The sequence below is a fragment of the uncultured Caulobacter sp. genome, assembly GCF_947036865.1.
Classification (GTDB): Bacteria; Pseudomonadota; Alphaproteobacteria; order Caulobacterales; family Caulobacteraceae; genus Caulobacter.
Genome location: NZ_CAMQSF010000001.1, coordinates 1 through 57,435, shown reverse-complemented (window position 1 = coordinate 57,435; position 57,435 = coordinate 1). Strand labels below are relative to the sequence as shown.

Genomic DNA, 57,435 nt, shown 5'->3' with positions numbered 1-57,435 from the left:
GGCCGTGAAGCGGGTCTGGCCGTTGACGATGTCGAGCTCGACCGGCTTGCAGACATACTTCAGGCCCGCGTTGCGCAGCAGGGCGCCGGGCAGCAGGCCAACCTCGGTCAGGACCTGGAAGCCGTTGCAGATGCCGACCACGGCGACGCCGTTGTTCGCGGCCGTGACGACTTCCTTCATCACCGGGCTCTGGGCCGCCATGGCGCCGCAGCGCAGATAGTCGCCGTAGGAGAAGCCGCCGGGCAGGACGATCAGGTCCAGATCGTCCGGCAGCGCCGTTTCCTGGTGCCAGACCATCTCGACGCGGGCGCCGGCCGAGCGCTCGATGGCGACCTTGCAGTCGCGGTCACAGTTGGAACCGGGGAATACGACGACGGCGGCTTTCATGGCGCGGGCTCTTAGCAGCGTTCGGACGGAATGTCAGGCCCGCGCGCCGCGAAACTCGGCCTCTAAAGCTCGATCATGTCGAAGTCCGACTTGGGCGTGCCGCACATCGGACAGATCCAACTGGCCGGGATGTCGGCCCAGCGCGTGCCGGGCGCCAGGCCCTCGCCCGGATCGCCTTGCTCTTCGTCATAGATGTAGCCGCAGGTTCGGCACTGCCAGACCTTGAAGGGTTCCGCGCTCATCGCCCCGCCTCAATGCATCTTGAAGCGGATCGGCACCGACTTCGGGCCGCAGACGAAGTTGGCGGTCATCCGCGTCGGCGTGCCGTCCAGCTCGACGCTGTCGAGGCGGGCGAAGAGTTCCTCCCACAGCACCCGCATCTCCATCCGCGCCAGGTGCTGGCCAAGGCAGATGTGAGCGCCATAGCCGAAGGCCACGTGCTTGTTGGGCGTCCGGTCGACCTTGAAGCTGAACGGGTCGTCGAACACCGCCTCGTCCCGGTTTCCCGAGGGGTAGGACAGCATCATCCAGTCACCCTTGGCGATCTTCTGGCCCGCCAGCTCGGCGTCTGCCGTGGCGGTGCGCATGAAGTGCTTCACCGGCGTGACCCAGCGGATCGACTCCTCGATCAGGCCGGGGATCAGCGACGGATCGGCCTTGACCCGCGCGAACTGCTCGGGGTTCTCGGCCAGGGCCCACAGCGCGCCGGCGGTGGTCGAGGAGGTGGTGTCGTGGCCGGCGGTGGCGGCGATGATGTAGTAGCTCATCGCCTCCAGGTGCCCCATCGGCTCGCCATTGATCTTGCCGTTGGCGATCAGGCTGGCCAGGTCGTCGCGCGGCCTGGCGCGGCGGTCCTCGGTGATGGCGTTGAAGTACATCATGAAGTCCATGACCACGGACTGGATGCTGTCGACGCCTTCATTGACGTCGGTGATCGACTTGCCCGACCGGTTCAGGTCGGGATCGGCGTTGCCGAACAGCTCCTGGGTCAGTTTCAGCATTCGGGGCTCGTCGCTCTCGGGGACGCCCAGCACCTCCATGATCACGTGCAGCGGATAGAGGAAGGCGACGTCCCGGGCGAAGTCGCAGCGGTCGCCGTGCTCGGCCATGCGGTCGACGAAGCCGCGCGCGATCTCGCGGATGCGGGCCTCCAGGGCCTTCAGGTTCTGCGGCAGCAGCGAGCCTTGCGTGATTTTGCGGTAGGCGAAGTGGTCGGGGTTATCCATCTGCACCAGGGAGCGGACGAGGTGTGGGGATCCGCCCATCATCTCGCGCACCTTCTTGTCGGCCTCGATGGTCGTGATGACCGTGGCGCGGTCGCCGTTGTGGAACAGCTCGTTCTGGCGCTCGACCTCCAGGATGTCGGCGTGACGCGTGACCACCCAGAACGGATCGAAACCGTCCGGCTGGGCCACCGCCAGCGGCGCTTCGCGGCGCAGCTGGGCGAAGGCCTGGTCGACGCGGTCGCCGTCGGCATAGGCGGTCGGGTCGACGATGGTGTTGGCGATTTCGGTCGAGATCGTCATGGCGCTTTCTGGCTCCTCCCGGGGATGGCTTCGCGGCCATCTCAATTATTTGCTTGTTGTCCAACAAATAACTAGGTTCGGCAAGATGACGTCCTCCCTTAAGGTCCGCGAGCGCCGCACCCAGTCCGACCGCCGGCGCCAATCCGAGGCCGAGCTGCTGCGCGCGGCCGCCGAGCTGATCGCCGAGCAGGGGGTGTCGGCGGCGACCTTCGAGAATATCGGGCTGAGGGCCGGCTACAGCCGAGGGCTCGCGACGCAGCGGTTCGGGTCGAAACAGGGGCTGATCGAGGCGTTGATCGCGCGGTTGCAGGCGCGGCTGGAAGCGCAGATGGATGACCGCCGACTGGACCAGATCAACGGCCTGGAGGCGGTGCTGGGATTCGTGGACGCGTTCCTGTCGACCCTGTCGGCCGACCGGGAGCTGCGCGCCTATTTCGTGATGATGGCCGGCGCGGTCGGCGACATGTCCGACCTGCGCGCGCCCTTCGCCGCGGCCCACAAGGCGGCGGAGGAGCGCCTTGAGGCGATGGTGCTACGCGGCCAGGCCGAGGGCGTCATCCGTGAGACTCTCGACGCCGACGCGGCCGCGCTGATGGTCGGTTCGTTGCTTCTGGGCGTTTCCACCCAACTGCTGATCGACCCGGCCATGGACCTGGAGCCTATCCGTCGCACCACGCTGGGGACGCTGCGCGCCAGCTTTGGCAAGGCCCCCTTGTTTCCGCTCTATCTGTGAGCGGGCGCGGGGGATCAGGCCACGTCGATCCGGTAGCTTTCGATGACCGTGTTGGCCAGCAGCTTCTCGCACATCGTCTTGACCTCGGCCTTGGCGGCCTCGGCGTCCGTGGCGTCCAGGTCGAACTCGATGACGCGGCCCACGCGGGCGTCCTTGACCGACGGCCAGCCCAGGCCGTGCAGGGCGTTCTCGACGGCCTTGCCCTGAACGTCGAGCACGCCGGGCTTCAGGAACACGTGGACGGTGGCTTTCATCGCTTCTGACCTATTCACGACCCTCTCCTGTCCGGAGAGGGAGGGGGCCCATGCGGAGCATGGGAGGGTGAGGGGTTACGGGGCCGGCCAGATGAGGTGAAAGCCCTCATCCTCCCCGCGCCGAGGCGCGCGGGCCCCTCCTTCTCCCTGGGGGAGACGGTTCTTCTAATGCACGCCGCCTTGGATGACGGTCGGCATTTCCTTCATGATGCCGAGGCGACGGGCGACCTCGGTATAGCTCTCGATCACGTTGCCCAGATCCCGGCGGAAGCGGTCCTTGTCCAGCTTCTCGTTGGTCGCGGCGTCCCAAAGGCGGCAGCTGTCCGGGCTGATCTCGTCGGCCAGGATGATCCGCGAGAAGTCGCCCTCGTAGATGCGGCCGAACTCGACCTTGAAGTCGACCAGGGTGATGCCGACGCCGCTGAACAGGCCCGACAGATAGTCGTTCACCCGCAGGGCCATGGCCATCATGTCGTCGATCTCCTGGGTGGCGGCCCAGTTGAAGGCGGTGATGTGCTCCTCGGAGACCATCGGGTCGCCCAGCTTGTCGTCCTTGTAGTAGAACTCGATGATCGAGCGGGGCAGGGGCTGTCCCTCGGTCAGGCCCAGGCGCGTGGCGATCGAGCCGGCGGCGATGTTGCGCACGACCACCTCGAGCGGAATGATCTCGACTTCCTTGATCAGTTGCTCGCGCAGGTTCAGGCGGCGGATGAAGTGGTTCTGCACGCCGATGCCGTTCAGCCGAGTCATGATGTACTCGCTGATGCGGTTGTTGATGACGCCCTTGCCTTCCAGAATCGCCTTCTTCTGGGCGTTGAAGGCCGTGGCGTCGTCCTTGAAGTACTGGATCAAGGTGCCCGGTTCAGGGCCTTCGTAGAGGATCTTGGCCTTGCCTTCGTAGATCTTCTTGCGACGGGTCGTCATGGCTCTCGTCGAGGCCCTTCATGCAATCGCGCGGCCGGCCCCTGGCGGGAAAACTTCCCGGAGAAACGAAAAGCGCGCGCGGCGGAGAGCTGCGCGCGGCGTTCGACTCAAGGCCGCTCACTAGAAAATGTCTGGCGGAACCTACCTGAATCAACGCGGCGGCGCAAACGCGGCTCGGGTTTCGATCCCTCGGCGAACACGGAAACGTCGCCCGCGACCCATCCGCCGATTGCGGCGCGGAGCGCCACGGGATATGCAGCCGACGTACGAGCATGAGAGCGGAAAGCGGACGCCGGCTTCGGCGGTCATCATGTTCTAAATGTTTAGAATTCGAGCCTGTCCCGACCAGACGCCGCTCTGGCCGGGCCGGGCTCTCGGCGACTTTGGGGCCTTCATGACCACCTTCGACGAACGCGAACAGGGTTTCGAACGCAAGTTCGCGCACGACCAGGAAATCGAATTCAAGGCGACCGCGCGCCGTAACCGCCTGCTGGGCGAATGGGCCGCGGGCCTGATGGGCCTGGCCACCGCCGAGGAATATGCCCGCGCGGTGGTGAAGTCCGACTTCGAGCAGCCGGGCGACGAAGACGTCCTGCGCAAGGTGTTCGAGGACCTGAAGGGCTCGGGCGTTTCGGTCTCCGAAGGCGAGGTCCGGATGAAGATGGACGAGCTGCTGGCCATGGCGCGCGAGCAGATCAAGGCCGGCGAGTAACGCTTCGGGCCTCCTCGAAAAGAACAAGGGCCGCTCGAACGAGCGGCCCTTTCCTTTTGATCGCTACCAGATCCGCGAGCGCTTTTCCGGCGGCAGGTAGAACTTGTCGCCCGGCTTGACCCCGAACGCCGCGTACCAGGCGTCGACATTGCGCGTCGGGCCGATCACGCGGGCGCTGTCGGGCGAGTGGGGATCGGACGCCATCTGCTGGCGGATCGAGTCGTCCCGCGACTTGCCCTGCCAGGCCTGGGCGAAGGCCAGGAAGAAGCGCTGGTCGCCGGTCATGCCGCCGATCACCGGCGCGGGCTTGCCCTTCAGCGAGGCGTGATAGGCGTCGTAGGCGACTTGCAGGCCCGCCAGGTCGGCGATGTTCTCGCCCATGGTCAGGGCGGCGTTGATCTTCATCCCGGGCACGGGCTCGTACGTGGCGTATTGAGCGCCCAGCACGGCGGCCTGCGACTCGAAGCGCTTGGCGTCCTCGGCGGTCCACCAGTCGCGCAGCTTGCCGGTGTCGTCGATCTTGCGGCCCTGGTCGTCGAAGCCGTGGCTGATCTCGTGGCCGATCACCGCGCCGATCGCGCCGTAGTTCACCGCCGGGTCCGCCGCCGGATCGAAATAGGGCGCCTGCAGAATGCCGGCCGGGAAGACGATCTTGTTCTCAAGCCCGCCATTGTAGGCGTTCACGGTCTGCGGGGTCATGTCCCACTTGCCGTGGTCGACCGGCCGGCCGAGGTCCTTGAGCCTATAGGCCCATTCGAACGCGCCGCTGCGGCTGACATTGCCGTAGAGATCGCCCGCGTCGATCTTCAGTCCCGAATAGTCGCGCCACTTGTCCGGATAGCCGACCATGACCTGCATCTTCGAGAGCTTGGTCAGGGCCGCCTGCTTGGTGGCCGGCGCCATCCAAGGCGCCTTCTGGATGCGGGCGGCCATGGCGATCTTCAGATTGCCGATCAGCTCGACCATCTGGGCCTTGGACGACGGTGGGAAGTATTTGGCCACATAGGCCTGACCGACCATCTCGCCCAGGCTGCCGTCGACCAGCGCCACGCCGCGCTTCCAGCGCGGACGCAGCTGGGTCTGGCCGCTGAGCACCTTGGTGAGCTCGAAACGGCTGTCGACGAAGCGCTTGGAGAGGTAGGGCGACATCTCCTGGACGCCCTGCACGACGCGCCAGGCCTTCAGGGTCTCCAGCGGCGTGGCGTCGAACAGCTTGGCCAGATCGCGCACGGCGGTCTTCTCGCCCAGGGCCAGTTTCGTCAGGCCCGGCATGCCGGCGGCGGCGAGATAGTCCGTCCACGGAATTTCAGGCGCGTGGGCCTTGAGCTCGTCGACGGTCATCGGGTTATAGGTCTTGTCGACGTCGCGGCGATCGGCGACCGGCCAGCTGACCTTGGCGATCGCGGTCTCGAAGGCGATGACGTCGGCGGCGGCCTTCGCCGGGTCGGCGTATCCGGCCATTCTCAGCGCGCGCTCGGCGAAGGCGCGATAGGCCTCCAGCTGCGGCTTGAAGCCATCGGTCAGATAGTAGTCGCGATCCGGCAGGCCCAGGCCCGACTGGCCGACATAGAGGATGTTGGTCTCTGGATTCTTGGCGTCGGGATAGATGTCCAGCGAGAAGAGGTCGGGGCCGAAGCCGCCGTGCGCCTTGCCCATGGCCTTGGCCATTTCGGCCTTCGACGACACCGCCTGCACGGCTGCGAGGTCGACCTTCAGCGGCGCGTCGTCGACCTGCTCGACCTTGGCCTCGTCGGCGAAGCTCTTGTAGAGGCCGCCGATCGGAGTCGAGGCGTCGGCGGTCTCGATCAGCGTCCTGAGCTGGTCCTGCGAGCGGTTGTAGACGTCGTAGCCCATGCCGGCGGAGCTCTGGTCGGCGGGGATGGTCGTCTTCTTTTCCCAAGCCCCGTTGGCGTATTTGTTGAAGTCGTCGCCGGGCTTGACGGTCAGGTCGCGGGCCGTCAGGTCGACGCCCCACGCGCCGTACATCGGCTTGTCGGCGGCCAGAGCCCCGCCGGAGATCGCGGCCGCCGAAACGGCGGCCAGCAGGAAGATGCGCATGTGTTTCAGGATCCCAATGCCCCTCGGAAGCGGGGATGCTGCCTCATGCGCGGCCCGGACGCAGATAAATTTGCTGTAATGTTGGCGGCGCGTGGAAGCTAGGCGTCAAGCGCCTCTGATCGTCAGCGCCTCGCGCAGGACGCTCCACGCCAGCGCCTTCTGCTCGAAGGTCCTCGCCGCGTGGGCCGGGCTGGAGGAGGGCAGGGCCAGGGTCGGGACGCGGCCGCCGATCAGCCGGCCGCCCAGCTTGGCCGCCGTCCCGCCGTTGAAGGCCACCAGGCGCAGCGCCGGCAGGGTCTCGATCAAGGCCAGCAGATCATTGGCGGCCGGGTCGCGGATGGCCGCGTCCAGGCTTCCCGGGCGCTCGGCCTCGGCGATGACGTCCCACAGGCCGACCTGGCGGGCCAGCAGGGTCGTGAGGCGATCCTCGTAGGCCAGCGGGACGAGCGCCGTTTCAAGCACGGTCTCCATCAACCGCCAGAACGCGTTGCGAGGGTGGCCGTAGTACTGGGCGGCGGCCAGCGAGGCCTCTCCCGGCAGGCTGCCCAGGATCAGGACGCGGGTGTCCGCGTCGACGACCGGGGGAAAGCCCGCCTTGCGCACGGGCGGGGCCTTACGCCTGCTCGCCGAACACCCGCTTGAAGATCACGTCGACGTTCTTGGTATGATAGCCAAGGTCGAACAGGCTCTCGAGCGCCTCGTCCGACAGCGCCTTGGACACCACCGGATCGGCCTTCAGGAAGTCCAGGAACCGGCCTTCGCCGCGCCAGACCTTCATCGCGTTGCCTTGCACCGCCGCATAGGCGTCCTCGCGCGACACGCCTTCCTGGGTCAGGGCCAGCATGACGCGCTGCGAGAAGACGAGCCCGCCCAGCTTGTCCAGGTTCTTGGCCATGTTGTCGGGATAGATGTTGAAGCGCTCGATGACGCCGGCCAGGCGGCGCAGGGCGAAGTCGAGGTGGATGGTGGCGTCGGGGCCGATGCCGCGCTCGACCGAAGAGTGGCTGATGTCGCGCTCGTGCCAGAGGGCGACGTTCTCCATGGCCGGCACCACGGCCGAGCGGACGAGGCGGGCCAAGCCCGTCAGGTTCTCGGTCAGGATCGGGTTGCGCTTGTGCGGCATGGCCGACGAACCCTTCTGACCCGGATCGAAGGGCTCTTCGGCTTCCAGCACCTCGGTGCGCTGCAGGTGACGAATCTCGGTGGCCAGGCGCTCGACGGACGAGGCGACGACGCCCAGGGCCGCGAAATAGGCCGCGTGGCGGTCGCGCGGGATGACCTGGGTCGAGACCGGCTCGACGGCCAGGCCCATCTTGTCGGCGACGTGCTGTTCGACGCGCGGGTCGACATTGGCGAAGGTGCCGACGGCGCCCGAGATCGCGCAGGTGGCGATCTCGAACTTGGCCATCGCCAGGCGCTCCTTGGCGCGCTGGAACTCGGCGTAGTAGCCGGCCAGCTTCAGGCCGAAGGTGATCGGTTCGGCGTGGATGCCGTGGCTGCGGCCGACGCAGACGGTCATCTTATGCTCGAGGGCCCGGCGCTTCAGGGCGGCCAGGACCAGGTCGACGTCCTCCAGCAGCAGATCGGTGGCGCGCGACAGCTGCACGGCGAAGCAGGTGTCCAGCACGTCGCTGCTGGTCATGCCCTGGTGCAGGAAGCGGGCCTCGGGACCGACGATCTCGGCCACGTGGGTCAGGAAGGCGATGACGTCGTGCTTGGTGACGCGTTCGATCTCGTCGATGCGGTCGCTGTCCCAGACGGCGTCGCGGCCCTTTTCCCAGATCGTCTCCGCGGCGAGCTTGGGGATGACGCCCAGTTCGGCCATGGCGTCGGCGGCGTGGGCCTCGATCTCGAACCAGATCTTGTACTTGGTCTGGCTGGACCAGATGGCGGCGGCTTCGGGGCGGGCGTAGCGGCTGATCATGGGCGGGCGTTTCGGCCCGCCCGCCCCGGGAGTCAAGGGAAGAGGCTTATTACTTGCCGGCCGCCCGCGCCTCGAAATGCTTGACCATGCCGATGGCCGCCAGGGCGTAGTGCAGCCCGGCCCAGGCGTAGAAGCACAGCGAGACGATGATGCCTTGCTGGCTGGAGACGGCCAGGGTCGTTCGGCAGTGAGCCGCGAGTTCCGCCGGCGAGCCCTTCGGCGCGATCCCGCCCGGGCAGGCCGCCGCGAAGCTCTGGCCGCTCTGCGGACCAAACGAGCCCAGCACGCTGGAGATGACGCCGCCACTGGCCGGGTTGTTGAAGTGGAACTGCGCCAGGTGGTCGATCAGCCAGCCGGTGAAGACCGGCCCGCCGCCCAGGGCGATCAGGTTCAGGAAGAAGAACAGCAGCGCCGTCGCGGTGGCGCGGCGGCGCGGCTCGACCGAGTTCTGGACCACGCCGAAGGTCGGGGCGAGATAGACATAGTGGAAGATGCCCGGGACCAGCAGGATCGCCGCCGTGGCCTTCCAGTCGGTCTGCAGATAGGCCGCGATATAGATCGGCGTGGCGATCAGGAGGCCGATGGCCGGGGTCAGGGCGTACCACTTGGCGCTGCGCTTGCCGGCCCAGTCGCTGAGGAAGCCGCCTACGAGGGTGCCAACACCCGCCGAGAAGCCGCCGATCAGGCCGGTGATCAGGCCGACTTGCGCCAGGCCCAGGCCGAAGGCGCGGACGAAGTAGGACGGCACGAACGCTCCCGAGCCATAGGAGCCGAACGAGGCGATGGTCACCCCCAGCACCATGTTCAGCACCGGCCACTTCAGGAACAGCACCTTGAAGACCGCGCCCAGCTCTCGCAGTTCGGTCATCAGCGAGAAGGGCGGCTTGGCCGGCTCGACCACGACGTCCTCGGCCTCCAGCGGCCGCTCGGCGATCTCGGAATGGCCGCGCGGCGGCTCCTTGACGACCAGCTTGACGATGAGGGCCAGCAGGATGCCCGGCAGGCCGACGATCACGAAGGCGATGCGCCAGCTGAATTCCTGGGCCAGCCAGCCGCCCGCCACGGCGCCGAACATCGTGCCGAGCGGAATGCCGAACGAATAGATCGACAGCGCGGTCGCGCGCTTTTTCGGCTCGTAATAGTCGCTGATCAGCGAGTGGCTGGGCGGCGAGCAGCCGGCCTCGCCGACGCCGACGCCGAAGCGGAACAGGGCCAGTTGCCCGAAATTGACGGCCGCGCCGCACAGGGCGGTGAAGCCCGACCAGATCACCAGCGACAGCGAGATGATGGTCACGCGGTTGAACCGCTCTGCCAGCCGCGCGATCGGGATGCCCAGCACGGTGTAGAGCAGCGCGAAATAGAGCCCGCCCAGCAAACCCAGCTGGGTGTCGGTCAGTTTAAGGTCGACCTTGATGGCCTGGCCGATGGTGGCGATGATCGTGCGGTCGATGAAATTGAAGGTGTAGGTCGCCAGCAGCAGGCCGAGCACCGCGGCCTTGTAACCATTTGAATAAAGCGGCCGTTCGCCGCCGGACGCACGCGCGTCGGCCATCCTGACTCTCTCCCTTCAAACATTTGTTCTAGTCTTTTGAGGGACTGTAGACGTAGCGGAAGGCCGAGCGCCAGAGGCTAAATCGTCCCGCCGGTTTCGTGGGTGCGGCTGACGCGCTAAAGCCCTTGGCGAACGGGACTGGTCGAGGAGAGCGCCATGGAAATCGTGATCGGCACCAAGCGCTGGTCCAGCTGGTCGATGCGGCCCTGGCTGGCGCTGAAGCGGGCCGGCGCGCCGTTCTCGGAGATCGAGATCGCGCTGCGCCAGGGCGAGCTGACGGCGGCGGCGATCGCCCAGCACTCGCCCAGCGGACAGGTGCCGGTGCTGAAGGACGGCGACCTGGTGATCTGGGACTCGCTGGCGATCTGCGAATATCTGGCCGAGACGTTTCCGGAAGCCAGGCTATGGCCGGAGGACCCCGGTTTGCGCGCCCTGGGACGCGCGGCCGCGGCCGAAATGCACGGCGGCTTCCAGGCGCTGCGCGGCGAGTGCCCGATGGCGCTGGACGTTCGTGAAGTCGCGGACCTTTCCGACGCCACGCGCAAGAATGTCCGCCGGATCGTCGCGCTGTGGTCGGGCCTCTTGGCGCGGTCCAGCGGCCCCTTCCTGCTGGGCGAGTGGTCGATCGCCGACGCCTTCTACACGCCGGTGGCCACGCGCTTCCGCGGCTATGGCGTCGATCTGGCGGCGCATGGCGACACCGGCGCGGCGGCGGCCTATGCCCAGCGTCTGCTGGAGACGCCGGAGTATCTGGCCTGGGAGCGCGAGGCTCTGGCCTGAGACGCGAAGCTTGGCAACGGCGCCACTTTCGGCTGAATGTGCGGCGACTGGAAACGACTCGGGGGCGAGGCGATGTCGAGCAAGGCGGGTAAGGCGGGGTTCTGGCGCCGGCTGGGCGGATTCCTGATCGACGGGATCCTGCTGGGGCTCGTCGGTTTCGCCTTGGGAACGGCGTTGTTCGACACCCTGGCGCGTTTGCCTGGGCCCACGCGGCTGATCGGCCTCGCCGTGGGCGTCGCCTATTACGGCCTGCTCGCCAGCGGCCTCGGCGGCGGGCGCACCCTCGGCATGCGCGTGGTCGGCGCCAAGGTCGTCGGCCTTGACGGACGCCCTCTGGCTTTGGGGGCCTCGCTATGGCGGGCGCTTTGGCTGCAGGGTCCGCTGATCGTCAACGGCATGATGCTGACGGGGCTCGAGCCGATCTTGATGCAGGTCTGGATCGTGGTCGCCGCCGCCCTGGTCTTCGGCGTGGGCGTGGCCAATCTGATCCTCATCTTCGGCAACGGCCACACGGGCCGACTTGTCCACGATCTCCTCTCGGGCGCCGTGGTCGTGCGAACCGAAAACGACGCGCCGCCGACCGGCGAGAAGCGCGGCGCGGTGGTCTTCGCCGCCCTGGCCGGGGTCCTGGTCACGGCCTTGGCCTTCGGACTGTCCCAAAAGGCGATGGACAAGGCCTTGCCGTTCGCGGCGCTCTTGCGGATTCAGACGGCCGTCGCCGCGCTGCCCGGCGTCCTGGAGACGAGCGTCGTGGAAAACACGATGTTCTCGTTCCTGGGCGGCGAGAAGAGGCAGAGCTTGATCGTCAACGCTCGCGTGGCGACATGGCCCAGCGACCCGCAGGCCCTGGCGGACCGGATCGGCGTCGCCGTTCGCCGCTCATACGCCTTGAAGCCCGGCGAGACGATCAAGGTCGTGCTGCGTCGCGGCTACGACATCGGCATCGCCCAGGGCTGGACCGCGCGAAGCTACGAACCGCGTTTCAGCGCCTCTTGAACCAGGGCGTGGATGTCGATGCCGTAGATCGTCAGGCCCTCGATATTGGCGTCGTCGATCGAGACGTTCGACAGGTTCACGTCCGTCAGGCGCGCGCCGCTCAGATTGACGTTGTTGAAGCGGGCCTTGCCGAGGTTGACGTCGTCGAACACCGCCTCGGCGAGGCGGCAGGTCTCGAAGCGCGCGCCGCTCAGGTCGCGTCGCTTCAGGCACGGCGCCGAGGGCGGCCGCTGGCTCTGGGCGACATCGATGCGGTTGCCGTCGGGATCGGCGAACACGAAGGCCCGCTGGCCATAGTCCTTGTCGGCCAAGGCCTTGATGATCGGCGCCCCCGCCGCGACCACCCGGTCGTGCAGGGCGTCCACGTCGCTCACCAGCAGGTGGGCGATGTTCGCGTTCGACGGCTGGTGATCCGCGACGAAACTCAGGTGCAGTTCGGCGTCGTCCTTCTCCAGGATCATGAACCCGACCGGGTCGCCGTTCTCGAAGGTTTTCTCGAACCCCAGCACGTCGCTGTAGAACGCGAAGCTGGCCTGGATGTCGCGCGTGAACGCCGAGGCCGCCAGGCGGCCGAACCTGAGAGTCGAGATCGACGGGGGCATCGCGCGCTTTCTCCGTGGCGGGGCGGCGAAACCCTGCCACAGAGACGCTTGAGGGCCTAGAGACCCGTGGGCTGGCCGTTGGCGGCGGGCGGCGCCTTGCAGCGGCCGGCGCGAGCCTGCACCACGTAGAGCAGGGCGCGCCCCTGGGCGAAGGCGCTGTGTTCGGCCAGCGGATTGGTCGGCTGTCCGGTGGTCAGGCTGAGCGCCTGCTCGCCGCCGCTCGCGGTCTGGGCCAGGGCGGTCTGGTTCCACTTGCCCAGGGCGGGCGCGCAGGCGGCGACCACCGCGTCGGCCACCGCCTCGGCGCTGTCGCGCGAGCCCGCGAGGCTGTAGGCCCAGCGGCGCGCGCATTCGTCCACCGGCGTGGCGGGGTCCGCCGCGGCGGTGACGCCGGGGCCGGTCTTGAAGTCGGCGCAGATCCTGGGGTTGGCCATCGCGTCGTGGCGCTCCTCGCAGGCGGCGAGACCGAGGGCGGCGAGGGCCACGGCGGCCATCACGGGCTTACGGATCATCTTCGGGCGTTCCGGCTGTTAGCGAGGGCAGATGTCGACGTTGCGGCGCACCAGCTGGCCGCGTTCGTCGTAGAACGAGATCGTCGCCGCGCGGCAGCCGCCGCTGGGGTTGGAGACGGGCTGGGCCGCGGGCGCGAAGCCGTCGGCTGCGATGCGGTTGCCTCTCTGGTCGTAATAGACCTGGCGCGCGGGCTCGGGCGCCGGGCGCCGGGCCGGGGCGCGGGAGCCGCCTTCGTAATAGACCGTGCGCGTGGTGTGGCAGCCGCTCTTGCCGATCTCGCGGCCGATCAGGGCGCCGCCCAGACCGCCGACCAGCAAGCCGCCGCCGCCCTTGGAGATGGCGTTGCCGACCAGGGCGCCGCCCAGGCCGCCGATCACGGTCCCCGTGGCCTTGCGGCTGTGACACGAGGCGGCGTCGGCGCGGGTGGGAGTGATGGCGGTCGGCAGGGCGATGGCGCCGATGGCCAGACTGACGATGACGAGACGGGTCATGGATGGATCCTCGCCGGTTTGAAGTCCCTCGGCGTCACAACGCGCGTTCCAGGCGGAAGGATGCGAACGTGTCGGCTGGGCGACTTTGGCGCGCCGGGCGGGCGCGACGTCGAGGCGTTCACGATTAATGGGGATTCACCACGCCTCGCGACCGCGCCTTAACCATCCGGCCCCCATGCTCTGGCCAAATGGGATCGGAGGGGCGGATGGCCCAGCACGTGGAAACCCTGGTGATCGGCGCCGGCCCGGCCGGCCTGACGACCGCCTATACCCTGGCCAAGGCCGGCCGCGCGGTCACCGTGCTGGAGATGGATCCCGTCTATGTCGGCGGCATCAGCCGCACCGTGGACTACAAGGGCTTCAAGTTCGACATCGGCGGCCACCGCTTCTTCTCGAAGAGCAAGGAGATCGTCGACCTCTGGAACGAGATCCTGCCCGACGACTTCATCGACCGTCCGCGCCTGTCGCGCATCTATTACCGCGAGAAGTTCTACGCCTATCCGCTGAAGGCCTTCGAGGCCCTGGCCAATCTGGGCGTCTGGACCGCCACCAAGTGCATGGCCTCGTTCGGCTGGGCCAAGCTGAACCCGATCGAGAACCCGACGACCTTCCACCAGTGGGTCCGCAACCAGTTCGGCGAGAAGCTGTTCTCGATCTTCTTCAAGACCTACACCGAGAAGGTGTGGGGCATGAGCTGCGACGAGATCTCGGCCGACTGGGCCAGCCAGCGCATCAAGGGCCTGGACCTGGGCGCGGCGATCATCGACGGCGTCAAGCGCTCGCTGGGCGTGAGGGCCAAGGGCGGGGAGGGCGCGCCCAAGACCCTGATCGAGAGCTTCCGCTATCCGCGCAAGGGCCCCGGCATGATGTGGGAGGCCTGCGCCGACAAGATCATGGCCCTAGGCGGCGACGTGCGGCTGGGCCGCAAGGTCGACGGGCTGCACTACGACAAGCTGGCCAAGATCTGGACGGTCTCGGTGACCGGCGCCGACGGCAAGGCCGAGATCTACACCGCCGACCACGTGGTCTCGTCCGCGCCGATCCGCGAGCTGATGCAGGCGATCAGCCCGACGCCGATGAGCGTCTTCCACGCGGGCGAGCTGATGTACCGCGACTTCCTGACGGTGGTGCTGATCGGCAAGCCGCAGAAGGAGCTGCCGGACAACTGGATCTATATCCACGACCCGTCGGTGAAGGTCGGCCGCGTGCAGAACTTCCGCTCGTGGTCGCCGGAGATGATCCCCGACGGCGTCTCCACCTGCCTGGGCCTCGAATATTTCTGCTTCGAGGGCGACGGCCTGTGGACCAGCACCGACGAGGACCTGATCGCCCAGGCCAAGCGCGAGATCGGCAAGATCGGCCTGATGGCGCCCGGCGACGTCTACGACGCCTGCGTGGTGCGCCAGCACAAGGCCTATCCGGTCTATGACGACGCCTATGCCGAGCACGTCAAGATGATCCGGCTGGACCTGAAGATGCACTTCCCGGGCCTGCACCTGGTCGGGCGCAACGGCATGCACAAGTACAACAATCAGGACCACGCTATGATGACCGGCCTGCTGACGGCCGAGAACATCATCGCCGGCGAGATCGTCCACGACGTGTGGGAGGTCAACGAGGACGCCGAATACGGCGAGGCCGGCGTCTCGGGCGCCCGCGAGGCGCTGCGCAGCCAGCGCCTGGTCCCGACCAAGGCCGCCGCCTGATCATGGACCGCTTCGCGCGACTCTGGCGGCGACTGCCCGAGGGGCTGCGCGAATTGGTCCTCTACGGCCTGGCCAGCGGCCTGGCGCTGGGCGTCGATTGGGGGCTGCTGCTGCTCCTGACGCGCCTGGGCGTCAACTATCTGGTCGCCTCGGGAACGGGCTTCGCCAGCGGCATCGCGGTGACCTATGTGCTGTCGGTGTCGGTGGTGTTCCGCCATCGCCGGGTCGCCGACCGGCGGCGCGAGTTCGTCGGCTTTCTGGGCGTGGGCCTGGCGGGTCTGCTGCTCACTCAAGGGCTGATGGCCTTCTGGGTCGAGGCGCTGCGCCTGACGCCGGGCCTGGCCAAGATTCCGACGGCCGGGATCGTCTTCGTGTTCAATTTCGCGGTCCGCCGGGCGCTGCTGTTCCGCGCGCCGCGCGCCGCCGCCGCCCGGCCGTGAGCCGGCGCGACCGCATCCTCGGCGGCCTGGCCGCCTTCGGCCTCTTCCTGCTCAGCCGTCCCTATCAGGGCGTGCGTCACGACGGCCGCCTCTATGTCGCCGACGCCCTGGCCAAGCTGGACCCCGGCGGGGTCGGCCGCGACTTGATGTTCGCCCACGACGGTCAGTTCGGGTTCAGTCTCTACACGCCGATCCTGGCGCGGCTGATCGGCCTGCTGGGACTCTCCGACGGGACCATGGCGATCGTCGGACTGACGCTGGTTCTGTAGTTCGCGGCGGCGGCCTGGCTGATCGAGCGCCTGCTGGCTGACAGGCCGCCGGCCGTCCGGTGGGCGGCGCTGGTCTTCGTCGCGGTGCTGCCCTCGCTGTACGGCCCGCTGGACGTCATCGGCTTCGGCGAGCCCTACGCCACGCCGCGCGGCCTGGCCGAGGCGGCGGGCCTGGCGGGTCTGGCGGCCTCTCTGTCAAACCGTCGGTTCGCCGGCTTGTCGCTGTGCGCGCTGGGCATGCTGTTCCACCCGATCATGGGCCTGTGCTTCGCCGCCGTGATCGGCGTGGCGATGGTGCTCGAGGATCGCCGATGGCTGTGGGCGGCGCTCGCGGGTCTGGTGGCCTTGAGCGTCGCCGGGATGCTGCGCCTGCCGATCGCCGACCGCCTGGTCACCGTGATGGACCCGGCCTGGCGCGCGGTGGTCGAGGCCCGCGCCCCGATCCTGTTCCCCAGTCTCTGGCCGCTGGAGACCTGGAGCCGCCTCGTCGTCCAGCTCTGCCTCGTCGCGGCGGGCGCTCATGTGCTTCGGGACGGCGCGCGTCGGCTGGCGGCGGCCGCGCTTGTGGCCGCGCTGCTGGGCGTTACCATCGTCGCCGTGCTCGGGGATCGGCTGTCGCTGATGCTGTTCCTGCAGGTCCAGACCTGGCGGACGCTGGCCCCGATGGCGATCCTGGCCTCCGCCTGCCTGGCCCTGCTGGCGGCCGAACTGCCCAAGCGCGGGCCTGCCGGATGGCTAGCCTTGGCCCTCTTGGCGACCGCGGCGATGTTCCGCGATGTCGGCGACATCGGCCTCCTGCTCGCGCCGGTCGGCCTCGCCTTCGCGCTGCTGGGCGAGAGTGTGCGGTTTGGCCGGCCCGCGCTGATTTCCGCCGGAGCGGTCGGACTGCTCGGACTGGCGGCGCTGATTCATGCCGCCCTGCGGGGCTTCGGCCTGGCCGCCGCCTTGGGAAGCATGCCGGCCGCCTGGCCCTTCAGCCAGGGCTTGGTGTGGAGCAGCGGCTTGCCCGGCGCGGCGATCGCCTTGGCGGTGGGGGGCTGGGTCGCCTGCGGGGCCAGGGCGCCGCGCGTCGAATACCGTCTCGCGGCCGTCGCCCTGATCGGCTTGCTCGCCGCCCTGCTGTGGGACGATCGCTCGCCCTATGTCCGCGCCCGCGACGAAGGCCGGGACGCGTCGCTGATCGCCATGACCGCCGATCGGCCCGGCGAGGCGCTCTTCCTGGCGGGCGACATCGAGCCTTGGGCGCTGATGGGCCGGGCCAGCTGGAGCAGCCGGGTGCAGAGCGCCGGCGTGGTCTTTTCGCGTCCGCTGGCCCTGGAACTCTGGAACCGCGCGGCGCGGCTGCGCGCCGCCGGTCTGGCGAGCGAAGACTGGATCCGCCCCCTGACGCTCCCCGCGCGACGACCGCCAGCGCCGAACGCGGAGAAGGTGCGATCCTTCTGCGCCGCGCCGGACGCGCCCGCCTGGATCGTCTGGCCGCGCTGGAACGGCGCGGAGCTCGACCCAGCCTTGAACGCTCGGGACTGGACCCCGCGCGCGCCCTATGTCGAGGACGCCGCCGGGCCCGACGGCCGCTGGATGGTCGCCGCGCGCTACGCGGTGATCCCCTGCGCGGGGCGCTGAGCCCGACCTTCCGCGTCGCCGCGCGCGGTCAGCCGGCTCGCGCCCCAGCAGATGAAATGCACGAAGGCGTCGGCCAGGCCGACCATCGCCGCCAGCACGAAGACGCCCGAAATCAGCAGGATCGCCAGAACCGACATGAGACACTCCCGTTCGCCAGATCAAGCGAGGGGAGGGCGTCGCGGTTCCCGCGGTAGCGTTATCATCCGCTGAAAAACGCGTCGTGTGGTTGACAACGTTGTCACGCTTCCGGTGAATGGCGCGTCCGCGACAAGACGGACTCGGCAAGATTTGGGGAGAAGCGGGCTATGGCGGGCATGGGCGGCGCGGTCGCGCCTTCGGGCGGCGAGCGCAAATCCGGCGGCGTGCTGCTGCCCTTCGTGATTCTGCTGTTCTTCGCCTGGGGCTTTTCGACCTGCCTGGTCGACCTCGTCGCGCCGGCGCTGAAGTCGCTGTTCAAGCTGAACAACTTCCAGACCGCCCTGACCCAGACCTGCTTCTTCGGGGCCTATTTCCTGATGTCCCTGCCGGCGAGCTGGGTGCTGAGCCGCCTCGGCTATCTGCGCGCGGTCGTCGTCGGGCTGGTGGTCATGATGATCGGCTGCCTGCTGTTCGCCCCCGCCGCCAACACCGGCGTCTATTACGGCTTCCTCGGTGCGCTGTTCATTCTGGCCTCGGGCATCACCCTGCTGCAGGTCGCGGCCAATCCGCTGGTCGCCCTGCTGGGCAGAAGCGAGACCGCCTCCAGCCGCCTGACCTTCGCGCAGTTCCTGAACTCGTTCGGCACCTATCTGGCGCCGTTCGTCGGCAGCGCCCTGATCCTGAAGCACATCGAGAAGGCGCCGGACGCCGCGACGCTGTCGCCGGCCCAGCTGGAGACCCTGCGCCACACCCAGGCGCACGCGGTCCAGACGCCGTACCTGATCATCGCCGCCGGCCTGCTGGTCCTGGCCCTGCTGTTCTGGTTCCTGCGCAAGAACGACAAGGCGCCCCAGGCCGAGGCCGCCGCCGGTCTCGGCGAGATGCTGGGCCTGCTGAAGTACAAGCGCCTGGCCTTCGCGGTGCTCTGCATCTTCGTCTATGTCGGCGCCGAGGTGTCGATCGGCACCTTCATGACCAACTATCTGGCCCAGCCCTCCACCCTGGGCCTGCCGCTGTCGGAAGCGGGCAAGATGCTGTCCTGGTACTGGGGCGGCGCCATGGTGGGGCGCCTGCTGGGCTCGGTGGTGCTGGCGCGGGTGTCGCCCGGCAAGGCGCTGACCGTCTGCGCGCTGGTCGTGGTGGGCCTGATCACCACCTCGGCCCTGACGTCGGGCGCGACGGCCGGCTACGCCCTGCTGGCGGTCGGCCTGTTCAACTCGATCATGTTCCCGACCATCTTCGCCCTGGGCATCGAGGGCATGGGCAAGAAGACGCCCGCCGCCTCGGGCCTGCTCTGCATGGCCATCGTGGGCGGCGCGGTGATCCCGCCGCTGACCGGCTTCACCGCCGACCACATCGGCGGCCTGGGCCTGGCGATGTTCGTGCCGGCGGTCTGCTACCTCGTCATCGCCGCCTTCGGCTGGTCGGCCCGCAAGCCGGCCGAGGCGATCGAGGCGGCGCCGGCGGCGACCGTTCACTAATCCTTCCTCGCCCTCGCGAGCGCACAGGGGAGCTCCTCGGGGCTCCCCTTCTTTTTGACCGCACGCGACGCGATCAGTTTTCCTGAAAGGGCTTGTGGAAAAAGCCCGGTCGTAAAACCCAGCGCGCGGCCCGACATTCGTGGCCTTCAACCGCGAGGATCGCGCATGGCCGCCGCCCCCACCAAGACCAGCCGCTTCATCAGCGGCTTCGGGATCCAGGTCCTGGCGGCCATGGTCGTGGGCCTGGGCCTGGGCCTCCTGGCGCGGCAGCTGGGACCGGCGGAAGGGCAGGCGGGCTATGGCCTGGCCGAGACCCTGCATCAGGTCGGCTCGATCTTCATCCAGCTGCTGCGCGCCCTGGTGCCGGCCCTGGTGTTCACGGCCATTGTCGCCAGCATCGCCAACATCGCCCAACTGCGAAACGCCGCGCGCCTCGTCTGGCGGACCCTGTTCTGGTTCGCCGTCACCGCCCTGATCGCCGTGCTGATCGGCATCGCGCTGGGCGTGATCCTGCAGCCGGGCCTGCACGCCAGCGTCGCGGCCGCCGCGGCCAAGGCGCCCAAGACCCACGGCTCGTGGCTGGACTTCCTGACCGGTCTCGTGCCGGTCAATATCCTGGGCCTGACCGCCTCGACCAAGATCGGCGACGGCGGCGCGGCCACGACGGGCCTTTCGTTTAACGTGCTGCAGATCGTGGTGATCTCGCTGGTCACCGGCGTCGCGGCGCTGAAGGTCGGCGAGGCGGGCGAGGCGTTCCTGAAGTTCAACGCCTCGGCCCTGGCCATCGTCCGCAAGGTGTTGTGGTGGGTGATCCGCCTGACGCCGATCGGCACGATCGGCCTGTTCGGCAACGCCGTGGCGCAGTACGGCTGGACCACTCTGGGCCAACTCGGCGCCTTCGCCGGGGCGGTCTATATCGGCCTGGCCCTGGTGCTTCTGGTGGTCTACCCGACCCTGCTGGCGCTGAACGGGCTCAACCCCATTCGCTTCTTCCAGGGCGCCTGGCCGGCGATCCAGCTGGGTTTCGTGTCGCGCTCGTCGATCGGTACCCTGCCGGTGACCGAGGCGGTGACCGAGACCAATCTGGGCGTGCCGCGCGCCTACGCCGCCTTCGCCGCGCCGTTCGGCGCCACCACCAAGATGGACGGTTGCGCGGCGATCTATCCGGCCGTGGCGGCGATCTTCGTGGCGCAGTTCTTCGGCGTGCACCTGGCGGTCTCCGACTATTTCCTGATCGTCTTCGTCTCGGTGATCGGCTCGGCGGCCACCGCCGGCCTGACCGGCGCGACGGTCATGCTGACCCTGACGCTGTCGACCCTGGGCCTGCCGCTGGAGGGCGCCGGCCTCTTGCTGGCCATCGATCCGATCCTCGACATGGGCCGCACGGCGGTGAACGTCGCCGGCCAGGCGCTGGTGCCGACCATCGTCGCCAAGCGCGAAGGGATCCTGGACCTCGAGGTCTACAACGCCGGCGGCGCGCCGATCGAAGCGGTGCTGCACGCGGCCGAATAGGCGAGCGCGGTTGCGCCGGGAGGCTTTAGCGGCGAGTTTGCGCGCCTTGTGACGCGCCCCCCGGGAGATTCCATGACCTCGAAGACGACGACCGGCGGCCCGCTCGGGTCGAACCGCCGCGCCTTCCTGTCCGGCGCCGCCGCCCTCGCGGGGCTCGCGGTCGCCACGCCCCGGGCCTTCGCCCGCGCCTCCGGCCGGATCGAGGCCTTGCTCGCCGAGATGACGATCGAGGAGAAGGCCGGCCAGCTGTCGTGCTTCGCCGACATGATCCGTCCGCCGGTCGGCGACATGAACCCTCTGGTCAATCTGCGCAACGCCCAGACCCTGACCGCCGAGATCAAGGCCGGACGGATCGGCGTCCTGATGAACGGGGTGGGGGCCCAAGCGGCCCTGGAGACCCAGAAGGCGGCGGTCGAGGGCTCGCGCCTGAAGATCCCGCTGCTGTTCGCCGCCGACGTGATCCACGGCTTCCGCACGGTGTTCCCGATCCCGCTGGCCGAGGCGGCCAGCTTCGATCCGCACCTGGCCGAGCGCACCGCCCGCGCCGCCGCCAGCGAGGCTTCGGCCTCGGGTCTGCACTGGACCTTCGCGCCGATGGTCGACGTCGCGCGGGACCAGCGCTGGGGACGGGTCGCCGAGGGCGCCGGCGAGGATCCGTATCTGGGCCAGGTGCTGGCGGCCGCCCGCGTGCGCGGCTTCCAGGGCCGAGACCTGAAGGCCGACGACAGCATGCTGGCCACGCCCAAGCACTTCGCCGCCTATGGGGCGGTGACGGCCGGGCTGGAATACAATTCCGTCGAGCTCTCGGAAGCCACCTTGCGCGAGGTGCACCTGCCGCCGTTCCAGGCCGCCTTCGCCGCCGGGGCCATGACGGTGATGTCGGCCTTCAACGACGTGAACGGGGTGCCGGCCACGGCCAACAAGCGCCTGCTGACCGACGTGCTGCGCGGCGAGTGGGGCTTCAAGGGCGTCGTGATCTCCGACTACACCGCCGACCAGGAACTGGTGGCGCACGGCTACGCCGCCGACGACCGCGACGCGGCGCGGCTGGCGATCCTGGCCGGGATCGATATCAGCATGCAGAGCGGGCTCTATGTCCGCTACCTTCCGGAGCTGGTCGCGTCCGGCGCCGTGCCGATCGCCACGGTCGACGCCGCCGTGCGCCGCGTGCGGGCGCTGAAGGAGGCCATCGGCCTCTTCGACAATCCCTACCGCTCCCTGGACCCCGACGCCGAACGCGCGCGCACCGCGACGCCGGCCGCGCGCGCCCTGAGCCGCGAAGCCGGGGCCCGCTCGATCGTGCTGCTGAAGAACGACAAGGGTCTTCTGCCGCTGCCCAAGGCCGGCAAGCGCATCGCCCTGATCGGGCCGTTCGCCGACGATCGCGACAACGTGCTGGGCGCCTGGGGCGGCTTCTTTGCGGACCGCCGGCTGAACGTCGACCTGGCGACGGGCCTGCGCGCTCAACTCGCCGACCCGGGCAGCCTGATCGTCGAGCGCGGCTGCGAGGTCGAGACCACCCTGGCCGGCGGCTTCGAGCGCGCTGTCGCCGCCGCCCAGGCCGCCGACGTCGTCCTGCTGGCGGTCGGCGAGGGCCAGGACATGACCGGCGAGGCCAAGTCGCGCACCGACCTCCGCATCCCGCCGGTGCAGATGCGCCTGGCCGAAGCCGTCGCTGCCGCGGGCAAGCCCGTCGTCGTCCTGCTGCGCCACGGACGCGCGCTGCAGCTTGAGGGCGTCGTGCGCGACGCGCCGGCCATTCTCGCGACCTGGTTCCTGGGCAGCGAGATGGGCAACGCCGTGGCCGACGTCGTGTTCGGAACGGTCAATCCGTCGGGACGCCTGCCGGTCAGCTTCCCGATCGACAGCGGGCAGGAGCCGTTCTTCTACAATGGCCGCACCACTGGCCGCCCGGCGCCCGCCGATCCCAACGCCCAGGAATACAAGGCCCGCTGGCGGTCGATCCGCAACGACGCGCTCTATCCGTTCGGATACGGGCTGGGCTATGCCGGCTTCGTTCTCTCGGACCTGAAGCTGTCGACCGCGCGGCTCGGCTGGAACGATACGCTGCGGATCACCGCCAAGGCGCGGAACACCGGCCAGACCCACGGCGAACACGTCGTCCAGCTCTATATCCGCGATCGGGTCGCCAGCCGCACCCGGCCCGTGCGCGAACTGAAGGGCTTCCAGCGCGTCGCCCTGGCGCCCGGCGCCGACCGCGAGGTCCGCTTCGACCTGAGGCGCGAGAACCTGATGTTCGTCGGCGACAACGATTACTGGCTCGCCGAACCGGGCATGTTCGACCTGTGGGTCGCGAACTCCTCCGTGGACGGCCTTGCCGCCAGCTTCGAGCTCTTGCCCCCAGGGCAGGCCTGACCCCGAATCGTTGGCGTTAGGAATTGCGGCCCGAACGTGGCGATCGCGGCCTGTCGAGGCCCCGATCTTAAGTTCGCGATAAGCAAAAGCAACGGCGTCAAGAAGAGCGCGCCGTCGAATCAGGTTCAGGCTATCGCCTTGTCCTGTAAGGCTTTGCCGCGACCCTTACCCATCCGCGTGAACCATTTGCGACGAGGTCGGAAGGCAAGTTCAGCGCTGCGTCGGCATGTCTCGTTGAAAGGACTTGGAAACGAAATATGGTTACTGCCATCTGGCCGGGGTGTGGCTGATTTGGGGCGCTTGCGTAGGGGGCGTCTCCTCGTTTGCTCAGGACGCGCGTTGGGCCGCGTCCATCAGCAAGGATGGATGAATGACGATCTCGAGTCTTTCCGCCGCGCAGATCTCGAATCTGTCCGTCACGGCCATCCAGGGCCTGACGACGACGGACATCCAGTCGCTGAACGGGACGCAGATCGCCGCGATCAGCGCGACGGGCATCGGCGCGCTGGCCGACACCCAGGTCGCCGCGCTCAGCACGACCCAGGTCAAGGCGCTCACCGCCACCCAGATCCCGAAGTTCGCCACCTCGGTGACCTTCGACGTCACCCAGCTGACCCAGCTTTCGACCCAGCAGGTCTCGGCGCTGACGTCCACCCAACTGGCCGCGCTCGACACCTCGCACATCGCCGTCCTCAGCTCGACCCAGATCGGCGCGCTGTCGGCGACCAATTTCTCGGGGCTGGTCGACACCCAGGTCGCCACCCTGAACGAGACCCAGATCAAGGGGCTGACGGCGTCCCAGGTTAAGGGGCTCTCCGTCACCGACATCGGCGAGCTGGCCGGGACGCAGGTCGCGGCCCTGTCGGGCGAGCGCCTGGCCGCCCTGAGCGCGTCGGCGCTGTCGGCGCTGAGCAGCACCCAGGTCGCGGCGCTGAACAGCACGCAGATCGCGGCGCTGGCCACCACCCAGCTGAAGGCCCTGACGACCACCGACATCGGCGAACTGGCCGCGACCCAGGTCGCCGCCCTGACCTCGTCGCAGCTCGGCGCCCTGACCCCGACGAACCTTTCGGCGCTGAGCGCCACCCAGACCGCGGCGCTGTCGGCCACCCAGATCAAGGGCATCACGACCGACCAGCTCAAGGGTCTGACGACCACCGACATCGGCGAGTTCGCCGACACCCAGGTCGCCGCGCTGAGCACCTCGCAGCTCGGCGCCCTGGCCACGACCCAGGTCCAGCAACTGGCGACCACCCAGCTGTCGGTGCTGGCCGCCACCCAGGTCGCCGCGCTTGGCGCGTCCAACTTCTCGGCGCTGAACGCCACCCAGGTGGGCGCGCTGAACGAGACCCAGATCAAGGGCCTGACGACCGCCCAACTCGGCGCCCTGACCGCCACCGACGTCGGCGAGCTGGCCGACACCCAGGTCGCGGCCCTGAGCGCCACTCAGCTGGGCGCCCTGAGCGCCACGGCCTTCTCGGCGCTGAACGCGACCCAGATCGCCACGCTGAACACGACCCAGATCAAGGGCCTGGCCGCCAACCAGCTGAAGGCCCTGACGGCCACCGACGTCGGCGAACTGGCCGACACCCAGGTCGCGGCCCTGACCACGTCGCAGCTGAGCGCCGTCACCGCCACCAACATCTCGGCCCTCAGCGCCACGCAAGTCGCCGCGCTCAACACGACCCAGATCAAGGGCCTGACGGGCGATCAGCTGAAGGGGCTGACGGTCACCGACATCGGCGAGCTGGCCGACACGCAGGTCGCGGCGCTCAGCGCCGACCAGATCAAGAACCTGTCCGCGGCCAACGTCTCGGCGCTCAGCCAGACGCAGGTCGCCACGCTGGGCGCCACCCAGATCGCCGCGCTGACCACGACCCAGCTGAAGGGCCTGACGACCACCGACATCGGCGAACTGTCGGCGACCCAGATCGGCGGTCTGACCGCCGCCCAGCTCGGCGCCCTGGCCAACACCCAGGTGCAGCAGCTGTCGACGACCCAGATCGGCGGCCTCAGCTCGACCCAGATCGCGGCCATCACCGCGACCAACATCACCCAGCTCGACGCCACCCAGATCGGCGCGCTGAACACGACGCAGATCAAGGGCCTGAACGGCAGCCAGCTGGCCGCCCTGACCGCCACCAATATCGGCAATCTGGCCGACACCCAGGTGGCGGCGCTGACCTCGACCCAACTGGGCCAGCTGACCGCGACCGGCTTCTCGACGCTGAACGGCACCCAGGTGGCCGCGCTGAACGAGACCCAGGTCAAGGGCCTGACGACCACCCAACTGAAGGGCCTGACCGTCACCGACGTCGGCGAGCTGGCGACCACCCAGGTCTCGGCCCTGTCGGCCGCTCAGATCGGCGCGCTGACGCCGACCGGCCTCTCGGCCCTCACCGCGACCCAGACGGGCGCGCTGACCACGACCCAGATCAAGGGTCTGACGACCGATCAGCTGAAGGGCCTGACCGTCACCGACATCGGCGAGCTGGCCGACACCCAGGTGGCCGCTCTCAGCGCCGATCAGATCAAGAACCTGTCGGCCACCAACGTCTCGGCGCTGTCGTCGACCCAGGCGGCCGCCCTGACCACCACCCAGATCAAGGGCCTGACGACCCAGCAGCTGCAGGGTCTGACCTCCACCGACATCGGCGAACTGGCCGACACCCAGGTGGCGGCCCTGGCGACCTCGCAGATCGCCGGCCTCAACGTGACCAACGTCAAGAGCCTGTCGACGACCCAGCTCAGCGCCCTCAGCGCCTCGCAGATCGGCGCCCTGACGGCGACCAACTTCTCGGCGCTGGACGCCACCCAGGTCGGGGCGCTGAACGAGACCCAGATCAAGGGTCTGACCGCGGCCCAACTGGGCGCCTTGACGGCGACCGACATCGGCGAGCTGGCGACGACCCAGGTCTCGGCCCTGGCCTCGACCCAGGTCGCGGCCCTCACCGCCACCGCCTTCTCGGCCCTGGACGCCACCCAGACGGCCGCGCTCAGCCAGACCCAGGTCAAGGGCCTGACGGCCGCGCAGCTGAAGGGTCTGACGGTCACCGATATCGGCGAGCTTGCCGACACCCAGGTCGGGGCGCTGTCGGCGACGCAGCTGAGCCAGCTGACCGCGACCGGCTTCTCGGCGCTGAACGCCACCCAGGTGGCGACGCTGAACGCCACCCAGATCAAGGGCCTGAACGCTGACCAGCTGCGAGGCCTGACGGTCACCGACATCGGCGAGCTGGCCGACACCCAGGTCGCGGCCCTCACCGCCGACCAGATCAAGAACCTGTCGGCCACCAACGTCTCGGCGCTGAGCCAGACCCAGATCTCGGCGCTGAACAGCAGCCAGGTCCAGGCGCTGTCGACGACCCAGCTTAAGGGCCTGACGACCACCGACATCGACGAGCTGTCGGCGACCCAGATCGGCGCCCTCTCGGCGGCTCAGGTCACGGCCCTGGCCTCGACCCAGATGCAGGAGCTGTCTACTACCCAGATCGGCGGCCTCACGGCGACCCAGATCGGCGCCCTGACCTCGACCAATGTCACGGTCCTGAACGCCACCCAGATCGGCGCGCTGAACACCACCCAGATCAAGGGCCTGGCGGGCAGCCAGCTCAGCGCGCTGACGACGACCAATATCGGCAATCTGGCCGACACCCAGGTCGCGGCCCTGACGGCGACGCAGCTGGGCCAGCTGACCGCCACCGGCTTCTCGTCGCTGAACAGCACGCAGGTCGCCGCGCTCAACGAGACCCAGATCAAGGGCCTGACCACCACCCAGCTGAAGGGCCTGTCGGCCGCCGATATCGGCGAGCTGGCCACCACCCAGGTGGCGGCGCTCGCCGCGTCGCAGCTCGGGGCCCTGACGGCGACGGCCTTCTCGGCGCTCGACGCCACCCAGGTCGGCCAGCTGAACGCCACCCAGGTCAAGGGCCTGACGACCGATCAGCTGAAGAGCCTGACGACGACGGACGTCGGCGAGCTGTCGGCCACCCAGATCGGCGCCCTCAGCGCCGACCAGATCAAGAACCTGACCGCGACGAACATCTCGGCGCTGGACGCCACCCAGCAAGGGGCGCTGACGGTCACCCAGATCAAGGGCCTGACCAACACCCAGATCGCGGGTCTGACGACGACCGACATCGGCGAACTGGCGGACACCCAGATCGCCGCGCTCTCGGCTTCGCAGATCACGTCGCTGAACGTTCAGGACCTGAACACGACCCAGATCAGCGGCCTCAGCTCGACGGTGATCGGCGCGATCGGCGCGACCAAGTTCTCGGCCTGGAACGCCACCCAGGTCGGCGCGCTCAACGCCACCCAGCTCAAGGGCCTCACCGCCAGCCAGCTGGGCGCCCTGACGACCACGGACATCGGTGAACTGGCCGACACCCAGGTGGCCGCCCTGACGGCGACGCAGCTTGGGCAGCTGACCGCGACGGGCTTCTCGGCCCTGACAGGCACCCAGGTCGCGACGCTGAACTCGACCCAGATCAAGGGTCTGGTGGCCACGCAGCTGAAGGCCCTGACCGCGACCGACATCGGCGAGCTGGCCGACACCCAGGTCAGCGCCCTGACGCCGACCCAGCTGGGCCAGCTGTCCGCGACGGGCTTCTCGGCGCTCAGCGCCACGCAGGTGGCCACGCTGAACGCCACCCAGATCAAGGGCATCTCGGCCGACCAGCTGAAGGGCCTGACGACCACCGACATCGGCGAGTTCTCGACGACCCAGATCCAGGCTTTGACGGCCGATCAGCTGAAGAATCTGACGGCCGCCAACGTCTCGGCCCTGGCCGACACCCAGGTCGCGGTGCTCAGCAACACCCAGATCCAGGCGCTGTCGACCACCCAGCTCAAGGGTCTGTCGGTCACCGACATCGATGAGCTCAACGCCACCCAGATCGGCGCCCTGACCGCCGCTCAGATCACGGCGCTGGCCTCGACCCAGGTGCAGGAGCTGTCGGTCACCCAGATCGGCGGGCTGGCCTCGACCCAGATCGGCGCCTTGACCACCACCAACGTCAACGCGCTGAACGCCACCCAGATCGGCGCGCTGAACGCCACGCAGATCAAGGGCCTGACGACCAGCCAGCTCGGCGCTCTGACGACCACCAATGTCGGCGATCTGGCGGATACGCAGGTCGCGGCCCTGGCGGCCAGCCAGCTGGGCGCGCTGACGGCGACCAACTTCTCGAACCTCAACAGCACCCAGGTCGCGGCGATCAACGAGACCCAGATCAAGGGCCTCACCACCAGCCAGCTTAAGGGCCTGACGGTCACCGACATCGGCGAGCTGGCCACGACCCAGGTCTCGGCCCTGACGGCGTCGCAGATCGGCGCGCTGACCGCGACGGGCTTCTCGGCCCTGAGCGCCACCCAGGTCGGGGCCTTGAACACCACCCAGATCAAGGGCCTGTCGACCGATCAGCTGAAGGGCCTGACGGTCACCGACATCGGCGAGTTGGCGGACACCCAGATCGCGGCCCTGACCGCCGATCAGATCAAGAACCTGTCCTCCGCCAACGTCTCGGCGCTGTCGGCGACCCAAAGCGCCGCCCTGACCGCGACCCAGATCAAGAGCCTGACCAACGATCAGCTCAAGGGTCTGACGACGACCGACATCGGCGACCTGGCCGACACCCAGGTGGCGGCGCTGACGACCTCTCAGATCACCGCCCTGGCCACGACCCAGGCGGCGCAGCTGGCGACGACCCAGCTGGCGGCCCTGGGCGCGACCCAGATCGGCGCCCTGACGCCGTCGGCCTTCTCGGCCCTGAACGCCACCCAGGTCGGCCAGCTGAACGCCACTCAGCTCAAGGGCCTGACCACGGCTCAGCTCGGCGCCCTGACCACGACGGATATCGGCGAACTGGCCGACACCCAGATCGGCGCGCTGGCCTCCACCCAGGTGGGGGCGCTGACGGCCACGGCCTTCTCGGCCCTGGACGCCACCCAGACCGCCGCTCTGAACACGACCCAGATCAAGGGCCTGACCGCCTCGCAGCTTAAGGCGCTGACGGTCACCGACATCGGCGACCTCGCCGACACCCAGGTCGGCGCGCTGACCGCGACCCAGCTGGGTCAGCTGACCGCGACCGGCTTCTCGGCGCTGAGCACGACCCAGGTGGCGATCCTCAACGCGACGCAGATCAAGGGTCTGACGGCCGATCAGGTGAAGGGCCTGACGGTGACGGATATCGGCGAGTTCTCGGCGACCCAGATCCAGGCCCTGACGGCCGATCAGCTGAAGAACCTGACGGCCACCAACGTCTCGGCGCTCAGCCAAACCCAGGTTTCGGCCCTGGTGAACACCCAGATCCAGGCGCTGTCGACGACGCAGCTGAAGGGTCTGTCGGTCACCGACATCGACGAGCTCTCGGCCACCCAGGTCGGCGCGCTCTCGGCGGCCCAGGTCGCGGCCCTGGCCCCGACCCAGGTGCAGGAGCTGTCGACCACCCAGATCGGCGGTCTCAGCGCGACCCAGCTCGGCGCGTTGACCACCACCGGCGTCACGGTGCTGAACGCGACCCAGATCGGCGCGTTGAACACGACGCAGATCAAGGGCCTGACGACCAGCCAGCTGGCCGCCCTGACCACGACCAATATCGGCGACCTGGCCGACACCCAGGTCGGGGCGCTGACCTCGACCCAGCTCGGCGCGCTGACCGCGACCGGCTTCTCGAACCTGAACGCCACCCAGGTGGGCGCGCTGAGCGAGACGCAGGTCAAGGGCCTGACGACCAGCCAGCTGAAGGGCCTGACCACGACCGATATCGGCGAACTGGCGACGACCCAGCTGTCGGCCCTGTCGGCCGCCCAGATCGGTTCGCTGACGGCGACGGCCTTCTCGTCGCTCAGCGCGACCCAGACCGGCGCCCTGACCGCGACCCAGATCAAGGGCCTGACCGCCGATCAGCTGAAGGGCCTGACGACCACCGACATCGGCGAGCTGACCACCACGCACATCGCGGCCCTGGCCACGACCCAGCTGGCGGCGCTGTCGGCGGCCAACGTCTCGGCGCTCGACGCCACCCAGGTCGGCGCCCTGACGGCGACCCAGATCAAGGGCCTGACCGTCGATCAGGTGAAGGGCCTGACAACCACCGACATCGGCGAACTGGCCGACACCCAGGTGGGCGCTCTGACCAACGCCCAGATCGGCGCCCTGGCCACGACCCAGGCGGCGCAGCTGTCGACCACCCAGGTGAACGCGCTGAGCGCCACCCAAGTGGGCGCCCTGACCGCCTCGGCCTTCTCGACCCTCGACGCGACCCAGGTCGGCGCGTTGAGCAGCACCCAGGTGAAGGGTATCACCACCAGCCAGCTCTCCAGCCTGACGGTCACGGATATCGGTCAGTTCGCCGACACCCAGATCGCGGCGCTGAGCATCCTGCAACTGGCGTCGCTGTCGGCGAGCAACGTCTCGGCGCTGAACGGCACCCAGGTGGCGGCGCTTTCCACCACCCAGGTCCGCGGCCTGACGACGACGCAGCTGAAGGGGCTGACCTCGACCGACGTCGGCGAACTGGCCGACACCCAGCTCGCGGCGCTGACCAGCACCCAGCTGGGCGCGCTGTCGACGACGGTGATCGACACGCTGACGACCACCCAGATCGGCCGACTGCAGGCGACGCAGCTGTCGGGTCTGACCACGACCCAGCTGGATTATCTGTCGACGACCAACATCGCGCAGATGTCCAGCACCCAGGCCAACGCCCTGACCACCACCCAGGTGCAGAGCCTGAACGACGCCCAGATCGCCACCTATCTGGACGTCACCTGATCCCCTGGCCCCGCCGCCCGCCGAAGCGGGCGGCGGACCGCCTCTCGGCCGTTGGTCGAGACAAGTTCCGCATGGCATCATCTCATCGCGCTGACTCGCGCCGCCCTCACGCGCGCCTATCGGTTCCAGGAAGACAATGGCCGACATCGACACGCTGGATCTGCTCAGCAAGCTGACCGCCGAGGGCGCCTCGCTGGCCGACGTCATTACGGTGGCCGCCCAGCTCGGGCAGGACGGACAGCCGGCCCTGGCCGACCAGGCCTATAAGGTCTGGATCCGCTTCAACCCGGAGCATCCGCAGCTCTGCGTGGCGCTGTTCAATCGCTCGATCCTGCAGGCGGCCCTGGGCGACAACGCCGGCGCCGCCGCCTCGCTGGAACAGGCCGTGACGATCAATCCCGACTTCATGCCGGCCTATGTCAATCTCGGCGGCTTGCAGGAGCGCGCCGGCTTGCAGGAGCAGGCGATCGCCACCTGGGAGGCGGGCGCCAATCGCAGCGTCGTCGCCAGCGGCGTCGGGGTGGGCTACGCCTTCACGTGCCTCAAGCAGATCGCCCGCCTGCTGGGCGAGATGCACCAGCCGGCCCGCGCCGAGATCGCCCTGCAACGCGCTGCGGACCTCGAGCCCCAGGCGATGGACGTGGTCGGCCAGCTGGTGGCCAACCGCCTGGCGCAGTGCAAGTGGCCGGCCTTGCAGCCCAACGAGCGCCTGAGCCGCGAAACCCTGTTGCGCGGGGTCAATCCGCTGTCGATCGCCGCCTATGCCGACGATCCGCTGCTGCATCTGGCCGCCGGCGCGGCCTTCATCGAACGCGAGGCCAAGGTCACGCCCGAACAGATCCGCGCCGACCGCCGCGACGCGCCGATCGACCTCGCCGGCCGCCGGCCGCGCATCGGCTACATCTCGTCCGACCTGCGCGACCACGCCGTCGGCTATCTGATGGCCGAGCTCTTCGAGGTGCACGACAAGTCCAAGGTCGAGGTCTTCGCCTATTACTGCGGACCGGAATCCAGCGACGGCCTGAACACTCGTATCCGGGCGGCGGTGGAGCACTTCACCGACATTCGTCCGATGTCGGACGATGAGGCCGTGCAGCGCATCGTCGACGACGGCATCGACATCCTGGTCGACGTCAACGGACACACCCGCGACGCCCGCACCGCGGTGTTCGCGCGCCGCCCCGCGCCGATCCTGGTCAACTGGCTGGGCTATCCGGGCTCGATGGGCAGCGACTATCACCACTACATCATCGCCGATCCCTGGATCATTCCGGAGGACATGGAGCTCTACTATTCCGAGGCCGTGCGGCGGCTGCCCTGCTACCAACCCAACGATCGCCGCCGCAAGGTGGCCGAGACCGCGCCGAGCCGAGCCGAGGCGGGCCTTCCCGAGGACGGCTTCGTGTTCTGCTGCTTCAACGGCACGCAGAAGATCACGCCGCACGTCTTCGACCGCTGGATGGAGATCCTGAAGCGCACGCCAGGCAGCGTGCTCTGGCTGCTGGACAACAATCCCGAGACCAACGCCCGCCTGCGCGACGCGGCCGAGGCGCGGGGCGTCGACCGCATGCGGCTGGTTTTCGCGCCGAAGCTGCAGAACGCCATCCATCTGGCGCGCTATCGCCTGGCGGACCTGTTCCTCGACACCACGCCCTACGGCGCCCACACCACGGCTTCCGACGCGCTGTGGATGGGCGTGCCGGTGCTGACCTGGCCCGGGCGCAGCTTCGCCTCTCGCGTCTGCGGCAGCCTGGTGCGTAGCGCCGGGTTGCCCGAGCTGGTGGTCGACAGCGCCCGAGCCTATGTCGAGACGGCCGTCGAGATCGGGGCCGACCGCGCCCGCGCCCAGGCGCTGCGGGCCAAGCTTGAGGCCCAGCGCGACACCTGCGTCCTGTTCGACATGGACCTCCTGGCGGGCAAGCTGGAGGATCTCTACGCCGAGATGATCGCCGAGCATCAGGCCGGCCGGCGGCCCCGGCCGAACCTCGCCAACCTCCAGACCTATCTGGAGATCGGCGTCGCCCTGGACCGCGACGATCGCGAGATGCAGGGCGAGCCCGACCTGCACGCGCTCTATCTGCGGGAACTGGCGCGCCGGCATCAGGTCAAGGCGATCCCGGCCGACGGGCGTCTGTGGCAAGGCGGCGCGGCGTGAATCGTCCGCAGCTGGAGGCGCTGAGGCTCGACGGCTACGGGCCCCGCACCCTGCTGGACATCGGGGCCAACGGCGGCGGCTTCACCCACGGGTTCCTGCAGGTCTTCCCCGACTGCGTCCCGACGCTGATCGAGCCCAACCCGTACTGCGAACCCGAGCTCGCCAAGCTGCCCTACGAGCGCCACATGCTGGCCGCCTCGGACGTCAACGGCGAGGCCGAGCTGTTTCTGAGCGAAGGCTGGCTGGTCTCGACCGGCGCCTCGCTCTATCGCGAGAACTCCGACTATTTCAGCGACGAATTGGTCACGCGGCGCACGGTGCCGACGGCGCGGATCGACGATCTGTTCGCCGGCCGCCGCTTCGACTTCGTCAAGATCGACACCCAGGGCTCGGAGCTGGACATCCTGCGCGGCGGCCAGGCCGTGCTGCGCCAGGCCGACTACATCCTGGTCGAGATCTCGCTCGTCGAGTTCAACGTCGGCGCGCCCCAGGCCGAGGCGGTCCTGAGCGAGCTGTCGGCCATGGGCTTCGCGCCGGCGGCGATCACCGAGATTCACCGCCTGCCGGAGGTGCGAGAAGACGGCGTCCTGCAGATGGACCTGCTGTTCAAGCGCCGCTCGGCGCGGCCCTCGCAGTTGGGACGGCTGGCGCCGCTGCACGACCTGGGCGGCATCGTCCAGCACCTGCGCAAGCGCAAGAGCCAGAACCCCGCCTGCCGCGTGCTGCTGATCGGCGGCGGTCCGCCGGGCTGGCCCGAGGATCTGCGCGACGCGGTCCTGGGCGGGCCCGACGCCGACCTTTGCGATCCCGAGACCTATCGCCCCCTGCTCGCCCGGGTGGGCCGCGAGGGACGGTTCGACTATGTCGTCGCGCCGCACGTCGTGCAGACCCTGGCGCGGCCGTCGGTGCTGCTGGAGCGCCTGCCGCTATTGGCCGAGGCGGGCTGGATCACCACGCCGTCACGCTATCTGGAGATGCTGCGGCTGGAGGGCGCCCATCGCGGCTTCGCCCATCACCGCTGGGGCGCGGACCACCGGGACGAAGCCCTCGTGCTGGCGCCGAAGACGCCGCAGGTCGAGCACCTGACCTTGCCCGACGAGGCGGCCTGGGAGCAGGCGCCCGAGCGGTTCGAATTGCAGGTCGGCTGGCGGGGCGGGCTGGCCTTCGAGATCCTGGGCGGGGAGGGCGCCTTGCCGCCCAGCCCGGACCTGACGCGCCTGCTCACCGGGTTCTTTGGCGGCGCCTACGTCGCCCCGCCGGAACCTGAGATCGACATCGCGGCCGAACTGGCCGAGGCCATCGACAAGGCGCGCGACCCGAGCGCGGGCCTGCATCCGCTGGGGCGGATGAAATACTACCACGACGCCGTCAGCCTGATCCTCTGCCAGCCCCCGACCCAAGAGCGGCTGGCGCTGTTCGAGACCCTGCTGGCCGAGGCCGGGGCGATGGACGTTCGGTCGCCCAGCGACGAGTGGAACGACTGGGTGGTGCATTACGGCGTCGTGATGGACGCCCTGACGAACGCCAGGCTCGGCGCGCCCACGCCGCCGGCCGTCGATGACGGTCCGCGGGTTTTCCTGACTGGCGACGGCCGGACCCTCGACGAGGAAGGCCTGAAGGCGCATGCCGACGCCCTCGGCGTCCAGGCGGTGTTCTTCGCCGCCGCCGACGCGCGCTATGTCGAGCTCTATGCCCGCTGGCTGGCCCTGTCGGTGATCAAGCACGGCGACGTGCCGTTCCTGGTGGTGATCCACGTCATCGGCGGGGCCGAGCGCCTGGCCGAGGCGGCGGCGACGGTGCGGATCGACGATCCGCGCGTGGTCTTCACCGGGGACCGGTTCGACGCCGCCGGCGTCACCACGAAGTGCTTCGAGGCGCCGCCGAAGGGCCTGATCGCCATCCCCGTCGCCCACTACCAGTCGGTGCGATTCCAGCGCCTGGGCGCGCTGCTCGACCTGCTGGGGCGGCCGGTGTTCGTGTCCGACATCGACCTCTTGCTGCAGCGTGGCGTCGCCGACCTGCTGGACCAGTGGCGCGACGCCGATCTGGTGCTCAACGAGAACGACCGCAACTATCAGGCCGGCTCGCGCATCACGGCCAATCTGCTGCTGGCCCGGCCCACCCCGGCCACGGCGGTCCTGTTGCGCTGGCTGCGGGCCTATCTCGACGACCGCCTAAGCCGCGAGCGCGTCACCCGCTGGATCGACCAGGTCGCTCTGAACCTGGCCCGATATCATCTGGCCCTCCATGCGCCCGACGCGCGGATCGGCACTTTCGATACGTTCAGCGACATCAACAACGTGATGTTCAGCGAGTATGTACCCGGTCATCCGTTCCGGTTCCTGTCGCTGTATCACGGCTTCGATACCTCGACCCTGGAGGAATAAGGGGCGCTAGAGCCTGTCTGTTTCGAATGGATCATTCGAAACAGATAAACAGGCTCGCTTTCTAACATTTAGAGCGTGCTCGCCGCCGAAACCGCGCACACTTTCGGCTATCACGCTCTAAAACGTCGCGCGCGCCCTCATCAGCACCGCGCCGCCGGCCTCCGCCCAGAGCTCGGCGCCGCCGTTGACCATCCGCCCCCGCGCGGTGATCGTCTCGTCCGCGAAGGCGGGCTTGAGAGCCCGGAACGAGAAGCCCGTCAGCGGCCTTGCCGGCATGGCCCCGAGCAGCAGCAGCGCGATCAGCGGCCCGTGCACGACCAGACCCGGATAGCCCTCGATCTTCGTCGCATGGTCGAGGTCGTAGTGGATGCGGTGGCTATTGGCGGTCGCCGCCGAGAAGGCGAAGAGCAGCACCGGATCGGTCGCGGTCTCGACGCTCCAGTCGGCGGCGGGCGGGGCTTCGCCGTCGGGCGCCCGAGGCGCGGGCGGGGCGGCGGTGTAGACGATCGTCTGGCGTTCGGTCACCCGAGCCGCGCCGGCCTGGCTATAGACGCGCTCCAGCGTCACGAAGGTCAGCGGCCCGCTGGCGCCGGCCTTTTCCTCGACGCCCGCGATCGTCTCGATGAGCTCGGTGTCCTGGCCGGGGCGCAGGGGGCCGAGGAACCGCATCTCGGCGGCCGCGAACATTCGCCGGGGGGCTTCGATCGGCGGCAGGAAGAGGCCGCGTCGCGGGTGGCCGTCGGGACCCAGGTCGGCGCGGGCCACGGGCTCGGCGAGGCACGCCCAGTGCCACGCCGGCGGGACCTCCGACGGGGTTGGCCGGTCGAGCACCGCCGCCAGCCGCGCCAGGTCGGTCTCCGCCAGGACGGCTGTCCGTCTCCGCTGACGCCCGACCCAACCGTCCATCAATAGGACCTCGGCAGGCCCAGCACGTGCTCGGCCACATAGGCCAGGATCAGGTTCGTCGAGATCGGGGCCACCTGATAGAGCCGCGTCTCGCGGAACTTGCGCTCGATGTCGTACTCCTCGGCGAAGCCGAAGCCGCCGTGGGTCTGCAGGCACATGTCGGCGGCGGCCCACGAGGCCTCCGAGGCCAGCATCTTGCCTATATTGGCCTGCTCGCCGCAGGGCTCGCCGCGATCGTAGCGGGCGGCGGCGTCATGGATCGTCAGCCGCGCGGCGTGGGTCTGGGCGTAGGCGCGGGCGATCGGGAACTGCACGCCCTGGTTCTGGCCGATCGGCCGCCCGAACACCACGCGGCCATTGGCGTAGTCGCGCGCCTTGCCGATCAGCCAGGCCGCGTCGCCCAGGCATTCCGCCCCGATCAGGATCCGCTCGGCGTTCATGCCGTCCAGGATGTAGCGGAAGCCCTTGCCTTCCTCGCCGATCAGGCTGTCGGCGGGGATGACGAGGTTGTCGAAGAACACCTCGGTCGTGGCGTGGTTCAGCATGGTGGCGATCGGCTTGATCGTCAGGCCGCGCCCCTTGGCCTCGCGCATGTCGACCAGAAAGACCGACAGCCCGTCGCTCTTGCGCGCGACCTGGTCCTTGGGCGTCGTGCGGGCCAGCAGGACCATCAGGTCCGAGTGCTCGGCGCGGCTGGTCCAGACCTTCTGGCCGTTGACGACGTAGGCATCCCCCTCGCGGCGGGCGAAGGTCGAGATCGACGTGGTGTCGGTGCCGGCCGTGGGCTCGGTGACACCGAAGGCCTGCAAGCGGATCGAGCCGTCGGCGATCTGCGGCAGCCAGGCTTCCTTCTGCGCCGGCGAGCCGTGCCGCAGGACCGTGCCCATGGTGTACATCTGGGCGTGCAGCGCCGCGGCGTTGCCGCCGCTGGCGTGGACCTCCTCCAGGATCGCCGCCGCCGCGGTCAGGCCGAGGCCGCCGCCGCCATAGGATTCGGGGATCAGCACGCCCAGCAGACCGGCCTTGGTCATCGCCGCCACGAAGTCGGTCGGATAGGCCTTCTCGCCATCCAGGGCGCGCCAATAGGCCGGCGGGAAGTCGCGACAGAGGGCCCGCACCGTCTGGCGCAGCGCTTCGATCAGCTCCGGATCGGCCAGCGACACTAGACGCGCTCGAACGCCAGCGCCGCGCCCTGGCCGACGCCGATGCAGAGGGTGGCCAGGCCGCGCTTGCCGCCGGTGGCCTCCAGCTGCCGCAGCGCCGTCAGCACCAGCCGCGCGCCCGAGGTGCCGAGCGGATGGCCGAGCGCGATCGCGCCGCCGTTGGCGTTCACGTGCGCCCCGTCGTCGGGCAGACCCAACTGGCGCAGGACCGCGAGCCCTTGAGCGGCGAAGGCCTCGTTCAGTTCGACGACGTCGAAGTCGCCGATCGACAGGCCGGTTTTGGCCAGCAGCTTCTGGACAGCGGGGACCGGTCCGATACCCATGACCCGCGGCTCGACGCCGGCCGTGGCGTAACCGGTTATCCGCGCGCGAGGCGTCAGCCCGTGGCGCTTGACGGCGTCTTCCGAGGCCACGATCAGGGCCACCGCCCCGTCATTGACGCCCGAGGCGTTGCCGGCCGTGACCGTCCCGCCCTCGTGGACCACGGGCTTGAGCTTGGCCAGGGCCTCCAGCGTCGTCTCGCGCGGATGCTCGTCGCGGTCGACGATCGTGGGGCCGGCCTTGCCGGGGATCTCGACCGGCGTGATCTCGCCCGCCAGGAAGCCGGAGCCTTGCGCGGCCGCCGCCCGCTGCTGGCTGCGCAGGGCGAAGGCGTCCTGGTCCTCGCGGCTGACGCCGTAGTCGGCCGCGACGTTCTCGGCGGTCTCGGGCATGGAGTCTACGCCATAGGCCTTGCGCATGGCGGGATTGACGAACCGCCAGCCGATCGTGGTGTCGAAGATCTCGGCGTTGCGCGAGAAGGCGCTGTCGGCCTTGCCCATCACGAACGGGGCGCGGCTCATGCTCTCGACGCCGCCGGCGATGACGAGGTCGTTTTGGCCCGACAGGATCGCCCGAGCGGCGTAGCCGACGGCCTCCAGGCCCGAGGCGCAAAGCCTGTTGACCGTCACGCCGGGCACGGACACCGGATAGCCGGCCAGCAGCAGCGCCATGCGGGCCACGTTGCGATTGTCCTCGCCGGCCTGGTTGGCGCAGCCCAGCACGACCTCGTCGACGGCGCCGAGATCGAGGCCGGCGTTGCGCGCGGCCAGGGCCTTCAGCGGGATCGCCGCCAGGTCGTCGGCCCGCACCTTGGCCAGCGCTCCGCCGTATCGACCGATCGGGGTGCGGATCCCGTCACAGAGGTAGGCGGCGGTCATGGCTGGCTCCATCGATCCCTATCAAACACTTGTTAGATAGAGCCCGCCGAGGCCTCAAGCGCTTTCGTGGGAAGGGGCCGCGCGGGGACGGCGCGGATGGCGGCGGACCGCCCGCGAAAACGCGTTCCGCCGCAGGCAAGTCCCCCGAGGGGGAAATCGCTAGAACCCGGAAAATATTAGAGAATGGTGGGTGTACAAGGATTCGAACCTTGGACCCGCTGATTAAGAGTCAGCTGCTCTACCAACTGAGCTATACACCCATTCGCGGTTCCGAAGCACTTGCGAGCCCCGGCGGCGAGGCGCGGAACATACGCAATGATTTTGGGAGCGCAAGCGCTTTTTTCATGGCTAGACGAGATATCAGCGGCGCCGTGGATTTCGCCTATCTGGAAGGGTTCGCGGCCGGCGATTCCGGGGTCGTCGACGAGGTGCTGGCGCTGTTCCGCGAGCAGGCCGCGCTGTGGACTCCGATGCTGGATCCCGGCCATCCCGGCTGGAGGGACGCGGTCCACACGGTCAAGGGCGCGGCGCGCGGCGTGGGGGCCTTTGCGCTGGGCGAGGTCTGCGAGCGCTGCGAGACGGGCCAGGAAAGCCTGGACGCCGTGCGTACGGCGCTGGACGCGGCGCTGATGGATATCGCCGCCTATGCCCACGAACAGGCGCTGAGGTCGCTGAAGGGATAGTCCGCAAGAAAAAGGGGCCGAAGCCTTGGCTCCGGCCCCGCAGGGGAGGGGGTATGAACCGCGCCTAGAACTTGGCGCGCAGGGTCACCTGATAGGTGCGGCCGTCATAGTCGATGCGACGCGGCAGCATCGGATCGTTCTCGTACTCCGAACGGGTGGCGTCGGTCAGGTTGAAGGCGTCGACCGAGACCGTCATGGTTTCCGTCAGCTTGTACGAGGCCGAGGCGTCCAGCTGGCTGCGGGCCTTGACCGTCCGGGCGTCGCCGACGAACGAGTTGCCGGCCGCCAGGTCGTACTTGTCACGCCAGTTGTAGACCAGGCGGATGCCGCCCCACTTGGCTTCGTAATAGCCGATGACGTTCAGGTTGTTCTTCGAGACGCTGGGCAGGGTGATGGCGTTGCCCGCCGTGTCCTTGCCGTCGATCTTCGTGTACGAGTAGTTGAACGCGCCGCCGAAGTTCTTCCAGAAGCCCGGCAGGAAGTCGAAGTTCTGCTGGATGTTGAACTCGAAGCCCGTGACCTTCATCGGGTTCTGGTTGGTCTTGCCGCTGATGTTGACCTGCGCGTTCTTCAACACGCCGCCGGCGCCGACGAACTTGTTCGAGCTGATGCACTTGGGCGTGCCGCCGGAATTGTCGATCGTCAGCGTGCCGAGGTCGACGTCGAGGCCGTCGATCTTGCCGCTGGCCGGGCACAGCACCGACTGGTCGGTGATCGGGCCGATATAGCCCTGGATGTCCTTGCGGTAGGCGGCGACCGAGATCAGGCCGCCCGGACGGTTATACCACTCCAGCGACAGGTCGTAGCTGTTGGCGGTGTACGGCTTGATGTCCGTCGCCCCCAGCGTGACCGTATAGACCGGATCGGTCGGCGGGTTCACGTCGACCGGCACCTGGACGAAGGTGGTCGGCACGTTGTCGCGCGGCTGCGGACGGACATAGGTGCGGTAGGCCGCGGCGCGGAGCACCAGGTCGTTGCGCAGGTCGGCCACCACGATCGCCGACGGCAGCCAGTAGTTGAAGCTGTTCTTGCGCGTCGAGGTCGTCAGCGAGTGGTTGATCGCGCCGGCTTGGCTGGAAAGCGCCGTCGTGCAGTTCTTGCAGTTCAGCGCCACGATCTTCTGCTTGGTGCTTTCGTAGCGCGTGCCCACGGTGCCGCGGACCGGAACGTTGAAGAGCTCGGTCTTGAACTTCGCCGTCAGATAGGCCGAGTAGACGTCGTTCTGATTGCTGAAGTTGTTGTTCCAGTAGTTGCCGTCCGTGTAGTTGTTGACCACGCCGTAGGGCGTCAGGAACACGCCGGGCGCGCCCAGCAGGAACTGGTCGGGCAGGCCGTTCGGATTGGTCGCGGTGCGCAGGTTGGTGTTGACCGGCGTGATCGTCTTCAGGATCCGGTCGATGTCGACGTTCATCCAGTTCGACGTGGCGCCGGCCGCCTTGCCGCCGAAGAAGTCGCTGGCGTAGCTCAGCGGCGCGGCCATGTCCGGCGTGATGTTCTGGGTGTTGGCGCCCAGGGCGCTGTTGCGCGAGCCGCTCGACGTGAACTTGTTGTGCTCGGCGCGGCCGCCGAACTGCAGGTTCGCGAAGATCGAGACGTCCAGCGAGCGGTCGAAGTCCAGCTGGAAGGCGTCCAGCACGTTGTCGGCGTTGCCGCTGGTGCCCGTGATGCCGAACTTGTCGCCGGCGACCGTGGCCGCCTGGCCCGGCATCACCGCGCCGGCCTGGGTGGTGGCCGTCGCCGTGGCGGGAATGACGAAGCCGCCGGTCGGAAGGTGGGTGGCGTGCGGCGTGGTCAGCACGGCCGTGTAGTTCGACAGGTCCGTCCCGCCCAGGCTGACCGCCGCGGTGATGCCGTTCAGGCCGGCGGGGCCCAGGTTGCGATAGGGGTTCTGGACGACGTCGAACTCGATCTGGTTGGCCTGGGCCTGGGCCTTGGAGATCGTCAGGTTGGCCGTGGCCTTCCATTCGTCGTTCTTGAATTCCAGGGTCGGGTTGATGGCCCAGGTCTGGTTCTTCGCCGGTTCCGAGCGCACCGAGTCGAAGGTGTTGATGTTCGCGGCCGAGAACTTGTTGATATAGGCGCGGTCGCCGTTCGGCGTGTGCACGATATAGGGCGTGCCGATATCGGTGATCTTGGCGACGGCCGAGGTGGCGGCCAGGGCCGTATTGGTGCCGTTGCCGGGACCCGCGTCGATATAGAGCAGGTTGTTGGTGGCGTCCTTCAGGTTCCGCTTGGTGATGAAGGCGTTGGCGCCGAACTTCCAGGCGTCGTTGATCCGCCACTCGAAACCGGTGGAGGCCGAAAGCGTCGTGCCGCGATTGAACTTGACGAGCTGGCGGGTCTGGCTGGGGTAGTAGACGCCGCCCGGATTGGCCGCGATCAGGGCGTCGTAGACCGGGTTCGAGCCGGCGGCGGCCTGGTTGCCGACCTGGATCGCGCCCAGCCTGTTGCCCCACGAGTTCACCGTGATCGAGTCGCGGCGGAACTTCTCGTCCTTCCAGGCCACCACGCCAAACACGGCGAAGTCGTCGGTGAGGTGCTTGTTGTAGCCGATCGAGGTCAGCGGGCTGCCGAGCTTGCCGAGGGAATTGTACTCATAGGACAGCTTGGCGAAACCGCCGTCCTTGCGCGCCAGCGCCGGGTTGATGCGCAGGTCGATATTGCCCGACAGGCCGCCGGCCAGGTTCGAGGCGGACGGCGACTTGATCACGTTGATCGCCGTGAAGATGTCCGAGTTGAAGGCGCCCAGCGGGGTCGAACCGTTCAGGATCGGATCGGCGAAGGCGCCGCCGTTCAGCGTGGTGCGCGCGAAGGTGCCGGGCAGGCCGCGCAGGCTGATGGTGGCGTTGCGGCTGTCGGCCTCGCGGTTGATCTGGATGCCCGGAATGCGCTGGATCGCCTCGCCGACGTTCAGGTCGGGGAAGCGGCCCAGGCCGTCCGACGAGATGCCGTCCGAGATTTCCAGCGTCTCGCGCTTGGTCGAGATGGCGTTGGCGTAGGCTTGCCGGAAACCGGTGACCACGACCGTATCGACGGTCTGGGTGTCGGCCTTCTCCGAAGGCGCGGATGTCTGAGCTTGGGCGGACGCCCCGATCGCCAGAGCGGCGCAAGACGCCATCAGCGCGGCGCGGAGAACGAAGGTCTTGTGAGCTTGGATCATGGAAAAGCCTCCCCCGGCGCACTGACCTGGCGCCCTGAACTCACTTATCCGACCAGTTGGGAACGTTGTCAATAATTGGTAATGCCACTTAAGGAATGCTGGTGACCACCTGGTCAGGCCAAACCTTGGGATGCGGATTAGCAACCGCGCTCAGGCGCGAAGCGGGCGTTACGTTCCGGCGTTCCTCGCGGGAACGGCCAGAAAAATGCATTAAATCCAGGATGTTCTGGAGAGTCCCTGTTCCGGCGCTGGGCGCCAGATGGTCTGACCAAAGCCGCAGAGCGACTTGACCGCCGCTCGGCGCGCGACGTCAAGTTATAGATGTGTCATTGGCGCCACAGACGCGATTTCGCTAGAACGGAGGTCCGAAAACGAGGAGATCGCCATGCCCCCCAGCCCCTGGAGCCATCAGCGCAGCGCCGGCGTCGCCGACGACATCGACTTCGAGATCAAGGGCGAGGATCTGCAGTTCGTCGAGATCGAGCTGGATCCGGGCGAGAGCGCCGTCGCCGAAGCCGGCGCCTTCGTCTGGAAGGACGCCAGCGTCGAGATGACCACCGTGTTCGGCGACGGCTCGGCCGACCAGGGCGGCGGCTTCATGGGCAAGCTGCTGGGCGCGGGCAAGCGCCTGATCACCGGGGAGAGCCTGTTCACCACCGTCTTCACGCACCAGGGGACGGGCAAGGCGCGCGTGGCCTTCGCCGCGCCGACGCCGGGCACGATCCTGCCGTTGAATCTCGGCCAGTTGGGCGGGACCCTGATCTGCCAGAAGGACAGCTTTCTGGCCGCCGCGCGCGGCGTGTCGATCGGCATCCACTTCCAGAAGCGCGTGATGACCGGCCTGTTCGGCGGCGAGGGCTTCATCATGCAGCGCCTAGAGGGCGACGGCTGGGTCTTCGTGCAGATGGGCGGCACGCTGGTCGAGAGGACCCTCGGCCCGGGCGAGGAACTGCACATCGACACCGGCTGCCTGGCCGCCTACACGCCCGGCGTCGACTTCGACCTGGTGATGGCCGGCGGGGTCAAGAGCGTGCTGTTCGGCGGGGAAGGCCTGTTCTTCGCCCGCCTGCGCGGTCCGGGGAAGGTCTGGATCCAGTCCCTGCCGTTCGCGCGCCTGGCGGGCCGGATGCTGCAGGCGGCGCAGGGCCAGGGCGGCAATCGCGGCGAGGGGAGCATCCTCGGCTCGTTCGGGGATCTGATCGACGGGAACTGAGCAGACTTCCTTCTCCCCTCGCGGGAGAAGGTGTCAGCGAAGCTGACGGATGAGGGGGCTCCCGGCGGCGCCGGCGCGACCCCTCACCTAGCCCTCCGCGCCACCCCCGCCCGCAAGGGGAGAGGGGCCGGTCTCAGCCCTTCGTCTTGTCCCAGCTGTCGTATTCGTAAGCGATGCAGCGGTCGATCAACGTCCGCCACACCGGCTCGACGATCGCTTCCGAAAGGCCGGTCTGCCGCGCCGCCGCCTTGACCTTCTCGACCACATCCTCGATCCGCGCGCGGTCGAAGACCTTCGTTCGGTCGGCCTTGATGCGGGCGGCGGCGTCCATGAAGCCTTGCCGCTCGGTCAGCAGCAGGACCAGCGCCCGGTCCAGGGCGTCCACGCCCTGGCGCACGTCGGCCATGGTCCGGCAGTCGGCGGGCGCCAGGTGCTCGTCGACATGAAGAGTCGTGATTTTCATGCGCCCCTTTAAGCCGGTTCCCGCCGTCAAAACCAGAGCGGCCGGCGGTTAAATGCCCGAACCGTTGTCGAGGGTGCGCAGGGCCGCCTCGTGCGCCTCGGCCTCGGCCTTCAGCCAGGTCACGAACGCCTTGACCTGCGGCAGGCGGCCCTTGGCCTTGGGGTGGACCACGTAATAGGCGAAGTCGACCGCCGTGGAGGCCTCGAACGGGATGACCAGGCGGCCGGCGTCGAGGTCGGCCTGGGCCAGGGTGCGCTTGGCCAGCGCGATGCCGCGGCCGTTGGCGGCGGCCTCGATGACCAGGCTGGACTGGTTGAAGCGCGGGCCGCGCGCGCCGTCCACGCTCTTGATGCCGCGCGCGGCCAGCCACATCGCCCAGTCCGGGCAGCTGTCGTCGGCGTCGGGCGAGCCGTCGTGCAGCAGGATGTGGTGGGCCAGGTCCTCGGGGCGCTCCAGGGCGTTCTGTTCGAGCAGTTCGGGGCTGGCGACCGGCACCACCGTCTCGTGCAGCAGCCGGATCACCTCCAGGCCCGGATAGCGGCCCGAGCCGTAGCGGATGGCCATGTCGACCTCGCCGGTGGCGAAATCGACGACCTCCATGCCGGCCGACAGCCAGACGTCGACCTGCGGATGAGCCCGCTCGAACTTGCCCAGGCGCGGCACCAACCACTTGGCGGCGAACGAGGGCGCGGCGGTCAGGGTCAGGCGACGGCCATCGACGGCGGCGGTCAACAGGGACGCCGCCTCGGCCAGCCGGTCGAAGGCCTCGCGCAGGGCGGGCAGGGCGGTCTGGGCCGCGTCGGTCAGCAGCAGGCCCTTGGGCGTGCGCTTGAACAGCGCCGCCCCGACATAGTCCTCGAGATTCTGGATCTGCTGGCTGACGGCGCCGGGGGTCACCGACAGTTCGTCGGCCGCGCGGCTGAAGTTCAGGTGGCGGGCGGCGGCCTCGAAGGCGCGCAGCGCGTTCAGCGGCGGCAGGCGGCGGCGCTCGTTGGGTCTTTCCATGAGTTTTACTGAACGCCCCGGCAGAAGTCCTTGTTTGCGAATTGACCCCTTCACGCCGAGTTTGCAAGAGCCCGCTGGCGGATTGGCCCTTTTCGTCGGCGGTCATGGGCGGGGTCGTCTTTAGGGCGACCCCGTCTTTCGTTCCACGGTCTTAATCCGATCGCGCTGATAGAGGTTCTAAAGCCCATGGCCCGCCAGCCGCATCGCCAACCCGGTCTCGTGGTGGTCGGAGGCCGTCGCGCGGGCCGCGCGCTGGGCGCGGTCTGGCTGGTCGGTGCGGGCCCCGGCGACCCGGATCTTCTGACCTTCCGCGCCTTCAACGCCCTGCGCGCCGCCGATGTCGTGGTGCATGACGGGCTGGTGTCCGAGGCGATCCTGGATCTCGCGCCGTCGCGCGCGCGGCGGATCAATGTCGCCAAGCGCAAGTCGCGCCACACCCTGCCGCAAGACGACATCAATCAACTGCTCGTGGCGCTGGCCCTGGACGGCCTGAACGTCGTGCGGCTGAAGGGCGGCGATCCGTTCCTGTTCGGACGGGGCGGCGAGGAGCTGCAGGCGTGTCGCGACGCCGGCGTCGATTGCCACGTCGTGCCCGGCGTCACCGCCGCCCTGGCCGCCAGCGCCAGCGCCGGCGCGCCGCTGACCCATCGCGGCTCGGCCCAGGCCGTCACCTTCGTGACGGGTCATGCGGCGCACGGGGAGCCGGACCTGGACTGGGCGGCCTTGGCCAGGCCAAACCAGACCGTCGTCATCTATATGGGCCTATCGACGGCCGGTCTGATCGCCGAGCGTCTGATGACGGCCGGGCGCGAGGGCTCGACCCCGGCCCTGATCGTCGAGAACGCCAGCCGCGCCGACGAACGGCGCGTGGTCACCACGCTGGCCGGCCTCGCGGCGGCGGCGCAAGGGCTGAAGGGGCCGGCGCTGCTGATGATCGGCGAGGCGATGGCCATGGCTCAACAAAATGCCGCTCATCCCCGCGAAAGCGGTGACCCGGGCGGCGATTCAGTATGGGTCCCCGCTTTCGCGGGGATGAGCGGAGCTGGAGAATGAAAGCCGTCACCGCCAACCGCCTGCTCGACGGCGAGGTCGTGTTCTGGAAATCCGGACAGTGGGTGGACCGCTTCGGCGACGCCCAGCTGTTCGACGACCACCACGCCGCCGACGTCGAGGCGGCCGTCGCCACCGGCAAGGGCCAGCCGACCATCGTGGTCGATGTCTATCCGATCGATCTCATCCAGAGCGAAGGCCGCTGGGCGCCGCTCAGCTATCGCGAGCGCATCCGGGCGCTGGGTCCGACCAACGAGCCGACGCACGGCAAGCAGGCCGAGGGCGGCGACGTTGTCGCGGCGCTGCGCCAGGCCTCCGGCGCGGCCCGCTCGACCGGCCGCGTCGATCTGATCCGCAGGAAGTAGGGCGGCATGTACCAGTACGATCTCATCGACAGAGAATTCCTGGCCGACCGCTCGGCCGAGTTTCGAGGCCAGGTCGCCCGCCGCCTCTCCGGCGAGCTGACCGAGGACCAGTTCAAGCCGCTGCGCCTGATGAACGGCCTTTATCTGCAGCTCCACGCCTACATGCTGCGGATCGCCATTCCGTACGGCTCGCTGAACCCGAGCCAGCTCCGCCGGCTCGCCGAGATCGCCCGCGACTACGACAAGGGCTACGGCCACTTCACCACCCGCCAGAACATCCAGTTCAACTGGATCAAGCTGAAGGACGCGCCGGACATCCTCGACAAGCTGGCGGAGGTCGACCTGCACGCCATCCAGACCAGCGGTAACTGCATCCGCAACACCACGTCAGACCCCTATGCCGGCGCGACCGCCGAGGAAGTCGACGATCCGCGCGTCTGGTGCGAGGTGATCCGTCAGTGGTCGACCCTGCACCCGGAATTCTCGTTCCTGCCGCGCAAGTTCAAGATCGCCATCACCGCCTCGGCCAAGGACCGCACGGCGGCCAAGGTGCACGACATCGGCCTCTTGCTACGCCAGGGCCGCGACGGGCGGCTGGGCTTCGAGGTGATCGTCGGCGGCGGTCAGGGGCGCACGCCCTATGTCGGCCCGACCATCAAAGAGTTCCTGCCGACCGACCGGCTGCTGAGCTACCTGGAAGCCGTGCTGCGCGTCTACAACCGCCACGGCCGCCGCGACAATATCTACAAGGCGCGCATCAAGATCCTGGTCGCCGCCCTGGGCGCCGAGGAATTCGCCCGCCAGGTCGAGGAAGAGTGGGCCAAGATCGATCCGGCCCGCGCCGACCTGCCGGCTTCGGAGCTGGCCCGCATCCGCGCGGCCTTCGCCAAGACCCCGTTCGAGACCCTGCCGGCCCGCTCCGAGACGTTCGAGGTCGCCAAGGCTGGCGACGCCGCCTTCGCCCGCTTCGTCCGCAACAATGTTCGCGACCACAAGAAGCCGGGCTACGCCATCGTCGAGATCTCGCTGAAGGCCCAGGCGCAGACGCCGGGCGACGCCTCGGCGGATCAGCTGGAGGTCGTCGCCGATCTGGCCGAGCGCTACGGCTTGAACGACCTGCGGGTGACCCACGCCCAGAACCTCGTCCTGCCGCACGTGAAGCTCGACGACCTGCCGACCGTGTTCGCGGCCCTTCAGGCGGCGAACCTGGCGACGCCGAATATCGACCTCGTCAGCGACATCATCGCCTGCCCGGGCCTCGACTACTGCGCCCTGGCCAACGCCCGCGCGATCCCGATCGCCCAGGACATCGCCCGCCAGTTCGCCGATCTGGATCGCGCCGAACGGGTCGGTGAGCTGAAGATCAAGATCAGCGGCTGCATCAACGCCTGCGGCCACCACCACGTGGCCCACATCGGCATCCTCGGCGTCGATAAGAAGGGCGAGGAGTTCTACCAGCTGTCGCTGGGCGGCTCGGGCGCGGAGGACGCTTCGATCGGCAAGATCCTGGGGCCGGCCCTGCCGGCCGACCGCGTGGCCACGGCCGTCGATCAGCTGGTCGGCGCCTATCTCGGCATTCGCGCCGACGGCGAGCGCTTCCTCGACACCTATCGCCGCGTCGGCCTCGAGCCCTTCAAGGAGGCGGTCTATGCCCAGGCTGATTGAGCTCGCGGACGGCGAGGCGCGCTGGGCCGAGGACGGCTTCGTCCACCTGGCCGACGAGGACCCGATCCCCGAGACCGGCGACGTGATCCTGTCGCTGGCCCGCTTCGAGGCCGAGGGCGACGCGCTGCTCAGCTCCAACGCCCGCCGCGTCGGCGTGCGGATCGAGTCCCACGAAGAGGTCGAGGTGCTGGCCTATGACCTGCCGCGCATCGCGTTGGTGGCCCTGGCCTTCCCGAAATTCCGCGACGGCCGCGCCTATACCTCCGCGCGGTTGCTGCGCGAGCGGTTCGGCTACCCGGGCCAGATCCGCGCCGTCGGCGACGTGCTCCAGGAGCAGGCCGGCTTCATGGTCCGCTGCGGTTTCGACGCGTTCGAGCCGGCCGACGGCGCGAGCCCCGAGGCCTGGACCAAGGCGGCCCGCCGCTTCCGTCACGTCTATCAGCGGGCGGCCGACGACCGTCCCGCGGCGTTCGAGGAAAGGGCCTCCTGATGGCCTACGACCAGATCGGGGGGAACGCCGCGGCCCTCGCGGCTCGGCTGGACGCCGAACTGCGCGACGCCCATCCGTCGACCGTGCTCCGCGCGGCGCGCGACCAGTTCGGCGACCGGCTGGCGCTGGTGTCGTCCTTCGGCGCGGAGTCGGCCGTGTTGCTGCACCTCGCCGCCCAGGTCTCGCCGGCGACCCCGGTGCTGTTCCTCGACACCGGCATGCTGTTTGGCCAGACGCTCGACTATCGCAAGACCCTGGCCGCGCGCTTCGGGCTGACCGATGTGCGCGACCTGCGGCCCGCCTTCGCCGATCTGGCGACCCAGGACCCGAAGTCCGACCTCTGGCGCACCAGCGTTGACGGCTGCTGTCACATTCGCAAGGTGCTGCCGCTGGACCGCGCGCTGGGCGGCTTCGACGCCTGGATCACGGGCCGCAAGCGCTTCCACGGCGGCGATCGCCTGTCGCTGCCGGTCGTCGAGGCGGCGGACGGCAAGATCAAGTTCAACCCCCTGGCCAACTGGGCCAAGGCCGAGCTCGACGCCTATGTCGCCGAGCACCAGCTGCCGGCTCACCCGCTGGTGGCCCAGGGCTACGCCTCGATCGGCTGCTGGCCCTGCACCCAGCCGTCGGAGGATGGCCGCGCGGGCCGCTGGGCGGGTCAGGAGAAGACCGAGTGCGGCATCCACGTCGCGCGAGCGCCGGGCGCGGCGCCGAACGTCGGCGGGGGGATTTGAGCCTTTTCCCTCCCCCATCAAGGGGGAAGGGGGTTACTGTCCCGGCCGGTACGTCTTCACCGCGTGCTTCTTCACGTCCTCGGGATAGAAATAGACATCCCGCAGGGTCCCCAGGCTGTAGCGCAGCGCCTGGTCGTTGAAGTGCGGCGAGGTGGGATCGCCGCTCTCGCCGCCGGCCGTCACGGCGCGGGCGCGGACCTTGTCGCCGAACTGCACGACGGCGACGAAGCTGTTGCCCGACGTGCCGTAGTAGCGCTTCGTGCCCGGATAGCGCTTGGCCCCGAACGAGGCCAGCGACCCCCACTGGGCCGAGGTGAACGGCACCGGGATGCTGGGCTTGTTGTCGTCGAAGGTCTGGACGATCGAACCGTCGTTGCGCTGGAAGCGGTTGATCTCGCCCCACGGCGTCTTCCACGATCCGAAGTCGGCGGTCAGGCGCTCGGAGGCCTCGACCAGGGCGGCCAGCTTGTCGGCGGGGCTCAGGCGATCGGCCATGTAGTCGTAGACGTTCATGCCCGCGGCCTTGGCGGCCGGGGCGGCCTTGGCCCACATCGCCTCGCCCCAGAACACGGCCAGGGACGTCTCGGTCGAGCGGGCCGACCATCTGCAATCCCAGGCCTTCAGCGCCGCGACCTGCTCGGCCAGCTTCGGATCGGGCGCGGCGTCATAGGCGGCGACCAGCGTCGGGATGAGCCGCGCGAAGGCCGGCAGATACGGGTCGTAGGCCGCCGCGATCAGGCCGCCCAGGGTGAAGTCCTTGCGGTCCTTCAGCACCATGGGGCCGTGCAGGCCGCGCGGGCTTTCGCCAGCCTGGTCCATGTACCTCGGATAGTCCGCCTTCTTGGGGCTGTAGGGCCCCGCCGCCGTCCACGGCCAGTTGTTGCTGTTATAGACCCAGCCGTTCGGCGGGCTGACCACGCGCGGGGCCTTGTCCAGCGGCGTCAGGCCCTTCCAGTCGGTGGCGGGATCGGCGCCGTCGACCGGCCTGGTGTAGTCGAAGCGGTCGTCGCGGATCGGGATGAACTGCGGGTGCAGATAGGCGATCTCGCCCTTGCTGTCGGCGAACAGGGTGTTGTTCGACGAATTGGCCTTCAGCTCGGCGACCTTCATGAAGCTCTTCAGATCGGTGGCCTTGGTGCGCAGGAACGACTGCTGCAGCGCCGCCATCGGCTTGTTCATCAGGGCCACGGCGATCCACTTGCCGTCCGCCTCGCGCACGATGGGGCCATGGTGGGTCTTGAAGACGGTGAAGCGCTTCTCCGCCATCGAGCCGTCGGCGGCGCGATAGGGGACGGTGATCACCTCGCTCTTCAGCGGCCGCAGTTCTGAGCCGTATTTGTAGAACCGCTGGCCGTCCTTCTCGACGATGGTCTCGGCGAACTCGTCGACCACGTCGACGCCGCTGGAGGTGTGCATCCAGCCGGCGTGGGCGTTGAAGCCCTGATAGATGAAGAACTGGCCCCAGGTCGTGGCGCCATAGGCGTTCAGCCCCTGGTCCGACGACACCTGCATTTCCGAGCGGAAGAAGAAGCTGGTGTGAGGGTTGATCAGCAGCAGGGCGTGGCCCTCCAGCGTGTTCTTCGGCGCGATGGCGATGCCGTTCGAGCCCTTCGGCTCCTTGAACAGCAGGCCCTTCTCGTCGGCGGTCATGGCCAGTTGGCGCGATCCGTAGAAGGCCTCCAGCTGGGTCAGGGCCACTCTCTCGATGTCGCCGCCGATGCTGCCTTCGGAGAAGCTCAAAGCCATCCACGGTTCGAAGTGCGTGATGACCTTCGGCTTCACGCTCGGATGGGTCGCCAGATAGAAGTTCAGGCCATCGGCCCAGCCGTTCATCAGCGCCTTCAGCCAGGCCGGGCTCTTGGCGTAGTCGGCCTTCAGGACGGCCGGGTCGATGAACAGCTTCTGGCGCAGGTCGGCCCAGATCGCCTTCTCGCCCTCGGCCTCGGCGGTGCGGCCCAGCGCGGTGACGAAGTTGGTCTCGACGCGGTTGAAGTCATCCTCGGCCTGGGCGTAGGCCATGCCGAACACGGCGTCGGCGTCGGTCTTGCCGTGGATATGGGCGATGCCCCAGTCGTCGCGGGTGATCGAGACAGCGGCCGCGCGGGCCTTGAGCCGAGATAAATCGTCGGCGTGGGCGGGAGCGCTCGCGAGGAGGGCCGTCGCCACCAGAGCCATTGTCAACTTATGCATGGTCGCCCCCAAAACCGCTCTTCCCCGCGAAAGCGGGGATCCAAGCGGAGTTTGGAGATGAATTCCAGCCCTCGCCAAAGCTTCACGTCAGCTTGGGTCCCCGTTTTCGCGGGGATGGGCGGATATCAAGATCCTATTGCGGCGGGCAGCCCTTGAACTCGCCGACCTTGCTGACCGACAGGCTGGAGAGGTCGAGGCCGCCGAGGGCGCGCATCGAGCCGGCGCCGAAGCCGCTGAACAGATCGAGCTTCAGGCCCTTGATCGCGCCGCCGATGTCCGAGGCGTACCAGTAGCCGTCGTGCTTGCTGCCGTCGGGCATGGGCAAGCCGACGGTTTCCTTGATGAAGATCACGGTGCGGCGCGGGATGATCCTGGGATCGACCGCCACGGTGCGCATCGCCGCGACCTTGCAGCCCAGCGAGTCGAACGCGCGGATGCCCTTGGCGCCGGCGTGATAGAGCGTCGCCTTCATGCGGAACTCGACCGAGCCGGGCAGGGCGCCGCCGCTCAAGGCCGAGGTGATCAGGTCGCCCAGCGGGTCCTGACGGCTGGTCGCGGCGGGCGCGGAGTCCGAGCCGGTGTCGGCGTGGGCCAGGGCGGGAGCGGCGAACGCGGAGATGACCGCGGTGGCCAAAATTCCGGCGAGCTTGCGTCGCATCGAGGGGGTCCTCTTATCGGCGTATCTGTCGGGCGGCGGTCTGGATAGGCCCATCACAGGCGCGTGACAACCCCGGGAGTCGATCCGCGCCGGGCAAGCTTTCCGCGACTCATGGGAAAATGGCGCGGAATCAGGCGCTTGGAGCTGGGCTTTTCGGCGCCGGTTTTTTCGGCCAGAGCGCTTCGCGGGAGGAACCGTCGATGACGTTGCGAGTTTACGGCGACTCGATTTCGGGCAATTGCCTGAAGGTGAAATGGGTGGCCCAGCACCTTGGCCGGCCGTTCGACTGGACCGAGACCAGCGTCCTGACCGCCGAGACCCGCACGCCGGAATTCCTGGCCTTGAACCCGGCTGGACAGGTTCCTCTCGTTGTCTTCGGGGATGGCCGGCCGCTGGCCCAGTCCAACGCGATCATGCTGCATCTGGCCGAGGGCTCGGAGCTGATCCCCGCGGACGCCTACGACCGGGCCCGGATGTACGAGTGGCTGTTCTGGGAGCAGTACAGCCACGAGCCCTATATCGCGGTGGCCCGCTTCCAGGTGCTCTATCTGGGCAAGCCGGCCGAAACCCTCGAGCCGAAGCTGGTCGAGCGCGGGAACGCCGCCCTGGCGCGCCTGGAAACACAGGCGCAACAATCGCCGTTTCTGGTCGGCGACCGCCTGACCCTGGCGGATGTCGCCCTGGTGGCCTACACCCGCGTGGCGCACGAAGGCGGGTTCGACCTGGCGCTCTATCCGGCCGTGAAGGCCTGGGTCGGGCGGGTGGAAGCCGCGCTCGGCGTCGTTTGATCTCTCGGAGCTTGCCTTGCGTCTGTCGTCCAGCCTGAAAGTTCTCGTTCTCGCCGCCGCGTTGTCGGCGCCGGCCGCCTCGGCCTTCGCCTGGGGCGCTTCGGGCCACCGCACGGTGGGCGTCGTCGGCGCCGCCAGCCTGTCGGCCGACCTGCCGGCCTTCCTGCGCGCTCCGGACGCCATCGCCGCCATCGGCGAATATGCGCGCGAGCCCGATCGCTGGAAGAACTCCGGCAAGATCCATGACACCGACCGCGACGCGGCGCACTTCCTGGACCTGGACGATCAGGGCAAGATGCTGGGCGGCCCGGCCTTCGCGGTGGCGACTCTGCCGCCGACCCGCGCCGACTACGAGAAGGCCCTGCAGGCCGTCGGCGTCGACAGCTGGAAGGCGGGCTATCTGCCCTACGCGATCATCGACGGCTATCAGCAGCTGGTGAAGGACTTCACCTACTGGCGAATCCTGACGGCGGCGATCAAGGTCGAGAAGGACCCGACGCATCTGGCCTATTACAAGGCCGACCTGAAGCGCCGGCAGGAGCTGCTGATCCGCGACATCGGGGTCTGGGCCCACTATGTCGGCGATGGCAGCCAGCCCCTGCACATGAGCGTCCACTACAACGGTTGGGGCGACTATCCGAACCCGAACGGCTACACCCAGTCGCGCCAGACGCACGGCGCGTTCGAGGGGCCGCTGGCCAAGGCCCTGGGCGACGAGAAGGCGATCCAGGCGCTGGTGCCGGCCTACAAGGCCTGCGACTGCTCGGTCGAGACCCGGGTCGTCGGCTATCTGACCGAGACCTGGAAACAGGTCGAGCCGCTCTATCAGCTGGAAAAGGCCGGCGGCATGGTCGAGACCGACCCGCGCGCCAAGACCTTCGTGCAGGCGCGTCTGGCCGCCGGGGCGGCCGCCTTGCGCGACCTCGTCACCGACGCCTGGACCGCCAGCGCCAAGGGCGTGATCGGCTATCGCCCCGAGATCAGCGTGGCGGACGTGGAGTCCGGCAAGGCCGATCCGTGGCTCGATCTCTACGGCAAGGACTAGGCATGCTGGCGTTCGGCGCGCCCGTCGCGGGCCTGACCTACAAAGACCGCGCCGCCGCCTTCGGCATCGCCGAGAACGCGCTGGGCCAGATCGCCCTGGCCGAGGTCAGCAAGCCTGGCAAGCCGCCCTATTTCGACCTGCCCGGCGGGGCGGTGGATGGCGATGAAACCGAGGCCCAGGCGGTGGTCCGCGAGTTCGGCGAGGAGACCGGCCTCGTCGTCGAGACCGGCGCCCTGGTCGAGACGGTGTCGCAGCCGTTCCTGAAGTCCGACGGCCAGCCGGTGCGGAACTTCGGCGGCGTCTATGTCGTGAAGGTCCTCGGCGAGAACCCGTCGCTCAAGATCGAGGACGATCACCGGCTGGTCTGGCTGGACCCGCGCGACGCGGTGGTCGCCCTTCGCCACGACGCCCACGCGTGGGCCGTCGCGGCGTGGATGCGGCGGGGTTAGTCAGCGCAGCGCCATTTCCACCTTGGCGCCGGCGCGCTTGGCCAGCGCCAGGTCGGTGACTTGGCGCGTGGTCATGGCGTCGCGAACGTCCTCGCGGAAATCCATCTGGCAGGCCCGCAGGGACATTCCCCTCAGCCCGGCCTCGTCCTGACAGGCCCGGAGACCGGCCCGATGGACGCGGCGCGCGAACTCCTGGGCGTCGGCCGGGTTCGACAGGGTGAGGTCGCCCACGGCGATCCGGGCGACCGGCTCGGCGCGTTCGGCGGCGTGCGCCGAGGCCAGGCCTACGATGGGCGTGGCGGCCAGGGCCAGGGCGGCGATGGCGGCGACGCGGTTGACGATCTTGCTCATGGTCCGATCCCTCTTGTCCGAGCCGGTCGCGACGGCGATCCGGCCAGAGGGTGTGTAGGTCCAAGCCGACGCGAAAACCCGTTACGAGTGCTTCATGACGTCGAATTAAGTCTATGAAAAACAAGTAATATTTCAGAAAATTTAGATTGGGCCGCAAGCCCGCGCGGGTCAGGCGGCCACGAAGTCCCGGGTCGACTTTTGCTGGCTCTGCCGGACGGGCAGGGTGAAGCTCACCACGGTGCCCTCGCCAGGGGTGGAGTGCATCTCCAGCACGCCGTCGTGCATGGTGATCAGCGACTTGGTCAGGGCCAGGCCCAGGCCCGTGCCTTGGGTGGTCTTGGAGAACTGGCTCTCGACCTGCTCGAAGGGCTTGGCCAGGCGTGCGAGGTCTTCCTTGGCGATGCCGATGCCGGTGTCGATGACCGACACCTTGACCATGTCCCCGAACGGATCGCGCCGGACCTCGGCGCGCACGGTGACGTTGCCGGCGCGCGGCGTGAACTTGATCGCGTTGGACAGCAGGTTCAACAGCACCTGCTTGATCGCGCGGTAGTCGGCTTCGATCTCGGGCAGGGGCGGGAAGTCGATATCGAGCTTCAGACCGGCCGTCTCGGCGCGATTGCGCACCAGGCGCACCGCGTCCTCGGCGACGTCCTCCAGGTGCATCGGCTCGAACTTCAGGTTCATCTTGCCGGCCTCGATCTTCGACATGTCGAGGATGTCGTTGATCAGCGCCAGCAGGTGCTGGCCCGACGAGTGGATGTCCTGGCTGTAGCCCTTGTAGCGCGCGTCCCCGAGCGGCCCGAACATCTCGTTCATCATGATCTCGGAGAAGCCGTTGATGGCGTTCAACGGCGTGCGCAGCTCGTGGGACATGTTGGCCAGGAACTCGCTCTTGGCCTTGTTGGCGCTCTCGGCCTTGACCTTCTCGGTCTCGTACTTGCGGGCCAGCTCGGCCAGCTGCTCCTGGCTGCGCTCCAGGCCGGTGACGGCCTTCTGCAGCTGCTCCTCGTTCAGGCGGCGGGCCTCTTCCTGGTTCTTGATCGCGGTGATGTCGGCGGCGGTCATGACGAGACCGCCCTCGGCCGTCCGGCGCTCGCTGATCTGGATCCAGCGGCCGTCCATCATCTCGGCCTCGCGCACGCCGCGGGCTCCGTCCGGGGCGGGGTGCTCGTGCTTGATGGCCAGGGCCGCGAAACGGTTGACCTCGGCGCGCGAGGCCCCGGGCTTGAGCAGTTTCGGCTCCAGCGAGAAGACGCTGCGATAGTTGCGGTTGCACATCAGCAGGCGTCCCTGGCGGTCCCAGAGGACGAAGGCTTCCGACACGCTCTCGATGGCGTCGCGCAAACGGTTTTCGGCCGCCTGGGCGCGGGCCTGGGCCAGCCGCTCCTCGGTGACGTCCAGCGCCACGCCGATGATGCGGACGAAGCCGTCGGCGCCGGGCTTGCCGAAGCCTTGGCCGCGCGCGTCGATCCATAGCGAGCGCGCGCCCTGCTGGGAGGCGGGAACCCGGAACGAAACGTCGAACGCGCCGTACATCGCCGCGTTGGCCAGCGCCTGGCGCACCCGCTCGCGATGGTCGATCGAAATGCGCTCCAGGAGGTCCTGACCCGACACGACGCCGCCGCCGCCCCAGCCGAACATCACGCCGGTGACGTCGGAGAGATAGACCTGGTCCGCGTTCAGGTCCCATTCCCAGATGCCGCAGCGGGCCGCCTCGACGGCGAGGCGGAAGCGCTGCTCGCTGTCGACGAATTCCCGGTGGGCGACCTCGGCCTTGCGGCTCTGGACCATCAGAAGCAGCGCCAGGGCGATGCCGACCGCCAGAGGGGCCAGCAAGCTGAACGCGCCTTCCATCATCTGGCGGTCGAGATTGGCGACCGTGTGCGCCGGCGCGGCGGCCAGGACCAGCAGCGCCCCTTCCGAAACGGGCCGCACGGCGACGTCCAGCGCCGCTCCATCGGCGGCTTGGCCGCGCAAGGCCATGGGGCCGTCGCCGACATCGTCCGGCGACAGGGCGAAAGCCTCGCGAAGGCCGCCGGCGCCTGGGCCCGCCCGGCCCCGCGCCGCGATCAGCTTGCCGTCGGGCAGGGCCAGCGCGCCGCTGTCGCCTTTTTCGGGCTCGGCGATCAGGCGCGAGGCGTCGCCGCTCGCGATCACGAACGCGCGGGCATGGTCCAGCGTCACGGCGGTGGCGAGGTAGAGCCGGCCGGTCTCGCCGACCGAACCCGTCCACGTGCTGCGACCCGAACCGGCGGCGGCTTGGGCGGCGGCCTTCCAGTCTGCGGCGTCGTCGCGGCCCGCCACGGCGATCGTGCCGCTGGCCCCGACGATCGCGACGGCCGCGGCCTCGCCGCCGGCGGCCCGCAGGGCGGTCTCGGCCGCGTCCATGGTCGCGCCCGGATCGCGCTTCAGAAGGTCGGCGGCGGCCGACAGGCCCGCGCGCTGGGCCGCGAGATTGGCCTCGACCCGCCCCGCGATCAGCCCGGCCTTGGCCGCCAGCGGCGCGCCGCCCGGCGCGGCGGTCGCCTCGCCCTCG

The 57,435-nt window shown here is 68.7% G+C and carries 47 protein-coding genes and 1 tRNA gene (1 of these 48 only partly in view); 24 read left to right on the top strand and 24 right to left on the bottom strand.

Going from position 1 to position 57,435, the window contains the following annotated elements; all coding sequences use genetic code 11:
* The 3 genes from purQ to Q0V34_RS00230 all read right to left on the bottom strand — a co-directional run.
* Positions 1-387: the 5' portion of a phosphoribosylformylglycinamidine synthase subunit PurQ gene (gene purQ, locus Q0V34_RS00240; RefSeq protein ID WP_297506305.1), read on the bottom strand. Its footprint begins 276 nt before the window's first position; the window shows 387 of its 663 coding nt (coding positions 1-387); its start codon is at positions 385-387; the stop codon falls past the left edge of the window.
* Positions 388-449: 62 nt separating this feature from the next.
* Entirely contained in the window at positions 450-629 is a 180-nt protein-coding gene (locus Q0V34_RS00235) for a rubredoxin (RefSeq protein ID WP_297506303.1), read from the bottom strand.
* 9 nt (positions 630-638) lie between these two features.
* Complete coding sequence (locus Q0V34_RS00230; RefSeq protein WP_297506301.1) at positions 639-1,913, bottom strand: cytochrome P450; 1,275 nt, start codon at positions 1,911-1,913, stop codon at positions 639-641.
* 85 nt (positions 1,914-1,998) lie between these two features.
* Here Q0V34_RS00230 and Q0V34_RS00225 point away from each other — a divergent pair, with 85 nt between their 5' ends.
* Positions 1,999-2,646 (top strand): TetR/AcrR family transcriptional regulator, encoded by a 648-nt coding sequence (locus tag Q0V34_RS00225; protein ID WP_297506964.1) that lies wholly within the window; start codon positions 1,999-2,001, stop codon positions 2,644-2,646.
* A gap of 14 nt (positions 2,647-2,660) precedes the next feature.
* Here the strand turns inward: Q0V34_RS00225 and purS are convergent, their stop codons facing one another.
* Positions 2,661-2,900 carry a phosphoribosylformylglycinamidine synthase subunit PurS gene (gene purS / locus Q0V34_RS00220; protein ID WP_010920350.1) on the bottom strand — a complete coding sequence of 80 codons (240 nt, stop codon included), beginning with the start codon at positions 2,898-2,900 and terminating at the stop codon, positions 2,661-2,663.
* Between the two features lie 165 nt (positions 2,901-3,065).
* Entirely contained in the window at positions 3,066-3,824 is a 759-nt protein-coding gene (purC, locus tag Q0V34_RS00215; protein WP_297506294.1) for a phosphoribosylaminoimidazolesuccinocarboxamide synthase, read from the bottom strand.
* Between the two features lie 394 nt (positions 3,825-4,218).
* On the opposite strand from purC, the gene Q0V34_RS00210 reads away from it, so the two are divergent.
* Positions 4,219-4,536 (top strand): DUF1476 domain-containing protein, encoded by a 318-nt coding sequence (locus Q0V34_RS00210; RefSeq protein ID WP_297506292.1) that lies wholly within the window; start codon positions 4,219-4,221, stop codon positions 4,534-4,536.
* Between the two features lie 63 nt (positions 4,537-4,599).
* Here Q0V34_RS00210 and Q0V34_RS00205 read toward each other — a convergent pair whose 3' ends face one another.
* The 4 genes from Q0V34_RS00205 to Q0V34_RS00190 form a co-directional block, all read right to left on the bottom strand.
* Complete coding sequence (locus tag Q0V34_RS00205) at positions 4,600-6,594, bottom strand: M13 family metallopeptidase (protein WP_297506290.1); 1,995 nt, start codon at positions 6,592-6,594, stop codon at positions 4,600-4,602.
* A gap of 105 nt (positions 6,595-6,699) precedes the next feature.
* Positions 6,700-7,197, bottom strand: coding sequence for a DNA-deoxyinosine glycosylase (locus Q0V34_RS00200; protein ID WP_297506288.1), 498 nt, complete (start codon positions 7,195-7,197; stop codon positions 6,700-6,702).
* A 10-nt stretch (positions 7,198-7,207) separates the two neighbouring features.
* Complete coding sequence (purB, locus tag Q0V34_RS00195) at positions 7,208-8,518, bottom strand: adenylosuccinate lyase (protein WP_297506286.1); 1,311 nt, start codon at positions 8,516-8,518, stop codon at positions 7,208-7,210.
* A gap of 49 nt (positions 8,519-8,567) precedes the next feature.
* On the bottom strand, positions 8,568-10,070 hold the full coding sequence (locus tag Q0V34_RS00190; protein WP_297506284.1) for an MFS transporter: 1,503 nt from the start codon (positions 10,068-10,070) through the stop codon (positions 8,568-8,570).
* Between the two features lie 156 nt (positions 10,071-10,226).
* Between Q0V34_RS00190 and Q0V34_RS00185 the strand changes: the two genes are divergently transcribed.
* Both Q0V34_RS00185 and Q0V34_RS00180 read left to right on the top strand, forming a co-directional pair.
* Complete coding sequence (locus tag Q0V34_RS00185; protein WP_297506282.1) at positions 10,227-10,850, top strand: glutathione S-transferase family protein; 624 nt, start codon at positions 10,227-10,229, stop codon at positions 10,848-10,850.
* Between the two features lie 72 nt (positions 10,851-10,922).
* Entirely contained in the window at positions 10,923-11,846 is a 924-nt protein-coding gene (locus Q0V34_RS00180) for an RDD family protein (RefSeq protein ID WP_297506280.1), read from the top strand.
* Here the strand turns inward: Q0V34_RS00180 and Q0V34_RS00175 are convergent.
* Genes Q0V34_RS00175 through Q0V34_RS00165 form a run of 3 tightly spaced genes read right to left on the bottom strand, consistent with a single transcriptional unit; the run spans position 11,819 to position 13,452 of the window.
* Positions 11,819-12,448: a VOC family protein gene (locus Q0V34_RS00175; protein ID WP_297506278.1), complete on the bottom strand. Its 630-nt coding sequence runs from the start codon at positions 12,446-12,448 to the stop codon at positions 11,819-11,821. The genes Q0V34_RS00180 and Q0V34_RS00175 overlap by 28 nt on opposite strands.
* Positions 12,449-12,504: 56 nt before the next feature.
* On the bottom strand, positions 12,505-12,960 hold the full coding sequence (locus Q0V34_RS00170) for a hypothetical protein (RefSeq protein WP_297506276.1): 456 nt from the start codon (positions 12,958-12,960) through the stop codon (positions 12,505-12,507).
* A gap of 18 nt (positions 12,961-12,978) precedes the next feature.
* Positions 12,979-13,452, bottom strand: a complete 474-nt coding sequence (locus Q0V34_RS00165; RefSeq protein ID WP_297506274.1) for a hypothetical protein — start codon at positions 13,450-13,452, stop codon at positions 12,979-12,981.
* Positions 13,453-13,658: 206 nt separating this feature from the next.
* On the opposite strand from Q0V34_RS00165, the gene Q0V34_RS00160 reads away from it, so the two are divergent.
* The 4 genes from Q0V34_RS00160 (at position 13,659) to Q0V34_RS00145 (ending at position 17,490) form a co-directional block, all read left to right on the top strand.
* Positions 13,659-15,158 carry an NAD(P)/FAD-dependent oxidoreductase gene (locus Q0V34_RS00160; protein ID WP_297506272.1) on the top strand — a complete coding sequence of 500 codons (1,500 nt, stop codon included), beginning with the start codon at positions 13,659-13,661 and terminating at the stop codon, positions 15,156-15,158.
* Between the two features lie 2 nt (positions 15,159-15,160).
* The gene (locus tag Q0V34_RS00155) at positions 15,161-15,598 is read left to right on the top strand and encodes a GtrA family protein (protein ID WP_297506270.1); all 438 of its coding nucleotides are present in this window, start codon (positions 15,161-15,163) and stop codon (positions 15,596-15,598) included.
* Positions 15,595-15,867, top strand: coding sequence for a hypothetical protein (locus Q0V34_RS00150; protein ID WP_297506268.1), 273 nt, complete (start codon positions 15,595-15,597; stop codon positions 15,865-15,867). The genes Q0V34_RS00155 and Q0V34_RS00150 overlap by 4 nt, the downstream gene beginning before the upstream one ends.
* Positions 15,868-15,951: 84 nt before the next feature.
* Complete coding sequence (locus Q0V34_RS00145; RefSeq protein WP_297506266.1) at positions 15,952-17,490, top strand: hypothetical protein; 1,539 nt, start codon at positions 15,952-15,954, stop codon at positions 17,488-17,490.
* On the opposite strand, the gene Q0V34_RS00140 is transcribed toward Q0V34_RS00145, so the two are convergent.
* Complete coding sequence (locus Q0V34_RS00140) at positions 17,460-17,627, bottom strand: hypothetical protein (RefSeq protein ID WP_297506265.1); 168 nt, start codon at positions 17,625-17,627, stop codon at positions 17,460-17,462. The genes Q0V34_RS00145 and Q0V34_RS00140 overlap by 31 nt on opposite strands.
* A gap of 168 nt (positions 17,628-17,795) precedes the next feature.
* Between Q0V34_RS00140 and Q0V34_RS00135 the strand changes: the two genes are divergently transcribed.
* The 6 genes from Q0V34_RS00135 to Q0V34_RS00110 all read left to right on the top strand — a co-directional run bounded on the left by Q0V34_RS00135 (position 17,796) and on the right by Q0V34_RS00110 (position 35,319).
* Positions 17,796-19,109 (top strand): sugar MFS transporter, encoded by a 1,314-nt coding sequence (locus Q0V34_RS00135; RefSeq protein WP_297506263.1) that lies wholly within the window; start codon positions 17,796-17,798, stop codon positions 19,107-19,109.
* A 165-nt stretch (positions 19,110-19,274) separates the two neighbouring features.
* Positions 19,275-20,621 carry a dicarboxylate/amino acid:cation symporter gene (locus Q0V34_RS00130; protein WP_297506261.1) on the top strand — a complete coding sequence of 449 codons (1,347 nt, stop codon included), beginning with the start codon at positions 19,275-19,277 and terminating at the stop codon, positions 20,619-20,621.
* A 72-nt stretch (positions 20,622-20,693) separates the two neighbouring features.
* Positions 20,694-22,997, top strand: a complete 2,304-nt coding sequence (locus tag Q0V34_RS00125; protein WP_297506259.1) for a glycoside hydrolase family 3 N-terminal domain-containing protein — start codon at positions 20,694-20,696, stop codon at positions 22,995-22,997.
* 370 nt (positions 22,998-23,367) lie between these two features.
* The gene (locus tag Q0V34_RS00120) at positions 23,368-30,777 is read left to right on the top strand and encodes an ice nucleation protein (protein ID WP_297506257.1); all 7,410 of its coding nucleotides are present in this window, start codon (positions 23,368-23,370) and stop codon (positions 30,775-30,777) included.
* A 136-nt stretch (positions 30,778-30,913) separates the two neighbouring features.
* Positions 30,914-32,932, top strand: coding sequence for an N-acetylglucosamine transferase (locus tag Q0V34_RS00115; protein WP_297506255.1), 2,019 nt, complete (start codon positions 30,914-30,916; stop codon positions 32,930-32,932).
* A complete protein-coding gene (locus Q0V34_RS00110) occupies positions 32,929-35,319 on the top strand; it encodes an FkbM family methyltransferase (RefSeq protein ID WP_297506254.1) in 2,391 nt (796 codons plus the stop codon). Before Q0V34_RS00115 ends, Q0V34_RS00110 begins: the two co-directional genes overlap by 4 nt.
* Before the next feature lie 117 nt (positions 35,320-35,436).
* On the opposite strand, the gene Q0V34_RS00105 is transcribed toward Q0V34_RS00110, so the two are convergent.
* From Q0V34_RS00105 to Q0V34_RS00090, 4 genes are all read right to left on the bottom strand, one after another.
* Complete coding sequence (locus tag Q0V34_RS00105; protein ID WP_297506252.1) at positions 35,437-36,225, bottom strand: hypothetical protein; 789 nt, start codon at positions 36,223-36,225, stop codon at positions 35,437-35,439.
* Positions 36,225-37,388, bottom strand: a complete 1,164-nt coding sequence (locus tag Q0V34_RS00100; RefSeq protein WP_297506250.1) for an acyl-CoA dehydrogenase family protein — start codon at positions 37,386-37,388, stop codon at positions 36,225-36,227. Before Q0V34_RS00100 ends, Q0V34_RS00105 begins: the two co-directional genes overlap by 1 nt.
* A complete protein-coding gene (gene pcaF / locus Q0V34_RS00095) occupies positions 37,388-38,587 on the bottom strand; it encodes a 3-oxoadipyl-CoA thiolase (RefSeq protein ID WP_297506248.1) in 1,200 nt (399 codons plus the stop codon). The genes Q0V34_RS00100 and pcaF overlap by 1 nt, the downstream gene beginning before the upstream one ends.
* Before the next feature lie 184 nt (positions 38,588-38,771).
* Positions 38,772-38,847, bottom strand: a tRNA-Lys gene (locus tag Q0V34_RS00090).
* Between the two features lie 84 nt (positions 38,848-38,931).
* Between Q0V34_RS00090 and Q0V34_RS00085 the strand changes: the two genes are divergently transcribed.
* Positions 38,932-39,270 (top strand): Hpt domain-containing protein, encoded by a 339-nt coding sequence (locus Q0V34_RS00085; RefSeq protein WP_297506246.1) that lies wholly within the window; start codon positions 38,932-38,934, stop codon positions 39,268-39,270.
* A gap of 64 nt (positions 39,271-39,334) precedes the next feature.
* On the opposite strand, the gene Q0V34_RS00080 is transcribed toward Q0V34_RS00085, so the two are convergent.
* Positions 39,335-42,430, bottom strand: a complete 3,096-nt coding sequence (locus Q0V34_RS00080; RefSeq protein WP_297506244.1) for a TonB-dependent receptor — start codon at positions 42,428-42,430, stop codon at positions 39,335-39,337.
* A 385-nt stretch (positions 42,431-42,815) separates the two neighbouring features.
* On the opposite strand from Q0V34_RS00080, the gene Q0V34_RS00075 reads away from it, so the two are divergent.
* The gene (locus tag Q0V34_RS00075) at positions 42,816-43,643 is read left to right on the top strand and encodes a TIGR00266 family protein (RefSeq protein WP_297506242.1); all 828 of its coding nucleotides are present in this window, start codon (positions 42,816-42,818) and stop codon (positions 43,641-43,643) included.
* A gap of 133 nt (positions 43,644-43,776) precedes the next feature.
* On the opposite strand, the gene Q0V34_RS00070 is transcribed toward Q0V34_RS00075, so the two are convergent.
* Positions 43,777-44,106, bottom strand: coding sequence for a chorismate mutase (locus tag Q0V34_RS00070; protein WP_297506240.1), 330 nt, complete (start codon positions 44,104-44,106; stop codon positions 43,777-43,779).
* A 48-nt stretch (positions 44,107-44,154) separates the two neighbouring features.
* Positions 44,155-45,111 carry a transcriptional regulator GcvA gene (gene gcvA, locus Q0V34_RS00065; RefSeq protein ID WP_297506238.1) on the bottom strand — a complete coding sequence of 319 codons (957 nt, stop codon included), beginning with the start codon at positions 45,109-45,111 and terminating at the stop codon, positions 44,155-44,157.
* A 186-nt stretch (positions 45,112-45,297) separates the two neighbouring features.
* Between gcvA and cobA the strand changes: the two genes are divergently transcribed.
* The 5 genes from cobA to Q0V34_RS00040 are packed head-to-tail and all read left to right on the top strand — an operon-like array spanning position 45,298 to position 49,415.
* Entirely contained in the window at positions 45,298-46,164 is an 867-nt protein-coding gene (cobA, locus tag Q0V34_RS00060) for a uroporphyrinogen-III C-methyltransferase (protein WP_367272012.1), read from the top strand.
* The gene (locus Q0V34_RS00055) at positions 46,161-46,526 is read left to right on the top strand and encodes a DUF2849 domain-containing protein (RefSeq protein ID WP_297506236.1); all 366 of its coding nucleotides are present in this window, start codon (positions 46,161-46,163) and stop codon (positions 46,524-46,526) included. Before cobA ends, Q0V34_RS00055 begins: the two co-directional genes overlap by 4 nt.
* A 6-nt stretch (positions 46,527-46,532) precedes the next feature.
* A complete protein-coding gene (locus Q0V34_RS00050; RefSeq protein ID WP_297506234.1) occupies positions 46,533-48,191 on the top strand; it encodes a nitrite/sulfite reductase in 1,659 nt (552 codons plus the stop codon).
* Entirely contained in the window at positions 48,175-48,681 is a 507-nt protein-coding gene (locus Q0V34_RS00045) for a DUF934 domain-containing protein (protein ID WP_297506232.1), read from the top strand. Before Q0V34_RS00050 ends, Q0V34_RS00045 begins: the two co-directional genes overlap by 17 nt.
* On the top strand, positions 48,681-49,415 hold the full coding sequence (locus Q0V34_RS00040; protein WP_297506230.1) for a phosphoadenylyl-sulfate reductase: 735 nt from the start codon (positions 48,681-48,683) through the stop codon (positions 49,413-49,415). Before Q0V34_RS00045 ends, Q0V34_RS00040 begins: the two co-directional genes overlap by 1 nt.
* Positions 49,416-49,448: 33 nt before the next feature.
* On the opposite strand, the gene Q0V34_RS00035 is transcribed toward Q0V34_RS00040, so the two are convergent.
* On the bottom strand, positions 49,449-51,590 hold the full coding sequence (locus Q0V34_RS00035; RefSeq protein WP_297506962.1) for an acylase: 2,142 nt from the start codon (positions 51,588-51,590) through the stop codon (positions 49,449-49,451).
* 148 nt (positions 51,591-51,738) lie between these two features.
* Entirely contained in the window at positions 51,739-52,263 is a 525-nt protein-coding gene (locus Q0V34_RS00030; protein WP_297506228.1) for a 3D domain-containing protein, read from the bottom strand.
* Between the two features lie 200 nt (positions 52,264-52,463).
* Here Q0V34_RS00030 and Q0V34_RS00025 point away from each other — a divergent pair, with 200 nt between their 5' ends.
* The 3 genes from Q0V34_RS00025 to Q0V34_RS00015 are packed head-to-tail and all read left to right on the top strand — an operon-like array spanning position 52,464 to position 54,545.
* Positions 52,464-53,051, top strand: coding sequence for a glutathione S-transferase family protein (locus tag Q0V34_RS00025; protein WP_297506226.1), 588 nt, complete (start codon positions 52,464-52,466; stop codon positions 53,049-53,051).
* A gap of 16 nt (positions 53,052-53,067) precedes the next feature.
* Positions 53,068-54,096: a S1/P1 Nuclease gene (locus Q0V34_RS00020; RefSeq protein ID WP_297506224.1), complete on the top strand. Its 1,029-nt coding sequence runs from the start codon at positions 53,068-53,070 to the stop codon at positions 54,094-54,096.
* A 2-nt stretch (positions 54,097-54,098) separates the two neighbouring features.
* Positions 54,099-54,545 (top strand): NUDIX domain-containing protein, encoded by a 447-nt coding sequence (locus Q0V34_RS00015; RefSeq protein ID WP_297506222.1) that lies wholly within the window; start codon positions 54,099-54,101, stop codon positions 54,543-54,545.
* On the opposite strand, the gene Q0V34_RS00010 is transcribed toward Q0V34_RS00015, so the two are convergent.
* Positions 54,546-54,896: a UrcA family protein gene (locus tag Q0V34_RS00010; RefSeq protein WP_297506220.1), complete on the bottom strand. Its 351-nt coding sequence runs from the start codon at positions 54,894-54,896 to the stop codon at positions 54,546-54,548.
* Positions 54,897-55,064: 168 nt separating this feature from the next.
* A partial coding sequence (locus Q0V34_RS00005) for a PAS domain-containing sensor histidine kinase (RefSeq protein WP_297506217.1) occupies positions 55,065-57,435 on the bottom strand: 2,371 nt, incomplete at its 5' end.

Coding starts and splice junctions, on each gene's coding strand:
- Q0V34_RS00235 (WP_297506303.1), bottom strand. CDS start 629: ATGAGCGCGGAACCCTTCAAGGTCTGGCAGTGCCGAACCTGCGGCTAC.
- Q0V34_RS00230 (WP_297506301.1), bottom strand. CDS start 1,913: ATGACGATCTCGACCGAAATCGCCAACACCATCGTCGACCCGACCGCC.
- Q0V34_RS00225 (WP_297506964.1), top strand. CDS start 1,999: ATGACGTCCTCCCTTAAGGTCCGCGAGCGCCGCACCCAGTCCGACCGC.
- purS (WP_010920350.1), bottom strand. CDS start 2,900: ATGAAAGCCACCGTCCACGTGTTCCTGAAGCCCGGCGTGCTCGACGTT.
- purC (WP_297506294.1), bottom strand. CDS start 3,824: ATGACGACCCGTCGCAAGAAGATCTACGAAGGCAAGGCCAAGATCCTC.
- Q0V34_RS00210 (WP_297506292.1), top strand. CDS start 4,219: ATGACCACCTTCGACGAACGCGAACAGGGTTTCGAACGCAAGTTCGCG.
- Q0V34_RS00205 (WP_297506290.1), bottom strand. CDS start 6,594: ATGCGCATCTTCCTGCTGGCCGCCGTTTCGGCGGCCGCGATCTCCGGC.
- purB (WP_297506286.1), bottom strand. CDS start 8,518: ATGATCAGCCGCTACGCCCGCCCCGAAGCCGCCGCCATCTGGTCCAGC.
- Q0V34_RS00190 (WP_297506284.1), bottom strand. CDS start 10,070: ATGGCCGACGCGCGTGCGTCCGGCGGCGAACGGCCGCTTTATTCAAAT.
- Q0V34_RS00185 (WP_297506282.1), top strand. CDS start 10,227: ATGGAAATCGTGATCGGCACCAAGCGCTGGTCCAGCTGGTCGATGCGG.
- Q0V34_RS00180 (WP_297506280.1), top strand. CDS start 10,923: ATGTCGAGCAAGGCGGGTAAGGCGGGGTTCTGGCGCCGGCTGGGCGGA.
- Q0V34_RS00175 (WP_297506278.1), bottom strand. CDS start 12,448: ATGCCCCCGTCGATCTCGACTCTCAGGTTCGGCCGCCTGGCGGCCTCG.
- Q0V34_RS00170 (WP_297506276.1), bottom strand. CDS start 12,960: ATGATCCGTAAGCCCGTGATGGCCGCCGTGGCCCTCGCCGCCCTCGGT.
- Q0V34_RS00165 (WP_297506274.1), bottom strand. CDS start 13,452: ATGACCCGTCTCGTCATCGTCAGTCTGGCCATCGGCGCCATCGCCCTG.
- Q0V34_RS00160 (WP_297506272.1), top strand. CDS start 13,659: ATGGCCCAGCACGTGGAAACCCTGGTGATCGGCGCCGGCCCGGCCGGC.
- Q0V34_RS00155 (WP_297506270.1), top strand. CDS start 15,161: ATGGACCGCTTCGCGCGACTCTGGCGGCGACTGCCCGAGGGGCTGCGC.
- Q0V34_RS00140 (WP_297506265.1), bottom strand. CDS start 17,627: ATGTCGGTTCTGGCGATCCTGCTGATTTCGGGCGTCTTCGTGCTGGCG.
- Q0V34_RS00135 (WP_297506263.1), top strand. CDS start 17,796: ATGGCGGGCATGGGCGGCGCGGTCGCGCCTTCGGGCGGCGAGCGCAAA.
- Q0V34_RS00130 (WP_297506261.1), top strand. CDS start 19,275: ATGGCCGCCGCCCCCACCAAGACCAGCCGCTTCATCAGCGGCTTCGGG.
- Q0V34_RS00125 (WP_297506259.1), top strand. CDS start 20,694: ATGACCTCGAAGACGACGACCGGCGGCCCGCTCGGGTCGAACCGCCGC.
- Q0V34_RS00120 (WP_297506257.1), top strand. CDS start 23,368: ATGACGATCTCGAGTCTTTCCGCCGCGCAGATCTCGAATCTGTCCGTC.
- Q0V34_RS00115 (WP_297506255.1), top strand. CDS start 30,914: ATGGCCGACATCGACACGCTGGATCTGCTCAGCAAGCTGACCGCCGAG.
- Q0V34_RS00105 (WP_297506252.1), bottom strand. CDS start 36,225: ATGGACGGTTGGGTCGGGCGTCAGCGGAGACGGACAGCCGTCCTGGCG.
- pcaF (WP_297506248.1), bottom strand. CDS start 38,587: ATGACCGCCGCCTACCTCTGTGACGGGATCCGCACCCCGATCGGTCGA.
- Q0V34_RS00085 (WP_297506246.1), top strand. CDS start 38,932: ATGGCTAGACGAGATATCAGCGGCGCCGTGGATTTCGCCTATCTGGAA.
- Q0V34_RS00080 (WP_297506244.1), bottom strand. CDS start 42,430: ATGATCCAAGCTCACAAGACCTTCGTTCTCCGCGCCGCGCTGATGGCG.
- Q0V34_RS00075 (WP_297506242.1), top strand. CDS start 42,816: ATGCCCCCCAGCCCCTGGAGCCATCAGCGCAGCGCCGGCGTCGCCGAC.
- Q0V34_RS00070 (WP_297506240.1), bottom strand. CDS start 44,106: ATGAAAATCACGACTCTTCATGTCGACGAGCACCTGGCGCCCGCCGAC.
- gcvA (WP_297506238.1), bottom strand. CDS start 45,111: ATGGAAAGACCCAACGAGCGCCGCCGCCTGCCGCCGCTGAACGCGCTG.
- cobA (WP_367272012.1), top strand. CDS start 45,298: ATGGCCCGCCAGCCGCATCGCCAACCCGGTCTCGTGGTGGTCGGAGGC.
- Q0V34_RS00055 (WP_297506236.1), top strand. CDS start 46,161: ATGAAAGCCGTCACCGCCAACCGCCTGCTCGACGGCGAGGTCGTGTTC.
- Q0V34_RS00050 (WP_297506234.1), top strand. CDS start 46,533: ATGTACCAGTACGATCTCATCGACAGAGAATTCCTGGCCGACCGCTCG.
- Q0V34_RS00045 (WP_297506232.1), top strand. CDS start 48,175: ATGCCCAGGCTGATTGAGCTCGCGGACGGCGAGGCGCGCTGGGCCGAG.
- Q0V34_RS00040 (WP_297506230.1), top strand. CDS start 48,681: ATGGCCTACGACCAGATCGGGGGGAACGCCGCGGCCCTCGCGGCTCGG.
- Q0V34_RS00035 (WP_297506962.1), bottom strand. CDS start 51,590: ATGGCTCTGGTGGCGACGGCCCTCCTCGCGAGCGCTCCCGCCCACGCC.
- Q0V34_RS00030 (WP_297506228.1), bottom strand. CDS start 52,263: ATGCGACGCAAGCTCGCCGGAATTTTGGCCACCGCGGTCATCTCCGCG.
- Q0V34_RS00025 (WP_297506226.1), top strand. CDS start 52,464: ATGACGTTGCGAGTTTACGGCGACTCGATTTCGGGCAATTGCCTGAAG.
- Q0V34_RS00015 (WP_297506222.1), top strand. CDS start 54,099: ATGCTGGCGTTCGGCGCGCCCGTCGCGGGCCTGACCTACAAAGACCGC.
- Q0V34_RS00010 (WP_297506220.1), bottom strand. CDS start 54,896: ATGAGCAAGATCGTCAACCGCGTCGCCGCCATCGCCGCCCTGGCCCTG.